The organism is Cupriavidus sp. GW821-FHT02F09 (assembly GCF_059421605.1).
On the sequence record NZ_JBWKVH010000040.1, the window covers coordinates 1 to 57,671 of the forward strand.

Annotated in this window: 52 protein-coding genes and 5 pseudogenes; 33 read left to right on the forward strand and 24 right to left on the reverse strand. The window is 60.2% G+C overall.

The genetic code is table 11. The features are described from left to right. Positions 1-230 precede the first annotated feature (230 nt). A complete protein-coding gene (locus AC07XB_RS30565) occupies positions 231-650 on the forward strand; it encodes an IclR family transcriptional regulator (protein ID WP_494752813.1) in 420 nt (139 codons plus the stop codon). A 91-nt stretch (positions 651-741) separates the two neighbouring features. Here the strand turns inward: AC07XB_RS30565 and AC07XB_RS30570 are convergent, their stop codons facing one another. After that, entirely contained in the window at positions 742-1,656 is a 915-nt protein-coding gene (locus AC07XB_RS30570) for a LysR family transcriptional regulator (RefSeq protein WP_492831220.1), read from the reverse strand. 216 nt (positions 1,657-1,872) lie between these two features. On the opposite strand from AC07XB_RS30570, the gene AC07XB_RS30575 reads away from it, so the two are divergent. The 14 genes from AC07XB_RS30575 (at position 1,873) to AC07XB_RS30640 (ending at position 18,653) form a co-directional block, all read left to right on the forward strand. Beyond that, positions 1,873-2,787 carry an intradiol ring-cleavage dioxygenase gene (locus AC07XB_RS30575; RefSeq protein ID WP_492831219.1) on the forward strand — a complete coding sequence of 305 codons (915 nt, stop codon included), beginning with the start codon at positions 1,873-1,875 and terminating at the stop codon, positions 2,785-2,787. A 97-nt stretch (positions 2,788-2,884) separates the two neighbouring features. Then, entirely contained in the window at positions 2,885-3,778 is an 894-nt protein-coding gene (locus AC07XB_RS30580) for a sugar phosphate isomerase/epimerase family protein (protein ID WP_492831218.1), read from the forward strand. A gap of 74 nt (positions 3,779-3,852) precedes the next feature. Continuing rightward, positions 3,853-4,845, forward strand: coding sequence for an inositol 2-dehydrogenase (gene iolG / locus AC07XB_RS30585; RefSeq protein ID WP_492831217.1), 993 nt, complete (start codon positions 3,853-3,855; stop codon positions 4,843-4,845). A gap of 57 nt (positions 4,846-4,902) precedes the next feature. Then, positions 4,903-5,991 carry a Gfo/Idh/MocA family protein gene (locus AC07XB_RS30590; RefSeq protein ID WP_492831216.1) on the forward strand — a complete coding sequence of 363 codons (1,089 nt, stop codon included), beginning with the start codon at positions 4,903-4,905 and terminating at the stop codon, positions 5,989-5,991. Positions 5,992-6,072: 81 nt separating this feature from the next. Further along, a complete protein-coding gene (gene chvE, locus AC07XB_RS30595) occupies positions 6,073-7,134 on the forward strand; it encodes a multiple monosaccharide ABC transporter substrate-binding protein (RefSeq protein ID WP_492831215.1) in 1,062 nt (353 codons plus the stop codon). A gap of 110 nt (positions 7,135-7,244) precedes the next feature. Then, the gene (gene mmsA, locus AC07XB_RS30600) at positions 7,245-8,780 is read left to right on the forward strand and encodes a multiple monosaccharide ABC transporter ATP-binding protein (protein WP_492831214.1); all 1,536 of its coding nucleotides are present in this window, start codon (positions 7,245-7,247) and stop codon (positions 8,778-8,780) included. Continuing rightward, positions 8,767-9,984: a multiple monosaccharide ABC transporter permease gene (gene mmsB, locus AC07XB_RS30605; protein WP_492831213.1), complete on the forward strand. Its 1,218-nt coding sequence runs from the start codon at positions 8,767-8,769 to the stop codon at positions 9,982-9,984. Before mmsA ends, mmsB begins: the two co-directional genes overlap by 14 nt. Before the next feature lie 127 nt (positions 9,985-10,111). Further along, complete coding sequence (locus AC07XB_RS30610; protein WP_492831212.1) at positions 10,112-10,408, forward strand: Dabb family protein; 297 nt, start codon at positions 10,112-10,114, stop codon at positions 10,406-10,408. A 34-nt stretch (positions 10,409-10,442) separates the two neighbouring features. Further along, positions 10,443-11,504 (forward strand): maleylacetate reductase, encoded by a 1,062-nt coding sequence (locus tag AC07XB_RS30615; protein ID WP_492831211.1) that lies wholly within the window; start codon positions 10,443-10,445, stop codon positions 11,502-11,504. 412 nt (positions 11,505-11,916) lie between these two features. Next, a complete protein-coding gene (locus tag AC07XB_RS30620; RefSeq protein ID WP_492831226.1) occupies positions 11,917-12,993 on the forward strand; it encodes a porin in 1,077 nt (358 codons plus the stop codon). Between the two features lie 199 nt (positions 12,994-13,192). After that, positions 13,193-14,047, forward strand: coding sequence for a 3-oxoadipate:acetyl-CoA acetyltransferase (locus AC07XB_RS30625; RefSeq protein ID WP_492831210.1), 855 nt, complete (start codon positions 13,193-13,195; stop codon positions 14,045-14,047). Between the two features lie 507 nt (positions 14,048-14,554). After that, a complete protein-coding gene (locus AC07XB_RS30630) occupies positions 14,555-15,847 on the forward strand; it encodes a polyhydroxyalkanoate depolymerase (RefSeq protein WP_492831209.1) in 1,293 nt (430 codons plus the stop codon). A gap of 243 nt (positions 15,848-16,090) precedes the next feature. Further along, on the forward strand, positions 16,091-18,412 hold the full coding sequence (locus AC07XB_RS30635; RefSeq protein ID WP_492831208.1) for an NADP-dependent malic enzyme: 2,322 nt from the start codon (positions 16,091-16,093) through the stop codon (positions 18,410-18,412). A 67-nt stretch (positions 18,413-18,479) separates the two neighbouring features. Next, a complete protein-coding gene (locus AC07XB_RS30640) occupies positions 18,480-18,653 on the forward strand; it encodes a hypothetical protein (RefSeq protein WP_492831207.1) in 174 nt (57 codons plus the stop codon). A 388-nt stretch (positions 18,654-19,041) separates the two neighbouring features. Here AC07XB_RS30640 and AC07XB_RS30645 read toward each other — a convergent pair. Continuing rightward, positions 19,042-21,839, reverse strand: a pseudogene (locus AC07XB_RS30645) (Tn3 family transposase). Positions 21,840-22,061: 222 nt separating this feature from the next. Continuing rightward, the gene (locus tag AC07XB_RS30650) at positions 22,062-22,874 is read right to left on the reverse strand and encodes a response regulator transcription factor (protein WP_492831206.1); all 813 of its coding nucleotides are present in this window, start codon (positions 22,872-22,874) and stop codon (positions 22,062-22,064) included. Between the two features lie 274 nt (positions 22,875-23,148). On the opposite strand from AC07XB_RS30650, the pseudogene AC07XB_RS30655 reads away from it, so the two are divergent. Together AC07XB_RS30655 and AC07XB_RS30660 are read left to right on the forward strand one after the other, a co-directional pair. Further along, a pseudogene (locus tag AC07XB_RS30655) lies at positions 23,149-23,652 on the forward strand (AraC-like ligand-binding domain-containing protein); the annotation flags it as partial. 107 nt (positions 23,653-23,759) lie between these two features. After that, positions 23,760-23,942 carry a helix-turn-helix domain-containing protein gene (locus AC07XB_RS30660; RefSeq protein WP_492831225.1) on the forward strand — a complete coding sequence of 61 codons (183 nt, stop codon included), beginning with the start codon at positions 23,760-23,762 and terminating at the stop codon, positions 23,940-23,942. Here AC07XB_RS30660 and AC07XB_RS30665 read toward each other — a convergent pair. Beyond that, entirely contained in the window at positions 23,929-24,279 is a 351-nt protein-coding gene (locus tag AC07XB_RS30665) for a hypothetical protein (protein ID WP_492831205.1), read from the reverse strand. The genes AC07XB_RS30660 and AC07XB_RS30665 overlap by 14 nt on opposite strands. 84 nt (positions 24,280-24,363) lie before the next feature. On the opposite strand from AC07XB_RS30665, the gene AC07XB_RS30670 reads away from it, so the two are divergent. Further along, entirely contained in the window at positions 24,364-25,260 is an 897-nt protein-coding gene (locus AC07XB_RS30670) for a MipA/OmpV family protein (RefSeq protein WP_492831204.1), read from the forward strand. A gap of 327 nt (positions 25,261-25,587) precedes the next feature. Here AC07XB_RS30670 and AC07XB_RS30675 read toward each other — a convergent pair whose 3' ends face one another. Then, positions 25,588-26,241, reverse strand: coding sequence for a glutathione S-transferase family protein (locus tag AC07XB_RS30675; RefSeq protein WP_492831203.1), 654 nt, complete (start codon positions 26,239-26,241; stop codon positions 25,588-25,590). A 97-nt stretch (positions 26,242-26,338) separates the two neighbouring features. Here AC07XB_RS30675 and AC07XB_RS30680 point away from each other — a divergent pair, with 97 nt between their 5' ends. Then, on the forward strand, positions 26,339-27,601 hold the full coding sequence (locus tag AC07XB_RS30680) for a polyhydroxyalkanoate depolymerase (protein ID WP_492831202.1): 1,263 nt from the start codon (positions 26,339-26,341) through the stop codon (positions 27,599-27,601). Positions 27,602-27,609: 8 nt separating this feature from the next. On the opposite strand, the gene AC07XB_RS30685 is transcribed toward AC07XB_RS30680, so the two are convergent. Together AC07XB_RS30685 and AC07XB_RS30690 are read right to left on the reverse strand one after the other, a co-directional pair. Then, positions 27,610-28,179, reverse strand: coding sequence for a phasin family protein (locus AC07XB_RS30685; protein WP_492831201.1), 570 nt, complete (start codon positions 28,177-28,179; stop codon positions 27,610-27,612). Positions 28,180-28,568: 389 nt separating this feature from the next. After that, positions 28,569-29,069, reverse strand: a complete 501-nt coding sequence (locus AC07XB_RS30690; protein ID WP_492831200.1) for a macro domain-containing protein — start codon at positions 29,067-29,069, stop codon at positions 28,569-28,571. 725 nt (positions 29,070-29,794) lie between these two features. On the opposite strand from AC07XB_RS30690, the gene AC07XB_RS30695 reads away from it, so the two are divergent. Then, entirely contained in the window at positions 29,795-30,106 is a 312-nt protein-coding gene (locus tag AC07XB_RS30695) for a DUF3892 domain-containing protein (RefSeq protein ID WP_492831198.1), read from the forward strand. Positions 30,107-30,171: 65 nt separating this feature from the next. Beyond that, positions 30,172-30,372 (forward strand): hypothetical protein, encoded by a 201-nt coding sequence (locus AC07XB_RS30700; RefSeq protein ID WP_416046997.1) that lies wholly within the window; start codon positions 30,172-30,174, stop codon positions 30,370-30,372. Positions 30,373-30,387: 15 nt separating this feature from the next. On the opposite strand, the gene AC07XB_RS30705 is transcribed toward AC07XB_RS30700, so the two are convergent. From AC07XB_RS30705 to AC07XB_RS30715, 3 genes are all read right to left on the reverse strand, one after another. After that, positions 30,388-30,600: a hypothetical protein gene (locus AC07XB_RS30705; protein ID WP_492831197.1), complete on the reverse strand. Its 213-nt coding sequence runs from the start codon at positions 30,598-30,600 to the stop codon at positions 30,388-30,390. Positions 30,601-32,246: 1,646 nt separating this feature from the next. After that, positions 32,247-32,648 (reverse strand): hypothetical protein, encoded by a 402-nt coding sequence (locus tag AC07XB_RS30710; protein WP_492831196.1) that lies wholly within the window; start codon positions 32,646-32,648, stop codon positions 32,247-32,249. A 24-nt stretch (positions 32,649-32,672) separates the two neighbouring features. Then, positions 32,673-33,077, reverse strand: coding sequence for a hypothetical protein (locus AC07XB_RS30715; protein WP_494752814.1), 405 nt, complete (start codon positions 33,075-33,077; stop codon positions 32,673-32,675). A 167-nt stretch (positions 33,078-33,244) separates the two neighbouring features. On the opposite strand from AC07XB_RS30715, the gene AC07XB_RS30720 reads away from it, so the two are divergent. Next, complete coding sequence (locus tag AC07XB_RS30720; RefSeq protein ID WP_492831194.1) at positions 33,245-33,433, forward strand: hypothetical protein; 189 nt, start codon at positions 33,245-33,247, stop codon at positions 33,431-33,433. 637 nt (positions 33,434-34,070) lie between these two features. On the opposite strand, the gene AC07XB_RS30725 is transcribed toward AC07XB_RS30720, so the two are convergent. The 7 genes and pseudogenes from AC07XB_RS30725 to AC07XB_RS30755 all read right to left on the reverse strand — a co-directional run bounded on the left by AC07XB_RS30725 (position 34,071) and on the right by AC07XB_RS30755 (position 40,838). Further along, a complete protein-coding gene (locus tag AC07XB_RS30725; protein WP_492831193.1) occupies positions 34,071-34,454 on the reverse strand; it encodes a BON domain-containing protein in 384 nt (127 codons plus the stop codon). Between the two features lie 328 nt (positions 34,455-34,782). Then, positions 34,783-35,400 (reverse strand): annotated as a pseudogene (locus tag AC07XB_RS30730) (nitroreductase family protein). Between the two features lie 332 nt (positions 35,401-35,732). Further along, the gene (locus AC07XB_RS30735; protein WP_492831191.1) at positions 35,733-36,206 is read right to left on the reverse strand and encodes a hypothetical protein; all 474 of its coding nucleotides are present in this window, start codon (positions 36,204-36,206) and stop codon (positions 35,733-35,735) included. 28 nt (positions 36,207-36,234) lie between these two features. After that, the gene (locus AC07XB_RS30740) at positions 36,235-36,450 is read right to left on the reverse strand and encodes a hypothetical protein (RefSeq protein ID WP_492831190.1); all 216 of its coding nucleotides are present in this window, start codon (positions 36,448-36,450) and stop codon (positions 36,235-36,237) included. After that, the gene (locus AC07XB_RS30745) at positions 36,416-37,279 is read right to left on the reverse strand and encodes an NAD(P)-dependent oxidoreductase (RefSeq protein ID WP_492831189.1); all 864 of its coding nucleotides are present in this window, start codon (positions 37,277-37,279) and stop codon (positions 36,416-36,418) included. Before AC07XB_RS30745 ends, AC07XB_RS30740 begins: the two co-directional genes overlap by 35 nt. 117 nt (positions 37,280-37,396) lie before the next feature. Continuing rightward, positions 37,397-37,978: a TetR/AcrR family transcriptional regulator gene (locus AC07XB_RS30750; protein ID WP_492831188.1), complete on the reverse strand. Its 582-nt coding sequence runs from the start codon at positions 37,976-37,978 to the stop codon at positions 37,397-37,399. 1,573 nt (positions 37,979-39,551) lie between these two features. Further along, complete coding sequence (locus AC07XB_RS30755; RefSeq protein ID WP_492831224.1) at positions 39,552-40,838, reverse strand: SGNH/GDSL hydrolase family protein; 1,287 nt, start codon at positions 40,836-40,838, stop codon at positions 39,552-39,554. A gap of 144 nt (positions 40,839-40,982) precedes the next feature. Between AC07XB_RS30755 and AC07XB_RS30760 the strand changes: the two genes are divergently transcribed. Further along, positions 40,983-41,894 carry a LysR family transcriptional regulator gene (locus AC07XB_RS30760; RefSeq protein ID WP_492831187.1) on the forward strand — a complete coding sequence of 304 codons (912 nt, stop codon included), beginning with the start codon at positions 40,983-40,985 and terminating at the stop codon, positions 41,892-41,894. Between the two features lie 11 nt (positions 41,895-41,905). Further along, entirely contained in the window at positions 41,906-42,202 is a 297-nt protein-coding gene (locus AC07XB_RS30765; protein WP_492831227.1) for a hypothetical protein, read from the forward strand. A gap of 816 nt (positions 42,203-43,018) precedes the next feature. Here AC07XB_RS30765 and AC07XB_RS30770 read toward each other — a convergent pair. Further along, a complete protein-coding gene (locus tag AC07XB_RS30770) occupies positions 43,019-43,339 on the reverse strand; it encodes an H-NS histone family protein (protein WP_492831186.1) in 321 nt (106 codons plus the stop codon). Between the two features lie 535 nt (positions 43,340-43,874). Between AC07XB_RS30770 and AC07XB_RS30775 the strand changes: the two genes are divergently transcribed. Then, positions 43,875-44,486 carry a hypothetical protein gene (locus AC07XB_RS30775; RefSeq protein WP_492831185.1) on the forward strand — a complete coding sequence of 204 codons (612 nt, stop codon included), beginning with the start codon at positions 43,875-43,877 and terminating at the stop codon, positions 44,484-44,486. After that, on the forward strand, positions 44,483-44,968 hold the full coding sequence (locus AC07XB_RS30780) for a hypothetical protein (protein WP_493688102.1): 486 nt from the start codon (positions 44,483-44,485) through the stop codon (positions 44,966-44,968). Before AC07XB_RS30775 ends, AC07XB_RS30780 begins: the two co-directional genes overlap by 4 nt. A 47-nt stretch (positions 44,969-45,015) precedes the next feature. Here AC07XB_RS30780 and AC07XB_RS30785 read toward each other — a convergent pair whose 3' ends face one another. After that, positions 45,016-45,408, reverse strand: a complete 393-nt coding sequence (locus AC07XB_RS30785; protein ID WP_492831183.1) for a hypothetical protein — start codon at positions 45,406-45,408, stop codon at positions 45,016-45,018. A gap of 226 nt (positions 45,409-45,634) precedes the next feature. Here AC07XB_RS30785 and AC07XB_RS30790 point away from each other — a divergent pair. Next, positions 45,635-45,869 (forward strand): annotated as a pseudogene (locus AC07XB_RS30790) (hypothetical protein); the annotation flags it as partial. Positions 45,870-45,910: 41 nt separating this feature from the next. Here AC07XB_RS30790 and AC07XB_RS30795 read toward each other — a convergent pair. Further along, positions 45,911-46,120 carry a hypothetical protein gene (locus AC07XB_RS30795; protein ID WP_492831182.1) on the reverse strand — a complete coding sequence of 70 codons (210 nt, stop codon included), beginning with the start codon at positions 46,118-46,120 and terminating at the stop codon, positions 45,911-45,913. A gap of 7 nt (positions 46,121-46,127) precedes the next feature. Between AC07XB_RS30795 and AC07XB_RS30800 the strand changes: the two genes are divergently transcribed. Further along, positions 46,128-46,613 (forward strand): hypothetical protein, encoded by a 486-nt coding sequence (locus tag AC07XB_RS30800; RefSeq protein ID WP_492831181.1) that lies wholly within the window; start codon positions 46,128-46,130, stop codon positions 46,611-46,613. Between the two features lie 793 nt (positions 46,614-47,406). Here AC07XB_RS30800 and AC07XB_RS30805 read toward each other — a convergent pair. Continuing rightward, positions 47,407-48,171: a flagellar brake protein gene (locus AC07XB_RS30805; protein WP_492831180.1), complete on the reverse strand. Its 765-nt coding sequence runs from the start codon at positions 48,169-48,171 to the stop codon at positions 47,407-47,409. Positions 48,172-48,594: 423 nt separating this feature from the next. On the opposite strand from AC07XB_RS30805, the gene AC07XB_RS30810 reads away from it, so the two are divergent. Then, positions 48,595-48,852 (forward strand): hypothetical protein, encoded by a 258-nt coding sequence (locus AC07XB_RS30810; protein WP_492831179.1) that lies wholly within the window; start codon positions 48,595-48,597, stop codon positions 48,850-48,852. Between the two features lie 717 nt (positions 48,853-49,569). Here AC07XB_RS30810 and AC07XB_RS30815 read toward each other — a convergent pair. Further along, positions 49,570-49,932 carry an SOS response-associated peptidase family protein gene (locus AC07XB_RS30815; RefSeq protein WP_492831223.1) on the reverse strand — a complete coding sequence of 121 codons (363 nt, stop codon included), beginning with the start codon at positions 49,930-49,932 and terminating at the stop codon, positions 49,570-49,572. A 944-nt stretch (positions 49,933-50,876) separates the two neighbouring features. Between AC07XB_RS30815 and AC07XB_RS30820 the strand changes: the two genes are divergently transcribed. After that, positions 50,877-51,194: a hypothetical protein gene (locus AC07XB_RS30820; protein WP_492831178.1), complete on the forward strand. Its 318-nt coding sequence runs from the start codon at positions 50,877-50,879 to the stop codon at positions 51,192-51,194. A 191-nt stretch (positions 51,195-51,385) separates the two neighbouring features. Continuing rightward, a pseudogene (locus AC07XB_RS30825) lies at positions 51,386-51,996 on the forward strand (IS5 family transposase); the annotation flags it as partial. Between the two features lie 518 nt (positions 51,997-52,514). On the opposite strand, the gene AC07XB_RS30830 reads toward AC07XB_RS30825, so the two are convergent. Further along, positions 52,515-52,682, reverse strand: a complete 168-nt coding sequence (locus tag AC07XB_RS30830) for a hypothetical protein (protein WP_492831177.1) — start codon at positions 52,680-52,682, stop codon at positions 52,515-52,517. Positions 52,683-52,914: 232 nt separating this feature from the next. On the opposite strand from AC07XB_RS30830, the gene AC07XB_RS30835 reads away from it, so the two are divergent. Next, entirely contained in the window at positions 52,915-54,114 is a 1,200-nt protein-coding gene (locus AC07XB_RS30835; protein WP_492831176.1) for a Fic family protein, read from the forward strand. Positions 54,115-55,803: 1,689 nt separating this feature from the next. Here AC07XB_RS30835 and AC07XB_RS30840 read toward each other — a convergent pair. After that, entirely contained in the window at positions 55,804-56,073 is a 270-nt protein-coding gene (locus AC07XB_RS30840) for a hypothetical protein (protein ID WP_492831175.1), read from the reverse strand. A 774-nt stretch (positions 56,074-56,847) separates the two neighbouring features. Here AC07XB_RS30840 and AC07XB_RS30845 point away from each other — a divergent pair. Then, on the forward strand, positions 56,848-57,597 hold the full coding sequence (locus AC07XB_RS30845) for a substrate-binding periplasmic protein (RefSeq protein WP_492831174.1): 750 nt from the start codon (positions 56,848-56,850) through the stop codon (positions 57,595-57,597). Positions 57,598-57,671 lie beyond the last annotated feature (74 nt).

The following is a 57,671-nucleotide window of genomic DNA, read 5'->3' on the forward strand; positions in this document are numbered from 1 at the left end:
TGACTGCCTGCCGCCACGGCTCTTTTCTTTGGATCCCCATGACTTTCCAGCCTGACCTCTTCAAGGGCAAGCATGCCGTTGTCACTGGTGCGACGGCTCGCTCGACGCCCGCGTCGACGTCTGCCAGGCAGACGTGAGCAGCGAAGCCGATGTGGCTGCCCTATTCGGGAACCTGTTCACGCTGGGCATCCTGGTGAACTGCGCCGGCATTATTCGCCGCGGTGTGGAGCATGACTTCGCGTCTCGGAACAAACGTCTCTCTCCACTCAACGGCGGTAGGGAGGGCCTATCTCGCCGCGTTCGACGACATCGCCTGCGATAAGTTGCTGCAGGAGTTGCCACGTCCCTTCACTCGCTACACACCCAATACCATCGCCACACTAGCTGGCCTGCGCGCCCAACTGGTCAATATACGCAGTCGTGTCTGGTCAGTTGACGAGGAAGAACAGGAAGCTGGTATCTATTGTTTTGGCGCAGCCATCTTTGGACGTCAAGGGCAGCCCAATGCCGCAATCAGCGTCAGCACTTTGCGTTTCCGCCAAAAGGAAGATCCTTTGCAAGCCTATGTGCAACCGTTACTGGAAACCTGCAGAGTCATCTCTCAGCGCGTCGCCGAGACACCAGCCTTTTCCGAGACGGACTCTTTCTGAGAGGCGCGCTGTTATCGTCACTGAGACCTATCTCATCGCAGATTGACCATTTAGGCACGTGTTACCAAGTGCGTGCAGATTGACATCCGCCCTATGATGTCCACAGGCGCTCGAAATCGTTAACACGGAAATGCTCGGTTAAGGCCTCGATAAACAGACGGGCCTTTGCTGGCAGATGGGTACGCGTCTGGAACGCGATGTTCATGGTCAGGCGGGGCAGTTCCCAGTCGTCCAGGATTGGTACAAGCGTCCCTGCCTGCAGGTCAGCATAAACGATGTACTTGGGCTGAACGAGGATACCCATGCCATCGATGGCCGCGCGCCGAACAATCTGACCGTCATTGGCCGACAAGGCCGGCTTAACCTTGATGAGCACGGAGCTGCTACCGCGCTTCAGCGCCAGTTCTTCGGGATTTAGCGCATATGTGTAGATAAGCATCTTGTGAGTCTTCAGGTCGTTAGGCGAGGTCGGGGTGCCGTACCGCTCAAGGTACTGGGGCGACGCGGCGAAGATGCGACGCGTTTCTGCCAGTCGCCTGATGGTGATATTGCTGTCGACTTCGAACGGCCGCGTCCGGATCGCCACGTCTACGCCGTTCTCAATGATGTCCAGATAGCGGTTTGCGGAAACGACATCCACTGTGATGTCGGGGTAGCGTGAGGTGAACTCGGGCAGAAGGGGCTCGATATGAAGCATGCAAAAGGAGAGCGAGGCAGAGACCCGGAGCAGGCCAGTCGGATTGACTGCGGCTTCGCTGGCGATTTCTTCGGCCTCCCGCATTTCGGACAGGATGGACTTGCACCGCCTGTAGAACTCCTCGCCGATCTCGGTCAGGTACAGCCTGCGGGTGGTGCGCTGTATCAGTTTCACGCCCAAACGCGCCTCGAGCCCGGCCAGCAAGCGGCTGGCGGCGGAGATCGACAGGTTCAGTGCATCCGCCGCTCGGCTGATGTTGCCCAAGTCCGCCACATGCACAAATAGATCGATTTCCCGGAACGGGTCCATGCTTTACCTCCGATATAAACAATTATGTTAAAGAAATACCTATATTTGTTGCTCTATATGAAAATAATCAATGGGATGAGCCACTTCTGTGGCCATGATTTTCCCAATGAACGCAAAGGACATTTGCTGCGTGCGCATTTTTCACCGTTCATTGCGAATATATACTGCGTTCACGGTCGAAATTTGAACATCTAATACAAATATTTTGGAGACAGCATGAATCAGGATGTACGTGCCGCACATGCCTCGGTGGCCGATGAACTGCCATACTTCGAGGAAGCGGGCTCTGACGCAGTGGTCAATTCGCGGATGGGAGCTCAGGTCGACTCGCGGTTGCGTCAGGTCATGGAAGTGATCGTTAAGCACCTGCACGCGGCGGTCAAAGAAATTGAACCGACCCATGCCGAATGGCTTGCGGCGATTCAGTTCCTCACCGCGACCGGCCAGATGTGCAACGAGTGGCGCCAAGAATACATACTGCTGTCCGATGTGCTCGGCGTCTCGATGCTGGTAGATGCCATCAACCATCGTCGACCGAGCGGTGCCACGCCGAACACGATCCTGGGGCCGTTCTATGTGGAGAATTCCCCCAGCTATGAACTCGGTCACAACATTTGCCTCGACGGCAAAGGCGAACCGCTGATTGTGTCGGGCCGGGTCGTCGATACGGCGAACAACCCAGTTCCCCACGCGAAGCTCGAAGTCTGGCAGACGAACAACGACGGCTTCTACGATGTCCAGCAGCTTGGAATCCAGCCGGAGTCCAATTTGCGCGGTACGTTCACCGCCGATGCCGAAGGCAATTACTGGTTCCGGTCGGTAAAGCCCCGCCACTATCCGATTCCGTCCGACGGACCCGTCGGGCAACTGCTGGAGAAGATCGGGCGACATCCCAACCGCGCCGCGCACCTGCATTTCATCGTGTCGGCTCCGGGCTACGAGCCCGTGATCACGCATATCTTCACCCCCGATTGCCCCTATCTGCGCCAGGACGCCGTGTTCGGTGTGAAGCGTGAGTTGGTCGCGGATTTCCGGCGGATCGAAGATCCCGCTGCAGCGGAAAGCGCAGGCCTGACGGCGCCGTTCTGGTCGGTTGCATGGGACTTCACCCTGGCGCCACTGGCGCGCTGACCGCGCCTCCGTACTGCCATGTTTTATCCCGGCATCCTGTCATTGGCAACACGCAGCGTGCCGAAGTTGTTGTTTTCTCTTCTGTGAGTCTCTAGACATGAGCGCATCCCAAATCGACCTGCTGGCTGCCTATTGGACCCTAGCTGGCGACGTCTACCCCTGTGCCCCTAGCGAGGTCAGTCCCTATCCACTACAGGACCGCGCGGCAGCCGCTGCAAAGGCGGGCTGGACAGGGCTTGGCCTGGTCCTTAGCGACCTGCAGGCGACCATCGACAAGCAGGGGCTGGCCGGCGTCAGGCATATCCTCGGCGACAACGGGATCAAGCATTTCGAGCTTGAGATCCTGGTCGACTGGTACACCGATGACGAGCGCCGGATCAAATCCGACGCCTTCCGCCGCGGCGTGATCGAGCTCGGCGGTGCGCTGGGCATGAGGAACCTCAAGATCGGCGCGAGCCATCTTGACCAGAATCCGCCGAGCAAAGCAAAGATGGCGGATGAGTTTGCGAAGCTGTGCCAGGACGTTGCCGAAGTCGGTGCGACGGTCTCGCTCGAATTCATGCCATTTTCGCCGATTCGTGGCATTGCCGACTCACTGGCGATCGTCGAAGCCGCCGACCAGCCGAACGGCGGACTGACGGTGGACAACTGGCACGTTTGCCGCGGTGGCGGCTCCTACGAAGACGTTGCGCGGATTCCGGCGCGTTTCTTGAAATCGGTCGAACTCGACGACGCTGTGGACGAGATTCAGGGAACGCTGTTCGATGACACCCGCTTCCAGCGCCGGCTTTGCGGTGAAGGATCGTTCGATCCGCCCGCATTCATCCAGGCCGTGCAGGCGGCAGGCTTTACGGGCCCTTACTACGGCGTGGAGATCATCTCTGAGCATTTCCGCCGCCTGCCGCTCGACGTGATGGCAAAGCGTGCGTTCGATAGCACGATGGCTCAGTTCGAGGCCGCAAAAGTCCGATCGGCCAAGCCGGCAGCCTAATTAGTGACGATCTGACCTGACAGCAACGCTGTGGCGCGGAAGATGCGCCACATTTCATCCCTCCGGAGACGAACATGATCCGAATTGCAGTACTTGGTGCTGGCCGCATCGGCAAGATTCATGCACACAACGTGGCAGCTTGCCCCGATGCCAAGCTTGTCGTCGTGGCGGACCCCTTTGCGGAGGCCGCAAGCAGCCTGGCCGCAAAACTCGGCTGCGAAGCCACGACAGACTGCGACGCGGCTATTGCCCGCAACGACGTCGACGCAATCGTGATCGGCACGCCGACCGATACGCACATCAAATTCATGCTGCAGGCGGTCGAGCAGGGCAAGGCCGTGCTTTGCGAAAAACCGATCGACCTCGATATGGGCCGCTCGATCGCTGCCGCGCGGGAAGTGGAGCGCCAGAATGGGCGCGTCATGCTGGCCTTCAATCGCCGCTTCGACCCGACCTCGCAGGCCTTCCGCAAAGCGATCGACGCCGGCGAAGTCGGTGAGATCCGTCAGGTCGTTATCTCCAGCCGCGACCCCGGCATGCCGCCGCGCGACTATGTGCTGCACTCCGGCGGCATCTTCCGCGACATGGTGATCCACGATCTGGATCTGGCGCGCTGGTTGCTGGGCGAGGAACCGATCGAGGTGATGGCGATGGGAAGCCGTCTCGTCGATCGGACTCTGGAAGACGTGGCTGACTACGATACGGTGATGGTCCAGCTGAAGACTGCCTCGGGTAAGCAGTGCCATATCAACTGCTGCCGTGAGGCCGTGTATGGCTATGACCAGCGGTTCGAGGTGTTCGGCGCCAAGGGCATGCTGCTTCAGGACAACTTGCGCGCGTCCACGATCCGCCGCTGGAGCGCGACGACCACCGACGCCCGGGAGCCGCTGCTCAACTTCTTCCTCGAACGCTATGTCGAGGCCTACAAGAACGAGCTGGAAGCATTCGTTGCGGCCGTCGCAGCAAATGCGCCCATGCCGACCACGGTAAACGACGGACTGCAGGCGCTGCGCCTCGCGGACTGCGCGCTCGAATCTGTCCGCACCGGGCAGGTTGTCAAGGTCTGACCAATCGGCTGACCAACCGGGGCGGATAACAGCCCCGCTGAACGGAGGAGACCATTCATGAGAAAGCCCATCAACCACGAAGTACTGGGAGTGGCGTGCCTTGGCATCACCCATCCACACACCTCGGGCCGGGTGAAGGCGATCCTGCGCCGCAAGGATGCCCGCATGCTGGGCGCCTACGATAACAGCCCGTTGCTGACGCCCTTTGCCGAAGCCTTCGGCCTGCAAAGCCGGAGCAAGGAGGAAATCCTCGCAGATCCCGATGTCCACGTTGTTCTGGTCCACTCGAAGAGCGACAAGATGGCGGACCTGACGATCGAGGCGCTGGAAGCCGGCAAGGCGGTGTTGTGCGAGAAGCCGGCGGGACGCAGTGCTGTCGATGCAAAGCGCATCGTCGATGTGGTCGAGCGCACCAGCGGCATGGTGCAGGTCGGGTACTGCTGGCGCTTCGCACCGTCTGTCGACGCGATGCAGGCGGCGCTGGAGAGCGGCCGCCTTGGTCGGGTGCTCCAGGTCCGTGCGCATGGTGGTTGCTCGCACGACGAAGCGGCGACCAGCCATATGAACCAGCCTGGTGATATCGGCGGTGCGGTGTTTGTCATCGGCTGCCATCTGGTTGACCGGATCCTGATGCACTTCGGAATGCCGAAGTCGGTCAACGCGCGGATCCACAAGTTCGCCGACTATCGCGGGCCGGAATCGCGCGAGGATGCCGCCGGCGCGGTGCTGAACTATCCGGACAAGGTCGTGGTGATCGATTTCATGTCCTGGGACGTACTGCCATGGACGGAAAGCTGGGACATTACTGCCTACGGGACCGAAGGCATCATGTCGGCCCGCTCGTTGCCCGCGAGCTACAAGCTCTACGACTCGGGAAAAGGGCTGTATCCGGAAGGCTGGACCGAGTGGCAGGAAACAAGCTTTCCCGAGATCTGGGCAGTACGAAAGACCGAGTACTCCCCGGAACTCGCGGAGATCGGTAATCCCGCGTACTTCGACCGCGAGGCAGAGGCCTTCTTTGGTGCATTGCGCGCTGGTACGCCTTCGGTGGTGCCTGCGAGCCAGGCTTACAACATCAGCCGTGTCATCGAGGCCTTGTTTGCCTCATCGAAGGAAGCGGGCGCAGAAGTATCTCTCAATGCCTGATCGGATGGCGTAGTTCCCCGTCGGCGCACCTTGTTATGGCGGCGCTGGCGGTAAATCAAACAACAGACTGGAGACAAAAACATGAATCCCCTCAAGATCGCCGCCGCCGCCGTTTCCCTGTGCGCCGGCACGCTTGCCTCACAAGCGTTTGCCCAGGCCAAGCCGCTCGTAGGCATCGCGCTGCCGAACAAGTCGGAAGCGCGCTGGATTTCGGACGGCCAGAACATCGTGGCTGGCTTGAAGGCAAAGGGCTATGCCACAGATCTTCAGTACTCGGAATATGACGTTCCGACTCAGGTCAGCCAGATCGAAAATCTGATTACCAAAGGAGCAAAGGCACTGGTGATCGCCCCGATCGATGGCAAGACCCTGTCCGACGTGCTCCAGCGTGCCGCGAGCCAGGGTATCAAGATCATCTCCTATGACCGGATGATCGCGCAAACGAAGAACGTCGACTATTACGCCACCTTCGACAATTATCAGGTTGGCGTGCTGCAAGCACAGAGCATCGTGTCGAGCTTCCAGAAAAAGAACGCAAAAAGCTTCAATATCGAGATCTTCGGCGGGTCGATCGACGATAACAATGCCCATGTCATCTATGCCGGCGGGATGTCGGTCCTTAAGCCCTACCTGGACAGCGGGAAGTTTGTCGTGCGCAGCAAGCAGACCGCACTGGAGAAAGTCGCGACTTATCGTTGGGAAGGCTCTGCCGCACAGTCGCGCATGGACAACCTGCTGAGCGCGTACTACGGTAACACACGCCTGGACGCGGTCTGGGCGCCTAATGATGCCACGGCGATCGGCATCATCTCATCGCTCAAGGGGGTCGGCTATGGCTCCCCGCAGCAGCCGATGCCCGTGGTCACGGGGCAGGATGCCGACTTGCCAAACATCAAGGCAATTATTCGCGGCGACCAGACCAGTACGGTCTTCAAGGACACGCGGCAGCTCGCCGGCATGGCGGCCGACATGGTGGACGCCGCTCTGGCCGGAAAACCGGTGCCCGTGAACGACACCAAGAGCTACAACAACGGGGTTAAGGTCATCCCGACTTACCTGGTCAAACCGGTTCTCGTCGACTCCTCCAATTGGAAGGAACTACTCGTGAAGAGCGGCTTCTACGCCGAATCGCGTCTGAAGTAAGGGGTACGCGTCCGCCGTCGATGCCATGCACGCGCGGCAGACGAACACATGGCGTGCTCACCTTTTTGCAGGCACGCCGTCCGAGTGTGAGAGATAGGGGGACAACTGCGATGGGCGGAGAAACGATCCTGCAGATGCGCGAGATCCAGAAGAGCTTTGGTGGCGTCAAGGCGCTCAAGAACGTCAGTCTCGACGTAAAGCGGGGACAGATTCATGCGATTTGCGGCGAGAACGGTGCGGGTAAGTCCACCCTGATGAAGATCCTTAGTGGCGTCTATGCGCACGGGTCTTACGCAGGTGATATCCACTACGACGGGCAGCTTCGGCAGTTCCTTAGTATCCGCGACAGCGAGGACATCGGCATCATCATCATTCACCAGGAACTGGCCCTGGTTCCTATGTTGTCGATCGCCGAGAACATCTTTCTCGGCAATGAGCGGGCAAGGAACGGCATTGTCGACTGGGGAGCATCGTATTCGAAGACACGGGAGCTCTTGCGTAAGGTTGGCCTTGCCGATGACCCGGCTACGGAAGTCGGCGCACTTGGCATCGGCAAGCAGCAACTCGTGGAAATCGCCAAGGCGCTGTCGAAGGACGTCAAGCTGCTGATCCTCGATGAACCGACGGCAAGCCTCAACGACAACGACAGCGAGAAACTGCTGTCCCTGCTGCTCGACCTGAAGGCGCGCGGCGTCACGGCCATCATCATTTCCCACAAGCTCAATGAGATCTCGCGGGTGGCCGATGCCATCACCATCATCCGTGATGGTGCGACGGTCGATGTGCTCGACTGCAAGGGGAGCAACGTTGACGAAGACCGCATCGTTAAGGCCATGGTGGGCCGTGATATGGCGGACCGGTATCCACGTCGTGAGCCGCGCTTGGGAGAGAGACTGTTTGAAGTCAGGAACTGGGGCGTCCGGCATCCCACGCAGGACGACCGGATGATGATCAAGGACGTCAGTCTCTACGCCAAGCGGGGAGAGGTCGTTGGGATCGCCGGTCTGATGGGTTCGGGACGCACCGAACTCGCCATGAGCATTTTTGGTGGCAACTACGGCCGTGGCATTCAAGGCGAGGTCTTCGTCGGGGGCCGGGCCGTGGATGTCTCCAGTGCGCGCAAGGCTATCGAGAGTGGCATTGCCTACGTGACGGAAGACAGGAAGGGCTGCGGGCTGCTGCTGGACGATTCAATTGTCAGGAATATCACCCTCGCCAACTTGGGGGCGGTATCGGCTTCCGGTGTGATCGACGAGCATCGCGAGGCGGTGGTGGCAGAGGAGTTCCGCCGTAAGCTGCATATCCGCTGCCACACGGTTTCCCAGGCCGTCGGAAACCTGTCCGGAGGCAACCAGCAGAAGGTGGTCCTTGGGAAATGGCTGTTCGCCGGACCGGACGTGCTGATCCTGGACGAGCCAACGCGGGGCGTTGACGTAGGCGCGAAGTACGAAATCTACACCGTCATCAACCAGGTGGTGGAAGAAGGAAAGTGCGTGGTCATGATCTCATCTGAAATGCCTGAACTTCTGGGCATGTGCGATCGGATCTACGTGATGAACGAAGGTCGCATTGTGGGAGAGTTCTCGGCAGAGGACGCAAGCCAGGAAGCGATCATGCGGGCAATCGTAAGAAATGGAGGCAATTGAAATGAATAAGTCCGCATCCAAGTTGCAGGGGGCTCCCTCGAGTCTGGAGGGCATCAGGGCAGCACTGAAGGGCGGCGCTCGCGAGTATGGTCTGCTGATCTCGCTGCTGGTGATCATCGTCTTCTTCCAGGTGTCGACAGGTGGCGTGCTGCTCCAGCCCCTGAACTTGACCAACCTGATTCTGCAGAACAGCTATATCGTCATCATGGCGCTTGCCATGCTGATGGTCATCGTGGCCGGCCATATCGACCTGTCCGTCGGTTCGGTGGCCGGCTTTATTGGAGCATTGTCCGCGGTGCTGATGATCGAGCAGGACGTCAGCCCATTCGTCGCAATCGCATTGTGTGTGGTGGCCGGGGCTGCCATCGGCGCAATTCAGGGTTACTGGGTGGCGTACTGGAAGATGCCATCGTTTATCGTTACGCTTGCCGGGATGCTGGTGTTCCGCGGCCTGACCATCCTGGTGTTGGAAGGACAGTCTGTCGGACCATTCCCCGACCAGTTCGGGGCAATGAGTTCCGGATTTATTCCTGATTTCTTCCACGGACAGAACCTCCGTGTGACGTCGCTGTTGATCGGCGTCCTGCTCGCAGCAGCGTTCCTGATGATCGAATTGCGTGCCCGCGCCAAAGCTGCAGCGCATGGAATGGCCGTGGGCTCCAGTTTCGTGTTCCTGCTGCGCAATTTGGTGCTCGCCGGTCTGGTTCTGGCTTCAACCTACTTGCTGGCGAGCTATCGCGGTTTGCCGACAGTACTGATCATCATGGGGGTGCTGATCGCCGCTTACACGTTTGTGATGAACCGGACAGTCTTTGGCCGACGCATCTACGCGGTGGGCGGGAACGCCAAGGCGGCGAAGCTCTCCGGCGTCAACACCGAGCGGATCACGTTCCAGACCTTCATCAACATGGGCGTGCTGGCTGCGCTGGCGGGCCTGATCTTCGCGGCGCGGCTGAACAGCGCCACGCCCAAGGCAGGCACAGGCTTCGAGCTTGACGTGATCGCGGCATGCTTTATCGGCGGCGCTTCGGCCTCCGGGGGTGTCGGCAAGGTCATGGGCGCGGTGATCGGGGCATTCATCATGGGCATCATGAACAACGGCATGTCCATTTTGGGGATTGGTGTGGACTACCAGCAGGTCATCAAAGGCATCGTGCTGCTTGCTGCCGTTTTCGTCGACGTCTACAACAAAAACAAGGCGTAAGCCGACGTCTGTCGGCAACAGACGCAAGACCCGCTACGTTACGCCGAATTTTCTTGCAACCGCTTCCTTGCGGCCCTGGACTCCGGGGCTGCGGGACCCACTCATCCCTGAATTCCTGAAGGTGAACATGATCAAGCACATCGTGATGTGGAACGTCCACGGGGATACGCCGGCCCTCAAGAAGGAAACGGCCTTGCTCGTAAAGAGCCAGTTCGAGGGGCTGATCGGCAAGATCCCCGGAATGCGAAAACTGGAAGTCGGTATGGATATCTCCGGCGTTGACTATGCCTGCGACCTGGTGCTCTACACCGAGTTCGAAGACGCGACCGCGCTTGCTGCTTATGCGTCCCATCCTGAGCATCTTCGCGTGCGGGAAGCGCTGGGTGACCGCCGGATTGCGCGTCATCAGGTCGATTACATCTGAACGGCTTCCTATTACAACTTGCGGCGAGTTCATCATGCGCGATTTTGTCTATACGTCTTTGCCATATCGGGTTATCTTCAAGGCCGGCGCCTCGCGGGGGCTTGCGCAACATGTCGCTGAACTTGGGGCGCAGCGGGCTATCGTCCTTTGCACGCCCGAACAGCGCGAGCAGGGCGAACAGGTTGCTGACACCCTCGGCAGCCGTTGCGCCGGCGTGTTTGCGGGGGCGCAGATGCATGTGCCGATCGAGGTCGCCCGAAAGGCACGGGCCTTCGCTGACGGCGCATCGGCCGATTGTGCCGTGGCGGTTGGTGGCGGATCGACGGTGGGTCTGGGCAAGGCGATCGCGCTGGAATCGTCGCTGCCGATCATCGCCTTACCGACGACCTATGCCGGTTCCGAAATGACCCCGATCTACGGCATAACGGAGGCCGGCTTGAAGAAGACCGGTAGGGATGCCCGCGTCCTGCCGAAAGTCGTCATCTACGACCCGGAGCTTTCCACGGGCCTGCCCCTCAAGTTGTCTATCGTCAGCGGATTCAATGCCATCGCCCATGCCGCTGAAGGGCTCTATGCGAAGGATGGCAATCCCATCATGAGTCTGATGGCGGAGGAGGGCATCCGCGGGATGCTCACGGGCCTGCGGACCATCGCCCGCAATCCGTCGGATCTGGACGGAAGAAGCGAGTGCCTGTATGGCGCTTGGCTGTGTGGTTCGGTGCTGGGCCATGTTGGTATGGCGCTGCATCACAAGTTGTGCCATACGCTTGGTGGGACGTTCAATTTGCCCCACGCGGAAACGCACACCATTGTGTTGCCGCATGCGCTGGCCTACAACGCGGCCGCCGCTCCGGACGCGATGCATCGCATCGCACGCGCAGCCGATCGCGTGGATGCCGCTAGAGGGTTGTTCGACCTGGCGGTCGAACTGGGCGCTCCTGTTGCGCTACGCGATATTGGCATGCGCGAGAACGACCTTGATCGGGCCTGCGAATTGGCGCTGAGCAATGCGTACTGGAATCCGCGTCCGATGGAAGCAATACCGCTCCGAGAACTGCTTCAACGTGCCTGGGAAGGTGCCCCGCCTACGCATTAAGAGGTGCGCATTCTTCCCGCCTTTGCCATCGAGCAATTGACGATGGGTGGGAGAAGCTCGTCCCTTCTTTGCAAAAAAACAGCGGCAGAGCAGCAAGCGGGTAGTCGCCAGAAGGCGATGTTCCGTGAAAAGGAGGTCGAAGCAATGAATTGACGCGTGATTGCCGTTTTTCGGCCAGAAAAGTCGTACCGCCCTGAATCCAGCGCCTGACATGCATTGCTGGGGGGGGGCGTATTGTCTGGATTTCCAAAGTCGCATCGCGCCGGCCACTTCGATGGCCATTGGCCTTATCGGTCAACAGCAGCAGCGAATCGGGGCAACCCACATCAATGCCGGTGACACTGCTTGAGATGCGTTGGATATCCAAATTCTAACAAGAGATAGAAGATTGCGTTGGAGGAGAATCATGTTGATGAAGCTGAACCCGGTGCTTGCAGGCGCCATGGCGTCCCTGATCTCGTTGGGCATGGCGGGGGCCGCGAACGCGCAGAGTAGCGTGACCCTCTACGGCCGTATCACGGGCGGCGTCGATTACCTGAACAAGATCGCACAAAGTGGTGGTGGCCACGCCGATACGTTGCGCTATGCAGGGGGAAATTGGGGGACAAGCTGGTGGGGACTTCGCGCGAAGGAGGATCTCGGCGGAGGCCTGAGCGGGGTGATGAACTTGGAAAGCGCCTTTGCCACCGACAACGGCCAAACGGGAAACAGCCTGTTTAATCGCTACGCGTATGTCGGCCTGGCAAGCAGCAACTATGGTTCCTTGTGGCTCGGACGCGCGATGGGATTGCCGGACAGCGAGATTTCGGCAGTCGATCCGATGGGCTATCAGGCTACGAGCCTTGGGACACTGCAGAATGGCCGTATCTGGGGGTCGCGAGCCAACACCATTACCTATAACTCGCCCCTGTGGGGTGGATTGTCGTTCCGCGGCCAGGCAGGCCTGAACGGCACAGCAGGCCAGTTCAATTCGGGCAGGCAACTGGCAGGTAGCATTAGCTATCAAAGCGGGCCGCTAGTCGTCAAAGGGCTCTACGAGGAAATACGAGATGCCGATGGTGGATTCAACAGCCTGTACACGGCATCGAAGCTCTACGCAGCCGGGGCGGCTTATCAAGTCCGCGATCTGAAACTCTATGGTGGCTATGCGCTGACCCGCTCCGGCGCCAATACGGTGGCGACCGCAGACAATCCGACGGGGGCGACCAAGCAGCAACTGTTCTGGGTCGGAGCGAATTACCAGGCAACGCCGGCGCTGGTGCTGATTGGCGGCGCATATCGTGCGAATCGCAATAATGCAGGTGGGAACGGCACGCTCTTGGCGGTGGGAGGTAACTACTATCTGTCAAAGAGAACGATGTTGTACGGCACCGTCGGTACGGTTCTGAACGGTGGCAATGCAGCCTTCTCTGCAGAGGCTGGCAACAACAGGCCGCTCGCAGGTTCCAGTCAGCAGGGTGTGTATACGGGAATGGTGCACTGGTTCTAACGCCATCGCCACTCCCGAATCATCGAGATCGGCGGCAAAGCGGGATGCGAATGCCGCCGATCTTGGCGGCATTCGCTATTTCGGTATCCGTCGATTCCGACTGCTAGCAAAGTCAAGCGCTTGCGCTTGCAGTTCTTCGCGCAACGAGTCTGATCCTACTCTCGCCGGATTCTTGCGCCCCCCATTTCGGAGTTCTTGAATGAATGAGCCTTGCATCATCTCTGTCGCCATCACTGGTTCGCTGCCACGCAAGAAGGACAACGCGGCCGTACCAATCACCGTTAGCGAGCAAGTTGAGGCCACGCAAGCCGCTTTCGAGGCGGGCGCCACACTTGTCCATTTGCACGTGCGCAACGATGACGAGACGCCATCGTCCGATCCTGAGCGTTTCGCCCGGGTGCTGGACGGCATCCACAAACACGCTCCGGGAATGATCACGCAAGTCTCGACCGGAGGCCGTTCTGGCGCGGGAAAAGAGCGTGGCGGGATGTTGTCCTTGCGGCCAGACATGGCCTCGCTTGCCACAGGCTCGGTCAATTTCCCGACTCGCGTCTACGACAACGCACCGGACTTGGTTGACTGGCTAGCCGCGGAGATGAAGACCTATGGAATCAAGCCAGAGATTGAGGCCTTCGATCTTTCAATGATCTTCCAGGCGGCGGCAATGCAGCAGGCTGGCAAGATCGAGGGTGCGCTGCATATCCAGTTCGTCATGGGCATCAAGAACGCGATGCCTGTCGATCATGACGTACTCGAATTCTACGTGCGCACCCTGCATCGACTTGTTCCCGATGCTACTTGGACTGGCGCTGGCATAGGCCGCGACCAGATCACCATGGCACGCTGGTCGCTGGAACTCGGTGGCCATTGCCGCACGGGTCTGGAAGACAATGTGCGGCTCGACAAATACACGCTAGCTCCATCCAACGCCGCGTTGGTGAGCCAGGTGGCCACGCTGTGCGAGGAATATGACCGCCCAGTGGCCAGCGTAGCTCAGGCTCGGGCGCTGTTGGGGCTAGCGGCCTTTACTCCGATCAGCGGGATAATGCCTTGACCACGCAATAATGCCGGCAGGGCGGATGTAAACGCCGGCTATGGCCGCCTGCATGGTGCACAACCGCAGCTACGACGTCAACGACCACAATTTGCCCATCGGTGGGGCGTATAGGGCCATGCTGGCGCAGCACTTTCTCCACGACTCGCCCAAGTGGAAGGCTCCAACTCTTGCAATGCAGTGAGACATTTAGTTTCACCATACTTGGTCGAATACTCTGCCATAGATCGGACAAATTCTGCGTTTATTGCGCGCATTATGCGTTATTTAGATATTTTCGCGCCGATCCAGACGGCGCATCGAGGTTGCGCAGATGACAATATGCTGTGGCTGTCGAGTCGGACTCTTGCCCTGTTGGGCGGTGAGTCCGCGTGTCCCTCTGAGCAGCCTACGGAGTTTTACCCCCTGTTGCGCGACTTTTGATCCGGCACATTCGCGAGCCGGTTGAGAGGAGCCGAAGAGCGGGCACCACTTTAGTAGTTGCGGGATACCCAACAAGGAACTTCCATGCTCTATCAACTCTACGAAGCGCAGCGCTCGCTGGCGGAGCCGGTGACCGACCTCGCTCGAGTCGTCTCCAAGCTCTATGCTCAAGGTGCCGTCTTCGGACAGTTGCCTTTGGCACAGCGCCTGGCCGCGGGATACGATCTTCTTCATCGCCTGGGCAAGGGCTACGAAAAGCCCGAATTCGGCATCAAGTCGGTGACGGTGGCCGACGCCAATGTGGTGATCCAGGAAGCCGTCGAGATCGAGAAGCCGTTCTGCCAGTTGCGCCGCTTTAAGCGTTTCACCGACGACCCGGACACCCTGCGCATGCTCAAGGACCAGCCCGTGGTGCTGATCGTAGCGCCGCTGTCCGGCCACTACGCAACGCTCCTACGCGAGACGGTCCGCACCATGCTGCAGGACCACAAGGCCTACATCACGGACTGGGTCAATGCCCGCCTTGTGCCGTTGTCCGAGGGCGAATTCCATCTTGACGACTACGTCAACTACATCCAGGAGTTCATTCGCTATCTGCAGGCTCGGTACGGCAACTGCCATGTCGTCAGCGTGTGCCAACCGACAGTGCCGGTGCTGGCGGCGGTTTCGTTAATGGCCAGCCGCGGTGAGAAGGTACCGCTGTCGCTCACCATGATGGGTGGCCCCATCGATGCCCGGAAGTCGCCCACCGCGGTCAACAACGTGGCGATCAGCAAGAGTTTGGCATGGTTCGAGAACAACGTGATCTACCACGTGCCGCAGGGCTTCTCGGGCGTCGGTCGTCGCGTCTATCCGGGCTTCCTGCAGCACACCGGCTTCGTCGCGATGAATCCGGACCGCCACGTGAGCAGCCACTACGACTACTTCAAGGATCTGATCAAGGGAGATGACGCCAGCGCCGAGGCCCACCGCAAGTTCTATGACGAGTACAACGCTGTGCTGGACATGGATGCGAATTACTACCTCGACACCATCCGCACGGTGTTCCAGGAATTCAATCTCGTGTGTGGCACCTGGGACGTCAGGAACCCTGAGGGCGTGCGGGAGCGCGTGCGTCCGCAGGATATCCATTCGACCGCGCTGCTGACCATCGAAGGTGAACTGGACGACATCTCAGGCTCCGGCCAGACCCGTGCCGCACATGAACTGTGTACCGGTATCAGCCAGGCTCGCCAGCGGCACTACGAAGTCGAGGGTGCGGGTCATTACGGCATCTTCAGCGGGCGCCGGTGGCGTGAGCACGTTTATCCTGAGGTACGGGCGTTCATCGTAGCGAGTGAGCAACGCGGCGCAAAGAACGGACTACGCGATGTCTAACGCGGGCGTTCCAATCTGGCTCACGCCACAGAGTATTGCGATGTCCGAGGTCCGTACCGGTCTGCTCCGGGCACCGACGACAGGCATTGAGCAGGAGCGATTCGCTAATCTGCCGGCCGAGGACTTCGCGCCGATCTATTTTGGTTTACCGAAAGACGTGGGACGCGCGGTGCCGCCGATCTTCCCTTTTCGACCGGAGCGGCCCTGGCGGGCGCTGACCGGGCCACTTCCAGGAATAGCATAATGACCAGCAAGACCGGCGGTGACGCACCGCAACACGCCGCCAACAGTCCTGAAGCGCAATTGCGCCTGGCCGCGCTGGAATACCACCGCAGCCCGACCAAGGGCAAGATCCAGGTAAACGCGACCAAGGCGCTGTCCAACCAGCGCGACTTGTCCCTGGCCTACTCCCCGGGCGTGGCCTACGCCTGCGAGGAGATCGCCAAGGATCCCGCGATGGCCGCCGAGTACACCTCGCGTGGCAACCTGGTGGCAGTGATCACCAACGGTACCGCCGTGCTCGGCATGGGCGACATCGGTCCCCTGGCCGGCAAGCCGGTGATGGAGGGCAAGGGCTGCCTGTTCAAGAAGTTCGCCGGCATCGACGTGTTCGACATCGAGCTCGATGCGCACGACCCGGACAAGATCGTCGAGATCGTGGCCGCGCTGGAGCCGACGATCGGCGGCGTGAACCTCGAAGACATCAAGGCGCCCGAGTGCTTCTACATCGAGAAGAAGCTGCGCGAGCGCATGAACATCCCCGTCTTCCACGATGACCAGCACGGCACCGCCATCATCTCGGGCGCGGCGCTGCTCAACGGCCTGAAGGTGGTCGGCAAGGATATCGCCAAGGTCAAGCTGGCGGTCTCCGGCGCCGGCGCCGCGGCCATCGCCTGCCTGGACACCATGGTGAGTCTGGGCGTGACCCGCTCGAACATCTCGGTGGTGGACTCCAAGGGCGTGATCTATGTGGGCCGCGACGCCAACATGGAACCCAACAAGGCGCGCTACGCGCAAGACACCTCGAACCGCACCCTGGCCGACATCGTCAACGGCGCCGACGTGTTCCTGGGCTGTTCGACCGCCGGCGTGCTGACCGCCGAGATGGTCAAGACCATGGCCGACAAGCCCATCATCCTGGCGCTGGCCAACCCCGAGCCGGAAATCCGCCCGGAAGTGGCCAAGGCCGCGCGCCCGGACTGCATCATCGCCACCGGCCGCTCGGACTACCCGAATCAGGTCAACAACGTGCTGTGCTTCCCGTACATCTTCCGTGGCGCGCTGGATTGCGGCGCCACCAAGATCACGGAAGCCATGAAGCTGGCCTGCGTCAAGGCTATCGCAGACCTGGCCGAAGCCGAGCTGAACGACGCCGTTGCCGCCGCCTACGGTGGCCAGGAACTGAAGTTCGGCCCGGACTACATCATCCCGACGCCGTTCGACCAGCGCCTGATCGAGAAGATCGCGCCGGCGGTGGCCAAGGCCGCCGAGGAGTCCGGCGTGGCCACCCGTCCGATCAAGGACCTGGAAGCCTACCGCCAGCAGCTCACCCAGTACGTCTACCACACCGGCCTGATCATGAAGCCGGTGTTCACGGCAGCCAAGGCCGCGCCCAAGCGCGTGGTCTATGCCGAGGGTGAAGAAGAGCGCGTGCTGCGCGCGGTGCAGACCGTGGTGGACGAAGGCCTGGCCCGTCCGATCCTGATCGGCCGCCCGCACGTGATCCAGATGCGCATCGACAAGGCCGGCTTGCGCCTGAAGGCCGGCACGGACTTCGAGCTGATCAACCCGGAAGACGACCCGCGCTACCGTGCCTACCACGAGGCCTACCACGCCCTGCGCGGCCGCGACGGCGTCACGCCGGACGTGGCTAAGGTGATGCTGCGCCGCTCCAATACGCTGATCGGCACCATGCTGATGCATATGGGCGACGCCGACGCGATGCTGTGCGGCACCGTGGGCCGCTTCGAAGCCCACCTGGAGCATGTGCGGGACGTGATTGGCCTGGCGCCGGGCGCCAAGGTGTTCGCCGCGATGAACGCGCTGATGCTCGAGAAGTACACGCTGTTCATCACCGACACCTTCGTCAACGACGATCCCACCGCCGAGGAACTCGCCGCCATCACGCAGCTGGCCGCCGAGGAAATCGCGCGTTTTGGCCAGCATCCGAAGGTGGCGCTGATGTCGCACTCGATGTTCGGCTCGTCGGACCGCCCGTCGGCCAAGAAGATGCGCGCGGCCCATGAGATCTTGGCCCGCGAGGCGCCGCACCTGGAAGTGGAAGGCGAGATGCAGGGCGACGCCGCCCTGGTCGAGGACGTGCGCCGTCACTTCCTGCCGGGCACCAAGCTGGCCGGCAGCGCCAACCTGCTGGTCATGCCGACGCTGGATGCGGCCAATATCGCTTTTAACCTGCTCAAGATCACGGGCGGGCAAGGCGTCACCATTGGCCCGATCCTGCTGGGCGCGGCCAAGCCGGTGCACATTCTCAACCCGCAAGCTACCACCCGCCGCATCGTCAACATGACGGCGGTAGCGGTGGCCGAAGCGAGCGCGGTGTGTTGATGCCGCCGCCCGGGTGCGCCCGGGAGGACGCAGGGCAGCGTGCCTTCAGATGGAGCGCGCCGCAGCCATGCTGTGGATCCGTGTGCAGACGGCCAGGCACGGCCTGACCTTGACCGACCTGCAGGCAGCCGGTTGCTTTGCCGTCGTCGTGCCGCCGCCGCCCCCCGAGCCGACACCCACCTACCGCAACGCGAAGGGGCAGAAATGGGATGGGCAGGGCGAGATGCCGGGCTGGTCGTAGAGCGCTGAGGTCTGGCGTCGCGAAGGCCTCAGCGACGGTGGGCATGGTCGAGCCAACGGCGCCACCTACCCCATTGCCGATTTCGAGAAGATCCGTGGAGGACCGCGATCATGCTCTGGTCGGCGGCCGCGTCGCCTCCGGCCGCACAGGCGCAGCTCCTCCTGGGGTTGCTGCGCGATCGTTTGAGGAGCCCATGCGTTGGAGCGCAGCCAATAGGTGCGCCGACAATGCCTGCAGCCTGGAGTCAATTGCATTCACGGCAGACATGACCCGGGGCTTGCTCAGCGATGCATCCCGGGGTAGCTTTGATTTCGGTGCAATTTGCGACGGTTCGCAAGCCCAGCAGTGGCCCGGACGGCGCATCGTAAGCTGTTGATTAGAAATGAATTTATGTTGGACCATCGATCAATAGAAAACTGCGCCATAGGAAGCTCGTTTTCAGCCTGCGGCGCTTGTTTCTGGGTGCAGTTTGTGACGGCAGTAGTTGTCCGACGCTCGACTGGGAAGCGGAAGACGCCCCGGAGATTGACGCCCTCTAGCCGTGTTGGGGCGATTCGCCAGAACGACTCGGGTGCCACGGGCTGCCATCGTTTCACTTGCCGATCGAGCACTGTCTGCATCTGACCGGTATTCCACGCCATCACGATGTGAGCCAGCAAGCTTAGCGCGTCGGCGACGGCCTGCATCTCGTCGGCGCGCCTAGCCTGCGTGGGGGCGACTCGGCCTGTATAGATCGCCCGCTTTAGCGAGTTGACCGCCTCGCGGCGATTAAGCACGCGTAACAGCTCACGCCGGAACCCGGCATTGACGAAGTAGTCGGCAAGGAACGCGGTGCGCAGCAGCTTGCCTAACTGCACGCCGGCGTCATAGATAGGGTCGCCCCGTGCGGCGGGCTGCCACAGTGCTGGCGTGTCCCGACATCACGGAAGCTGTCAGGTGCACCAAAGGGTCCCACTGCGCCTCGATCGCAGCCAAGTCCACGTTGGCGAGACACACGGAGGCGATCTCATCGGGAACAGCAACGCCGCGAGGTACGAAGAGACGACGCTGCTTGAGCTCTCGCAGTTGGGGACACAGGTCGAACCCAAGTAGCCTGGCCAGCGCCATTGCGAAGTCGGTATAGCCATGAGTGTCGACCGCCAATTGTGTAATCTCGATTCGTTCCTGCCGCACGACGCCCCCGATCGCCGCGCCGGCCTGCCTTTCGTTGAGCCCAATCGGCTGGGCGTGGAAGATACCCATCGATCGCGGATGAGTGTAGATACCGCCCGAGGCGGCGTGGCGACGTGGGTCTTGCCGTGCCTGCCAGACGCGTTGGCTTGTCTCCAGGCTCATCCTGTCCGAGGAGGCAAGGTCCGACCGGCCCCAACTTGCCGCCAGAACTGCCTTACAGGCCTGAACCAGTCGCCGCTCATCGCCCGCCCAGCGCATGGCGTGGCGGATGCTCGTGGCTGACAATTGTGGAATCATCCTGGCACACTCGGCCGCCGTCAGACTCGTGCCATGCGCGAGGATGCCAGCGTAGACCATCAACAGTTCCTGCGCAGACCGGGGCTCGCGGCCGAGCATGATCCAGCTGAAGCGAGTGTCGGCGTCCACTGCCTGGATGACCTCCCGCAACTGATCATCGCCGATGTGGTGGTCGAGGCGGCTCCGCAGCCTTGAGGCCTCGGGATCCTCGTCCTGTGCCGCTAGCGGTGCCAGGTGCAACTCGTCATCGACACGTAGCGTGCCGGCGCGCGTCTCCGGCGCGACCGCGTCGATGCCTGTGCGCACGCGTTCGAGCAGCGGCCCGAGAAAATCGGAAGCTCAATGAATGCTCGATCCAGACTGAGCCGTTTCGAACGGCGCGGCGCAAGGCAAACAGGGTGGCGAATTCAAGTGCCCGGAAGACGCGCTCGCGATCGGCACCGCTGATCGCATCGAGCCAGGCTGGCCCTAGGCGAGGGGCGATCACATCATCGGATAAGCTTCGAACGGCCTTCGCATACAGGTGGCGCAGCTTGCCCAGAGCGTCAATTACCGGGTGTTCGCCGGTGGCTTGCTAGGGCAGCTTGGCGACGGCCGCCAGTAACACGCGTACGGGCCTGATGGCGTCGATCAGCCGCTGCCTGATCGCAGGCGACCGGCTCGGTGTGCGCTGAGTGTGCCTGTCGGCTACCAACTGGGCCAGATGCGGGCGCAGCTCCGCATCCGGAATACACTCCCATCGCTACTCAAGCTGGCCAGCTCTTCGAGCAGTTGCCGGTATTGTGCGGCCCAGTCGATGGGAGCCTTCACACCCTACACGCTCTGCCGCCATAGATCAGCCACCCGGCGCTGAAACATGAGGATCAGTTGGTCAGTGGCAGTGATCAGGCAGTATCGCAGGAAGCAGCCCAGCTCGACGGTGCGTGCCGGCTCCTGGATTCGTGTGCTGAGCGATGGGGACCGCGTCGCCCAGCGACGTGCAACGCGGCGCACCATGACATCGTTGAGACCGAAACGATGGCGGTCGACGCCAATCTCGACTAGCCACTCGATGCGTTCGAGCACTTCGGCGAACTGTCGCGTCGAGTGCTTCGCCGGGGCCGTCCACAGCCAGTTCTGGACGTGCTGACCAGCGGGTCGTGCTTGTTCCATTGCGGCTAGCCATCTTCGCCATGTCGCGGGAGGTACCGCCGAATGGCTCGAGGCGCAGGCACCGGACTCAAGCTCGGTCAATGCCGCTGCGACCAGGCTTCGGATGGCGCGCTCATGCACGATGATCAGTCGATGCCGATACAGCCACTGGTGCGCATATGACAGCAGTCGGTCCCGATCGGCGCAATGCAGCACTTCGTCACGCAGCGCCCGCGCAAGGGCTCGACGTTGAACCGTTATCCAACGAAACCCGAGCGTCTGGCAGGCCAGCAGTTGATGGTCGGAGAGCGTTCGCCCACGCGCGTAGAGCGCCCGCAAGGACGCCAGATCCGGCGTATTGATGCCGAGTTCCGTGCCGAGGTGGCGAAGCAGTACTGGTGGCTGGATACGGAACGCATCCAATAGGCAGCTGCTCATGCGTAAAAAGCCAATGTGCAGCGCCAGGCCCAGCTTCATCGTTGGGTCGTGCCGTCGTCCGATCAATTCGTGCTCGGCGTGGCTGTATGTGAAGAACGTCTGCAATTCGAAACTGCCGAGTTCACGCGGCACCTCGCGCGCACCCAAAAAGGTGCTCTGTCAGCCTTGCATCTCTTGCGCCTCCCGTGCATTGGGCCAAACACGATACGCCAAGCAGAAGCGAACAGCTAACCTCAAAAAATCAATAACTTTGGCATGATCTCCGGCGTCGCTGCTGAACTCGCGAGCCGTCGCATATTGCACTGAAATCAAAGCTACGCCAAGAGAGGGGCGGTAGAAGATATTGCGTTAAATTGTTATTTAATACGCTTAAGTGATATTAAGTTGATCTGCGGAGGACGATGGCGCCACGCTGCGTTGTCGCATTTGGGAAATGACTTGTAGTCGCGAGCATGCACCAAGTTGGAGAAGAATGGCAGAAACATGTTCCTTGACGGTGTTTTCCGTTAGACCAAGACCTTGCGCGATTTCCTTGTTGGACATGCCATCGAGCAAATGGCGCAGCACAGTACCCTGGCGGTTCGTGAGGCCGTGGGCCTTTCTCTCGAATGTGCAGCTCAGTGTCGCGCCGACAGGTTGAATGCGTATGTCGCTCGTTGGGCTGACGGACGCGTCGCTATTGTCTTCAAGGAATGGCTTCATCCTCGATATAAGCTCTAAGCGGTTGCGAGCGCCAAGGCGCTTCAGGATGGCGGCGACATGTTGCTTGACGGTATTCACCGCCAAGCTCAAGCGGCGCGCGATGAGCTTATCGGGCAGTCCCTCCAGCACCAGGGCGAGTACGACGTGTTGACGTTCGGTCAAGTCCTGTCTAGTGGGTGTGATCGAAGCATGATGCGCTGCCTGAATTAGAGGGGTGGGCCGGCTGAGTGTCTCGGGCGCAGCAAGTTCATGCTGCCACACGCCCCGATAGCCATGGAAGCCAGCTAGCGGTTGATCGCGGCGGTGATCGCCTGTTGAGTGTTTGGTGTTTTCGCTGGACTGCTGTGGGATGCCTTTGGCGTGCATCACAATGATCGTAGCCTGGATCGCCTGGATCGCCTGAATCGCCTGAAGCTCCTGGATCTGAGAAACCGAAAGTTTCGGTAGTGTCGTAAGAATGTCCCTAAGCTGCCCGTTCACAACTCCTCCCCTTTTGCTTCCCGGCATCGACTTCCTTGCCGGAATTTCCCAAAAATGCGACTTTCATGAAGTGAGCAAATAGCCTCTTAATCGGCTTCCACTCTTTTTATCGATTCAATCACGATACCATGTGAATGTCTTCAGTTTACAACCTCTGGCAGAATATGATGGTTTCAGGGAGTGAGGGGGAAATGATGGGAATCAAGCGCATCGTTCAAGTATGCGCAGCGCCTTTGCGATTCGCCACGGCTGGGCGGGTAATTGGCGAGCAAAGATGACGGAGAGATCAGATATTCATGCCGAGACGGTTATCGCAAGCGACGCCGACGAATTTGCGGCGCGTTTGCGACCGATCCGGGGCAACGTCGCGATCGAATCGGGGAGGGGAGATCAGTTTGACGTGCGGCTTGCGTCGAGTCTCGCCGGGGGAGCGGTGACGCATCAAATTCAGACGACAACCGGTGTCCGATTTCGGCTAGACAGTCCGTTCGACGGGTACGCACTCGTTTTGCTGCACGAGGGCGGCCTGCGGGCCCGGATTGGAAAAAAGGAGCGCGCCTGGTCGGCAGGCGCATGCGCCGTTCTGGATGCGACGCAGGTCAGTCAATGGCAATGGCAGGCGGGCAGCTACGACATGCTGCTGGTCGGCGCGAGCGATATCACGCGGCGCCTATCGACCCTGCTGGAAGCACCGGTGACGCGTCCGGTGATATTCCAGGCAGAGGTCTCCCCGGAATCGGATGGGGTGAGACTGGGCCGTGCCGTGATGCAGATGATGCAGTTGTGTTTTGGCGATGACAGAGCCAGGGTGACGGCGATGGCCACGGCGGCCAGCATACGCGCGCACTGCAAGTGGGATTCGCCACCTTCAAGAGCACCACGCCAATGGCGTACTTCAAGCGGATTAGGCCGGAGGGCGTGCGCAATGACCTCCTCCACGGCGATCCTGCGTCGGTTGCTGAAGTTGCGATACGTTTGGGGTTCAGGCACCTTGGCCAGTTCGCCAAGGTGTATCGCGATGCGTTCGGCGAGCTGCCACCGCAGACACGTCGGGTCACGAGGTGCTAGATAGACTCCAGTCCGCCGTCGAGGGATACCCGTGCTTGGTGTGGGCAAAAAAAGCAGACGATCCGTCTCCGCCCACGGGCGGATCGCGGGCCGCCTTCCAGGCTGTCAGCTTCTCCAGATCATTTTGAGCGCTGTCATCCAGATGCACGACACCCTCTTCAGTTTCACTCGAACCCCGGGGGCGCTTGAGCAACTTCGTGACAATAAGTTTGGCTTTGATTGTCATCGTGACCGCGTTGTCACTGAGCACGGCACTTTGAAAAAGCCGCAAGGATTTTGTAGTCTTAATGCAAAGTAAGCGTGGCATCCAAAGCAGGAAGAAATACCTGAGTGCCATTTGCCCCGGGCGCCGACTCTCGATTGAGCCCGTCGGCAACAGGCGAGGCTTTGTGCGGCCAATCCGCCCGGTGACGGAGGAAGAATGGCGGATTACAGCAATCCATCGCCAACAGCAGCAACAGCAGCGCCGACGGGAACCGCGGCCCGGTGGCCTGCCGCCCTGCTGATCGGGCTGGCGGCCGTTACCGCTTTGAGCGCTCACGCGCAGACACCGTCGCCTCTGGCCGAGTGGCAATATTCAGCCGGTGTCCCATTGATGAAACTCTATGAGGCCAAGGTGCCCGCATGGCAGGTCCAGGTCGGAGCGGCCGCCAGCCTGCGACCGGTTTACGAAGGTACCCAGCGCTATCACGTGCTTGCGGGCCCCAGCTTCGATATCCGCTATCGCGACCTGTTATTTGTTTCAACGGGTGAGGGCGTCGGCGTGAATCTGCTGCGGGCGGATCACTGGCGCTCGGGGGTGGCCATAGGCTACAACCTGGGCCGCCGTATGGCCGACGATCCCGGCCGACTCAATGGACTAGGCAACATCAATTTCGCGGTTGAGACTAAGCTATTCGGCGAGTATGTGGTGTCGGCGGCATTCCCTTTGGTGGTGCGCGTCGATGTACGGCGCAGTCTGGGCGGCACCGACGGCTGGATCGGCGATATCGGCGCCTACCTGCCGCTGCCCGGCAGCTCGGAGCGCTTTTTCTGGCTCGCCGGCCCTACCATCACCTTCGGTGATGCACGCTACATGAGCCGGTGGTTCGGCGTCACCTCGGCTCAGGCGACGCGCTCGGGCTATCCGCAATACAAGGCCGATGCAGGCCTCAAATCATACGGCGCGGGCATCTCCGCGATCTGGTTCTTTCGGGATCATTGGTTTGTCACTGGCGACATCGCGATCGGCCAACTCACGGGCTCGGCAGCGCACAGTCCGATCACGCAGAAGGCGACCAATACCGTCGTCGATCTTTCGCTGCACTACCAGTATTGATGCTCGTTCGCCCCCTTCGCCGCACTGCTACTCTCAGCGGGAGACAGCCGCCGTACGAGCCTATTCGACGCCGCCCAGCAGGCTCGCGCGGCGCTACTCAGGAGCTGGACGGCGCGCGCCAACCCTCGTGGATGCGCAGGGGCGTCAGGAGGAAGGCTCGCGTCAGATAGAGAATGGCCGTGCAGCGGGCAGGATGCCGACGGCGAGGGCGCCGAGCAGGCGCAGGAGGCCCGCCCTTGCTGAACGCTCATTGCGAAAGCGCCTGCGACGCAAACACCGAGTCGATGGCCATGCTGCTCTTCTTTGCCTGACAGGCATCCTAGCCGCTTAGAACTCCATATCCAGCTCGTTGATCTCTTCGGGCTCCCGCCCTGCCGCCGATATCCATTCCAACATATCCGGCGACGCCATGATCGTGCGGCAATAGCCTTCCGATACCACATCGAGCTTGACCTCGTAGGTGCGAAACCGGGTGACGACTGGCGCGTACATGGCATCGGCCACGGTGCGCGCTCCGAATAGATAAGGCCCGCCATATGCCGACAAGCATTCGCGCCAGATGGCGGTGATCCGGTCGATATCACTCTGGGCGCGTGTCCAGACCTTAAAACCGGGACGGTGAGCGCGCAGGTTCATTGGCAACGCCGCGCGCATGGCGCTGAATCCCGAGTGCATTTCGGCGCAAATCGCCCGACAACGGGCACGGGCAACGCTGTCTTCGGGCAAAAGCCGAGCCTCCGGGCGTACTTCATTCAGATACTCGGCAATGGCTAGGGTATCCCAGACAGTGACACCCTCATGTTCCAGCCGCGGGACAAGGGCCGACGGCGACAGCAGCAATAGTTCCGCGCGGCTGGCAGCGTCCGTCACCGGCACCAGGATCTCCTCAAATTCCAGCCCACTGAATTTCGCCAGCAGCCAGCCGCGCAGCGACCACGCGCCATAGTTTCTGCTGTTGATGGTCAGGGTTGTCCTTGACATGGCGAACTCTGCGAGATAAAGGAGTGACTTAGTAATATCGACACCAAGTCATGCGTATCGCAGCGTGGCTGCCGAATTGCGTTTTGTGAGTCACCCCATGATTTACCAAGCGTACCAGATGCTGGCCGACCTATTAGCCCCACTGCAGGCTGCGACCGACGATGCGGCCGCATCTTGCGCTGCGTCGCCGATGCTTGCCTCCGGGTCCGCATTCGCACGGGAGTGGTGCACGCTCCTGGAATGGAGTTCGCTCGTGCGCCTGCGCCACAAGCGCCCGCCCTTTGACATCCCCGCTGTCGGAGCTAACGGTGCCGGTGGTGAAAGGGTTGCGGTGAGCGAAGAGGTGGTGCACACCACGCCATTTTGCTCCCTTTTGCATTTTAGGCGGGACGTTGTACCTGGACAACCGCGCGTGCTGCTGATCGCGCCTCTGGCCGGCCATTTCGCCAGTTTGCTACGCGCCACGACGGCCACAATGCTGGCAGACCATGATGTCTATCTCACGGATTGGCATAACGCACGCGACATACCTTTGTCCTGCGGGCCCTTCGGCTTTGACGACTTCGTCGCCCAACTGATCAGCTTGCTCGATTGCCTCGGCCCTGGAATGCACGTTGTGGCAGTCTGCCAGCCGACGGTGGCCACCTTGGCTGCGGTCGCGCTGATGGCCGAAGACCGCGATCCCGCGCTGCCGCGCAGCATGACGCTGATGGCCGGGCCAGTCGATCCGCGCATCAATCCGACTCGCATCAATGAACTGGCGGTGCGCACCCCGCTCACATGGTTCGAGACCAACCTGATTGACACCGTGCCAGCACGCTTCGAAGGAGCAATGCGGCGCGTCTACCCCGGCTTCGTGCAGGTGTGCGCATTCCTGTCCATGAACATGGATCGGCATATTGCCTCGCTGATCCAGGCTTACCAGTACAAGCTGGATGGTGAAACGGCCAAAGCCGAGGCGATCTGGGCCTTCTATACCGACTATTTTTCGACGATGGACCTGCCCGCCGAGTTCTATCTCGATACCGTGAGCCGGGTGTTCCAACATCATGCCCTGCCGCGAGGCTGCCTGACCGTCTCTGGGCGGCACGTGGACCTGCGCGCCATTCGGCACACGGCGCTGCTGACGGTCGAGGGGGAGGACGACGATATCTGCGCGGTTGGGCAGACCGAGGCAGCGCAGGAGTTGTGCAGCGAGCTACGGCCCAATCTGAAATCCCACTATGTCCAGACCGGCGTCGGGCACTACGGCGTGTTCGCTGGCCGGCGATGGGCGACGCAGGTCTATCCACTCGTGCGCCAGTTCATCCACGAAACGGAACAGCGCTGTGTGGAGGCCGCTCAGTCGGTGCATGGCTGACTTCGCGGTCAAGTCTTGGCGGTACGCGACGTGTGCTCGACAGCCTGCTTAGCCGCTTTGGATGCCGTGTTGCTCGCGGTGCTAAAGCTCTGCTCTGCGGCATCGATCGTTTGCTTCGCGGTTTGGTACATCGACTCACACAACTTGTTGGTTGCGGCGATTACCGAGGTCAGGATGCTCACTGCGCCTTCCGAACCAGCCGGGGCGCTGCTGGCGAGCTCATCGACCGACTCCCCCATGCGGCGAATGTACGCTTCAAACCGCGCCTCGCACACCTTGATGAACTCGGCCTGGGTGCCCGCCCCGATTTCGCGCAGGCGGTGGTTGTAGGAGAGCACCTTCTCGCCGACGGGCTTCATCAGGCCGGCCTGCAGCGCAAGCCACTCCTGCGGACCCTTGGCGGACAAGGCAATCTGCCAGTTCTCCTGCACCTCTACGATCGTCGATTTCGTGACTTGCAGATTCAGCTCAACCAGTCTCTCGAAGCTATCGACGGCCTTGTTCACCAGGCCAAACATCACAGCGACGTTGGCCTGTTGTGCGGCGGTGAATCGTTCGGGGGGAGATGGGTTCATCATGCACTCCTGAAATTGGCCGGCCGCGCGGCCACTGCCGTCGGACGGCCATGCTTGTGCGATTGCCAAGGGTCGAGATCAGCGTGAGCGAGTAGCGTGAGATCCCGGACGCTCTCGAAAAGGAGGGGGGAATTACCAGTTCATTCAATATCGCCCAACCCATATATGCAAGGTTAGGCATAGTTTTTTTGAGCCCTTACGCGGCAGATACAGAGCACGGCCGGTCCGAAGAAATGGTCGTCTGCCGACCAACGAGTCACTGCCACTGTGACAATTTCAAGGTCCATCAATGCTTGAAACTCCCCAAAGCCATAACCAGCCATGAAAACCCCGTCAACCGGTTCTCATGTATCCTACTTTGCACTTGGCCCATGAGCAGTCCGATTGAGCCGCTACCTCATCCCAAGCCCACCGCATCGGATGGCAGTCTCTTCCGGCTCCATGCGACCGGTCAGCGTGCAGAAGCCCGGGCACAGCAGGGTTTCAAAACCATGCTGCCGTGCCAGCAGCAGCGTCGCCCTGAACGCCTTGTAGGCATTCTGGCTACGAGGCACCGCCATCGGCACTTCCATCGTCGGGGCGCTGATCATCCAGGGGATGTCGGCCGCGTCGGTCTTAATCGCTAGCGCATGGCCGACCGGCAGCAATCCGGCATGGTCCTGCCTGATCATCAACCGCAGCCGCCGCTCCAAATCGTCGCCGAAGCGCTGGATGTAGGCCAGATTGATCCCGCCATCCATCCAGCCATGGCTGTTAGCCGGGCTGGCAAAAGCGTCCGCCGCGCCGGAAGCGAAAATGTCTTCACACAACACGTCGACCAACGGCTCCGTGGCGAATGCCAACGCCAGCGCCGTCGCGACGTCCGGGTCTAGATCACGAAACAGAACACGCATAGCCACCAGCTGTGGAATACATCACGCCGCAATACTCGTGAACTGGAATCTCGAAGATGTGCCGCTTAGGGGACAACGCATGCGATCGTTATCCTGTTGACACCACCAGCGAGCGTGTCTGCCAAGCGTAGCACCCCGTCAAATGCCCGACCGGGTGGTAGCCAGTCGGGCTTCAGGCACGGTCGACGCAGGCATCGCACAGCGTGTGCGGAAATGTACCACTTCATTTCACGATGTTTGGTGGATGATGAAAAGGGGAGGGCGTAACATCCTGATTCCCAAGGCAATATTTCACACACCGCCGTATAGCGCCTCTTATCGACTCCCGGCATCTCTCTGAAATCCCCTGTCGCCTCGCAACGGAACACAAGGGTCTGCTAAGGGCGGATCGCGCCCTCGTATTCAACTTGACCCGGCACGGCCTGACTTCCTGAATTCACGACTACCCCACATAAGTGGTATCCCCACCGACGAGGGGAATGGCATGAACGGACCAATGTGCATTATGGAACTCTAAATAGCAGGAGTCCGTACGACTCGGTTCTCAACTTTTAGGCTCGTACTGACCGAGGCAAAGAACATAGCCTTGCATGGCCTGAAGGGAAGCGTAAATGAATCGACCACCGGACCCGCTGGACGTTGGTAGGTGATTTTCTAAAGCAACCACGTTGCTGCAAGCGCGTAACAAGAGGAGTGATCCCAGTCCAATTGAAAGGGAAACGACTATGGCCGCCAGACATCGCATCCGGTGCATTAGAAAGGCCGATCGCCAGGGCGCGCATGAGCGCATACTCAGCATCGGCGGTGTAAATTGGGACGGGCGCCCTTGGATATTAAGTCTTGCTGCGGCCATCGCTGGGATTGAAAGCGGCACCTTAAGTTTTTACGTGACCGATGAATGTGGTTACTCCACTTATGTGATCGTCGCTCTTCACGATGGTCACAAATATCTCAAGATGGAGAACGATGGCCTCCAGCTTGGAAATCTGCTTAGTCTCCCTGAGTGTCCCTGGAGGGAACCAACGGGCCGCCGGTAGCTAGAAACCCAGCATCGGTGGCATAAGCAACATCTGACTTGCAAGTAGACCGCACGGAGGGCGTTATGATTGAAAGAAAGCAAGTGGATTCCTTCAAAGTCCAACACGTCAATACTGGAACAATCCACGATGTCGCTGTCTATGAGCGCCGGATTGAAGGTTACCCAGTGCTGGACTTCGAAACCAATGGCGGAAGCTGTCTTCGGCGAATCTCCAAAAACCAGTTCGAGATGCCGGAAACGAAGGCCAGGTTCACTCGCGCATGAATGATATGTAATCGCCTAGACTAAATCTGACAGTGGTTGGTTATCCACGCCACCGACCTGGGCGCGCGCGCCACTAACCTCGTCGATGCCGCCGCCGGCATCGGCACCGTTACGCTCGCCAAGCAGATCAAGGGCTTCATGACGGCCTGCGCCGGCACGCTGCGCCTTGCCGGCCCGCGCGGCGCGGCTGGCGGCGGACAGTACGCACTGGCTACGGCACACCCACATCTCCCACGCCTCGCTCGACACCACCACGCGTTACGTGACCACCGAGGCGGCGCGGCGCATGGAAGCGATGCAGGCGGTTTGGAACGCGGGCAAGGGTGACTGATCTAGGGGACCGATTGCTCATTTGACCTCTTCATAGTCATCGAACCACGGCCCCTTACGCGCCGTCCGCACATGTGCCTCGCGGCGAGTCGCGGTCTTCCAGGAAGACTCGGAGCTACGGCAGTGCGCCTCAGCCTCCTCTAGCGATACGCCATTCTTGAGGACCCGTTTTTCCCCATTCTGGTAATGCCGAATGATTCGATACACGCTGACCCCCCATGTCTCCTCGTTGTGGGAGACTCGAACGACATCGAGCCGACTCACGGCCGGCGTTTTATAAGGGAACGGCTTGCACGCTCGATTCGTCGCCCCGACAGCGAATCGAATAAAGGTGTGCAAAAGGGCGCCGACACGAGCTGTCGGTTCCATACGCCGGCGCCTTGCGCATGGCTGACGTCCAAGACCTACGTGGATTCCCCTAGGGCGGGCTTCCACTTGCCTCCTGGGTGGAGATGATTCTCATTTCTATAAGTCGTAGGTGTCGGGCCTGAGGCAGCTTCTAGGCTTGAGACTCTATGCATTGCCCTACCGCACTGATACCCCACACTGGGGTTAGCTTCACGCGGGATTTGACTTCGGCGTTCGCTCCGTTCATAGGCAGCGCTCCCGATCCAAACTCCCGTTCTTGCCTGCTGTGATTGCGGCTTTGTCGCAGTCACAGATTATTGCGTAGTGGGCGATGACGTTCAGGCCCAGCCTTCCCTGGTCATTTGCACACGGATCCACACCATGGCAGCGGCGCGCCGGAACTCAAGAGGCATGTGGTAGATGTAAGCGACTTGCAGGCGGCGGAGCATTTCCGAGTGGGTTGAGTATGAGCCGGACCGGGCTGAGCGGGCGCCGTGGGCCAAGGCCGACCGCCCGGACGCCCAGACGGGTCTATCCATTGGATGCGGTCGCACGCGTATCTCCCTCGCGCTGTTGGCCGGGGCGGATCTGCGTGCACATGGCTAGGCGCGATCTGGCGGTTGACTAGGTTGCAGGAATGCGCATTTTCAAGGACGCGGTGCGCAAGCATACGCGTTGGGGTAGGGACGGTGCCGCCTGGCGATTTGCGCACGTGGACGTCGATTCTGGCGTGTACCAGCTAAAAAATAATGTCACGCCTTGATCATTTGTATGGGGCAGTATTGAATGAATTCTCCCGGCGCGTGGTTGGTGCCCGGTGATCAAGACCTTGCAAAGAGGTCGCAGTCTCAACCGCACGGATCAAGTGCCCGGCGCGGCGATGGCCGTTGAAGCTCCCCCAGCAGACCGAACGTGAAAAGCACCGGAGACAAGGATGCTGAGTCCTCATGAATTCGCCACATTGATCCTACTGAGAGAGGAACGGGATCCGCTGGACCTGGATCCTGTGGATCTTGACTCCCTTCAGTATCACCAACTCGTGATGCTGGAGAGAAGTCCCTCTGGCCAAGCCTTCCCTCGCATCACGCACCGCGGCCATTCGATTCTTAAAGCGATCGGACGAACCCGATGAATTCGCGAAAGTCGCCGAGGCACAATACGAAGAGAGTCCGGCGAGCACAGCCTGGGTGATGCTGCTATGTGCGTAGGCTCAGCAGCCACTGCTGGTAGTATTTCTGCTGGTCGACCACCGTCGCGGGGCATACGTCAGGGCCGGTGCTAAAGGTATCGAGCCTGTCGGCTTCGCTGGCTTCGCGTCCTATCACGAGCCGGTGCACGATCAATCCTTTGCCGACTTGCTCGCCGTTGGGAATGTAGTAGACATCCAGACTCGCGCCGTAGCAAAGCGGACATAAGCCCATCAACGCCATAGTGCTGCGGACCTGGCGCAACGCTTGAAAATAGTCAGGCGCCATCAGGTCAATGACTTGATCACGATAGGTTGCGCGCAAGCGACAGACCTCGAATTCCTCGCTCGGCTCGAACTGGATCAGCTCGTCTGGCGCGCCGCCACCGAGCGGAACGAAAAGTGTGTACATACCAAGTCCCCCACATCGACGATCTCATGCCGTCGATTCGAGCCATTGCGAATAGTAATCGCGTTGCTCCGCCACAGTCGCCTGGGTTATTTTGGTCTCGCAGCCGAACGTTTCTACGATGTCGAACGGGGTGACCTGCCGACCCATGGTGAGGCGATAGGCACGCAGTCCGCTATCCATCTTGCGGATGGAACCGATGGAATACACGTCCAGGCTGGCTCCGTGGCAGAGCGGAAACAGTCGCTCTGACTCCAGCGTTTCGCGAATTTGGCAAAACGCCTCAAAAAAGTCCGTTGCCGCGGCATCGATTTCCCGACTGCGGTAGCAGGCGCGCAGGTGGCAGGTGGCATACTTACCGGTGGCCTGAATCCGAATGAACTCGTTGGCAGCACCCCCGAGAAGGATGAGATGAAAGGTTAATATTGGCATTGCGAAACCGTAAGTGCCGGTGCTGGTCCGAAGCCTTGCGGTCATTTCAGTGTAGGGCCACGTCCTGCGCTCTACCAGCCATCTCGTCGTCCCATTCGCAGGCAAGGGCCGTAGCTGCCTGCTCGACGCGGCCAACCTCCTCGTTCCACCAGCGCTTGCAGGTCGCCTTGCCCCTGTTGCATGCCACCGGCCTGCGTTTTCCCGCAGTGGTAGCCGCCAGCACTACTCACCTGGAGTGGCTCAGCCTGCTCGGTGCTGGCCACCACGCCGGTATCAGGATGCGGATTGAAGGCTGGTGGCTGGAGGTGGTGGACCAGAGCACAAGTTGCTCCGGCTGCTGGTGCCGCCGGCCGTGATCGCGCGGCCATCCATCCGACCCGGTGCCAACCGAGTCCCGGGCGGGGTCGCCTTGCTCGGCCACGCCATTGACGTGAGCTAACGGGCGCCGTGGGCCAGCGCGCGCCCACTAACCCCGTCGATGCCGCGGCCGGCATCGGCACCGTCACGCTCGCCAGGCAGATCAAGGGATTCTTGTGGCCTGCGCCGGCACGCTGCGCTTTGCCGACCCGTGCGGCGCGGCTGTCGAAGACGCCCTTGCGCGTGCCTAGCGGGAATTGATCCGTCCTACAGAAGTTTCCAATCCCATCCAGCGGGCCGAACAAGCAGCTCGTGGGCCAAATACCAGAATTACGCGATAGGTGCTGTCCTTTAGGTAGGACGGTGCCCGATGGCAGTTTTCACATGCCTCTCCTACGCTGAACGTGTCGTGCGCGCTGGTTGGATTTTGAAAACCTGGGGCGCGGCCATCGCATTCTTGGAATTCGAAGACAAAGCAATCCTTCGGAGTTAACGCTATGACCGACGTGCTGTAGGAGCATCTACCCCCTCGGGGGCGGGGCCGCATGATCCTGCCGCCGATTTCGCCTCGTCGTTCCAACCCTGCTCGGCGGGGCGCTTTTCTTGTGAGGCGTGTGCCCCCGATACGTGTGATGGCTACTTCTCTACCTCGAGGCCGTCCACCACAGATTGCACGCCCTCCACTGCACGGACCGAGTTCAAGGCCGTCAGCTTTTCTGCGTCGCTTGGCACTTTGCCGTCGAGGTGCACAATGCCGTTTTCGGTACTCACCCGAATCCGGGCCGATCGAAGCCCGGCAGCAAGAAGCTGCGCTCTTACCTTCATTGTGATTGCGCTGTCGGTTAGTCTTGCCCGATCGCTAGGTACTTCAGGCGGCATCGGGGGTTCCTGTGTGCGGCTGATCGGTGGCACGCCATCCGTTGCAGCCAGCACGCTGTTCACCTGTCCCCAGGCAACAGCATTGCCCAGAGCGGCAAGTAGTCCGACTGTTCCAAGGCAAATCTCTCTGACTGGTTTCATCACTGTCTCCTACTGAGCTTGGAAGGCCTGGGAAGTGCCGAAGCCCCGATTCTAGAATAGGCCCAGGCCCGCCCAATACCGCGCAAGGCGCGTTCCATGCAATCAAAAAAATGTGCATAACACGCTCCAGCCATCGATTGACGGAAGAGCCGAAGCGGGGAGGGCAGGACCCCTTGTTCATCGCCCTCATGTTGGGCCAGGAGGGCTATTTAACGCAGGACGGCAAGCTCGCTAGGCAGAGCGGAGGCGGTATCGTTGTCTTTGACAGCGGTAGGCCTTATGTCTAAGGTGTCAGTGCTTCTAGTCGACCTCGTCTATCTCCGAATCCTCAAACGATGTTGAGGACTTCAGACAATGGCTTGCGCGGCTTCTGCGTCCAGTTGCCAGCCGCCGGATAACCGACCGTCACGATGACGACGGGAAGTTCGGTGGCATCGAGATTGAATTCCCGGCTTACTTCTGCTGCATTGAAGCCCACCATCGCGCACGAGCCCAACGTCATACCTTGTGCAGCCAACTTCAATGTCATCGCCGCCAGCGAAGCCGAGCGGATGGCTTCGTCGCGCTGCAAAACGGGATCGCGCTCATGTGAAGCACTGGCTTGGGCCACCCATCCATCGACCGTGTGTTGTGCCATGATGCCTGCATCCACGCTGGGCTGGAGCGGGGCAGCCAGTTGTGTATGCGCGGCCAGCAATCCACAAACGATGAATGCGACCGAAGCATCGACCACCTTCTACTGCCCGTAGGCCGCCGATGTCAAGCGGACCTTGGCGTCCTCCGATCGCACTGCGATGAATCGCCAGTTCTGCATGTTGTAGGCAGAAGGCGCCTGAGTGGCCTGGGCGACCAACGACGTGATGACCTCATCACTCAAGGGGCGGCCGAGTTGATAGTGATTGACGGACGTGCGAGATTCAATGGCACGTTGAATGGGATTGGTCATGAGAATATCCTTTGAAATATAAAAACGTCGAATGAAATAGGGCTCTCACTGTCGGGGCCGCGCAATCGTCTGCTGCACGGCGAAGACGCTCGCCAGCAGCCTGAAAGAAGTGCGCCCAGCACCAGCAGGCGCAGCCAATCTTGAAGGGCTGGCACCTAGTGCGTGCGCAGCAAGCTGGCAGAGCACGGATGAGCGCTGCCGTGGAGTGCCGATCCGGTGGTAACCATTTCGAAGTAACCAGATAGGTCGATCCTCAGATCGCCGGCAAGAGAGCGATCAGCGCCACGTCGCGCCACGTGTTCATCGCGATCGTCGCCATGGAATGCATTCGATCAAGATGCCGCAACGCCGCCGCCCGGCCGGAAGCCGTGCCCACTGGCCGACCAGACCTCCGACAGGCCCAGCAGCGACAGCACCGCCATCGTCCACGGGAATGACGTCGGTCCCGGGGCGTTCGAGCAGCACACCGCCCACAGATCGTCACTAGCATGGATTGCCAAGCGTCGGCCCCACGTCGCAATGCCCAGCAGCACAGCCAGCGCCGAACCGGCGGAGAAAACCGGCACCGCCATCGCGCGCCTCTGCCGATGCGGGGGCACCCTGCGCCGCGCATCGCCGGCCCGCAGTCCCCACACGACGCCGGCCGCCATGCCCGCGACGAAGCGCGCGGCCAAGGTCGGCCTGTAGTGGGCGGACAAGGCCGTGATGATGTTGAACATTATCAGGCCGCCAATGACCAGCAGGAACAACGGCCTGCGGTTCCAATTGCGCGTGGCGGCGATGACTGGGATCGCCGCCACGCGCATAGAGCGTCACCAACTGGCCCGCCAGGGCTTAGGAAACGTCCAGGCCCTGGCCGACCTGCGGCAGCAGGCCCGCCGGCGTGGTCTCGATCATGATGGCGAGGAAGCCTGTCATCGCGAACCAGACGGGTAGCCCCTCAGTGGTTGCCGCAGATGTTGCTGTGGACGTTTCATGATCGTGGATGCTCTTGCTGTTGTCGTTCCCATGCAGGTCATGCGAGATAGGACGCCGCCATGTCCTTGTCACCGTGCCCGGCTTCCAGCGCACGCTCGAAGCGCCAGAGCCCGGCCTGCGCCGCATCTACCTGCACGCCGGCCTGGGCGGCGGCATCGACCACCAGCCGGGCATCCTTCACCGCATTGACGATGGAGAAATTGGCGGTGTAGTTCTCGGCCAGGATGGCGGCGGCCTTGGCCTGGAAATAGCCGCTGTCCATCGGCCCGCCCGTGACCACATCCACCACCAGCGCCGGATCGACGCCCAGCCCCTTGGCAAGCGCCAGGCTCTCGGCTAGGCCGTGGGTCAGTGCAAAGGCCCAGTTGTTGAGCGCGAGCTTCAGGCGGCTGCTGGCACCCGTTTGCTCCGATACCCACAGCGTGCGCTTGCCGATGGCGTCGAAGACGGGCTGCGCGGCTGCACGCTGTTCGACCGGACCGGACGCCAGAATGATGAGTTGCGCCAGTTCGGCCGGCTGACGGGTGCCCTGCACGGGGGCGTCATAGAAGACCAGCCCATGCTGTTCGGCCAATGCCGACAGGGTTTCGATGCTCTCGATGCCGACCGTGCTCAGTTGCAGCCAGATGGCTCCCTTGTTCAAGGCCGGTGCGGCGGCCTGCAGGGCTTCCTGGACGCTGGGGCCGTCTTTGAGCACGGTCACGATGATGTCGGCACCACGCAGTGCATCGGCCGGGCTGTCGAATGCCAGGATGCCATCGGCCACCAGAGCCTGTGCCTTGGCGGCGGTGCGATTCCAGGCATGCACTCTGAACCCCTGCTTGTGCAGGTTACGCGCAACGGGGGCGCCGATCAGGCCGGTGCCGAGGACAGCGATGGTGATGCTTTGGCCAGTGCTCATGTGAACTCCTCTTGATGGTGGATGAAGAACTTCTAATGGGAACGATCATTCCAATTTTGGCCAAACAAAAACCCGGCATCTCGGCGCGCACCGATGCGCCGGGATGCCGGGTGGGCGCTACAGCGTGTCGAGCGCCACGTCGATCACATCCAGTAGGCAATGGCGACGTTGCTGCGCGGGACTGCCTTTGCTCAATACCCGCAGCCCTTGCATGGTGTTGACGAAGAAACGGGCCAGCGCACGCGGGCTCTTCTCGGCGGCGACCTCGCCCGATTGCTGTCCCCGGACGATCAGTTTTTCCAGTGCCCTCTGCAGACGCTGGAAATTGTGTGCCACCAGTTCGGCGACCGCGTCATCATGGCCTGCCAGTTCTAGTGTCGCATTGGCAACGAGGCAGCCCCGCCGCTGCGGATCGCCCAACTCATCCTCCACGATGCGCATCAGCAACTGCCGGACCAAATCCTTGACGGAGCCAGGACCAGCCAACAACTCCACATTGGACGTAGTCACGGCCTGGTAGCGGCGCAGTGCTTGCTGATAGAGTCCTTGTTTGTTCTCGAAAGTGCTGTAAATGCTGCTGCGAGATAGACCGGTGCCTTCGACAAGATCTTGCATCGAGGTTGCGGCATAGCCACGCTCCCAGAACACGCGCATGGCGGCATCAGCGATTTCATCAGGTTCGAATTCTTTGGTACGCATGGCAATCCATCATACTGGAACGATCATTCCAGATAATGTACGATATCGGTTCTGGCGAGTCAAGAACAATCGGATCGTTCATCATCGAGTTGTGAAGGCGCGGGGGCATGGATGCACCCGTGCCTCGCATCGAGGCGCGCGAAGATGCCGCATAGTCCGTGTGCGGCGTCACAGAGACAGAGATGACGATGCTCGCATCAATTTTCCCCAAATCCCGCTTGAAGCAATGGAGATAAGAATGGTCGCCACGGCGGTCGTGGTGATTGCCGTCTCTTGGGCGGTGGGCGTATTCGGGCCGCTTGTCGGGGCGCCTTGGCTGGGCTGCCTATTATTCTCGGGCCGGGTTCTACTTCCTAGCTGCGCAAGCATCCGAGGCATTCGTCGCGTAGGCAGCGTCGTATGCGTTGCTGTCGCGACGTGCCATGCAGTTCCTTCTGCTGACCTACATCGTAATAGCAGGCAGCCTGGATCGCGCTCGCCTGTGCCAGGGGAACTTGACTGTTGGCCGCATTCTCGTTTCAACTTTTCCGGCGCGGCCCTCTGTTCCGCTTTTCTGGATTTTTGGGAGTTCCGGGAATTTCGAAAGTGTGAATTGAGGGCGGCTACATAGAATTGTGATCTCCTGAAAATGTGTATTCTTTCCGGTTTAGGTTGCGCTGAGTGCAGCTTGCGACGCTTGTCTAAGCCATGATTGTTGGTCATTGGGGAGGAATCACATATTTACGCATTGATAGCTATTTTTACGTATTTTTTCTCTCAGCTTTCTCTGTGTTTTTCGGAAATCTGCGAACTTTTGGGGAGCGCGTCGACGGCGCAGAAATAGTCGCAGGCTCCAAAAGGTGTGTTCTTCCAACTGGCCTGCCGACCTCCACCAACCCGCAGGAGGCACCTTGTCAAAAAGCAAACAAGTACCCATGAATTCCGGTACCGCCCACAGCTTGGGCGTGGCGTGCGCTCGTATGGCTGCCCAAAACGTAACCGACGGCGCTTTGGATCTTGCCCTCGCGTGGATTGAATACCGCATGGAAGTTGGCTATCCGCAGTACGTCCCGGATTTTGAACGTGGGTTGTCCCACGAGCGACGGGCACAAGCTAATACAGCCGATGAGCGCCACACGGGCTCGTCAATCAGCACGCCGCTCAGGCCCGACGTGTCCCACGCGGTCCGGCTGAGAAAATAACAACTCGCCTACCTACCAGCTACGCAGTGTGGCGACCGAAGCCTCGTTTGGAAAATCGCGAGATTCCTGGAGGCGGAGACGGGCGCGCAGCGCGTCAACGCGGACGATGCGCCCAGGCCGGCGTGACGGTTGACATTGAGCATGGATTGGCCGAGCGAGGGCGGTCCTTGACGACCTCAGATCAGGCCAGCAACAACTACCCCCACGCCCGAGCGGTAATAGGGCACTTTGACGCTTCTTGGAGAAGAGCGCTCTGGCGAATGAGCGTCCGAGGCTTATGCTCAAGCTTGGCGGATGTTTCCGGAGCCCGCGCGCGAGCGGGTCATCGGTGGCATAACGATGCGATTGGGCAATTCCAAGTTGCCCATGCGGTACGGGGTGAACAACATGATTCAGCGCTCCCATGAGGTCGTCGGTGTGACTTCGGCGGAAGCGCCGAGGTCTGGCAGCAAGGTTTTAAGATCGATGGCTTCGGCCATCGCGTGATTGCCTTCATCTCCGGGATGCAGCCGGTCGCCGGAGTCGAAGCGCGACCCGATACGAACGGGATGGGCGGGGTCGCGCAGTACCGCATCGAAGTCGATCACTGCATCGAACACGCCGCTGGTGCGAATCCAGTCGTTCACCTGCCGGCGCAAGGCGTCCTTGTCGACGTGGTAGTAGTTGTCCAGTGGCGTACCGGGCAACGCACCCTCGAACGGCGTGAGGGTTGCGCCGATCACCCGCACGCCACGGCTGCGCGCCTGTTCGACCAACTGCCGATACCCCGCCATCAACCCATCCAGCGTCGGCCGAGGACTTGATGGCGCAAATGCCGTGCCTGGCCAGGCGATATCGTTGATGCCCAGCATCACGATGATGCTTTGCACGCCTGGCTGGGCCAGCGCGTCGCGCTCCAGCCGCGCCAGCGCATTGACACCCATGCCGTCGGATAGCAAGCGTGCGCCGGAAATGCCGGCATTGATGACGGCCACACCATGCGGGGCCAGGCGAGCGGCCAGGAAGTCCGGCCAGCGGCTGTCCTTGTCCAGGCTGGCGGTGGCACCGTCAGTAATGGAGTCGCCGATCACGACGATCGCGCCCGCCGATTGTACGGCTTCGACTTGAATTCCCACCAGCAGCGGGCGTGCCGTTGTGCTCTGTGTGGAGCTTTTTTTCGTCTTGAGTGCCGAGGCCATGGTCTGGTCGCCGGAGACGATCCAGCCGGTCTGGCGGCCGTCCCAGTGAAAGGTGCTTACCGGTGTTTCTTCCGCCAGATACAGGCTCACTGCAAGCTGTTCCAGCGCGGCGAGGGGCAACGCAACAGGGTCGCTGACCAACGACGCGCCAGGCAGGATCGTCGCCGCCTCCCGCCCACCAAAGGTCACGGTGCGCAGGCTGTCCGCAACGATCGTGCCGCCCGTCACGGGCCGTGCGACCGTGGCCTTGCCCACGGCGAGTGGCTGCCGGCCATAAGCGTTGGATAACACGATGCGCACGCGCGGCCCGCCCAGGCTGACGCGCACCACTTGGCGCACGGTCTGGTCGCGCAGCACGGTCGGGACGTTGGTGGGAAACAGGAAGTCCGATCCCCAGACCGGCTGCGGACTGGCGCCCCACGTGGCTACCCAAGTGGACGTGGTAGCAACCGCATGGACGGCGGGAAAGGATGCGCCGGCTATCAGTGCAAGGGCCAGCATCGCTGTGGCTGAGGATTTTGAGATGTTTTTCATGTCAGTGAATTCAATGCCTATGTAGGGCTGAATAATGAATTCAACGCCGTAATTGGAATAGACTATCTCGCGGAAAAACATTTGTGACTTGAATTCATCAAGGAGGCTGTCATGGCTCGCCTGGAAGTCAACCGATCCGGCGAACTAGAAGTGTTCATGCGCGTCATCGAACTGGGCGGATTCTCGGCCGCTGCCCGCGCCTGCGGGATGACGCCATCGGCGGTCAGCAAGCTGATCTCGCGCATGGCGCAGCGTCTTGGGACACGGTTGATCAACCGCTCGACGCGACAGCTCCAGCTCACTCCCGAGGGCTGCGCCTTCTACGAGCGCGGTGTGCGCTTGCTGGCCGATCTGGATGAAGCGGAGCGCTGCGCCAGCGCGCACGCGGCGCCGCGCGGGCGACCGCGGGTAAACGCCAACGTACCCTTCGGCCATCATTTCCTACTGCCACTCGCTTCGGAATTCCTGGACCGCCATCCCGACATGACGCTGGACATCCCGCTGACCGATGAAGTCATCGACATCCTGGAGCAGCGCACCGATGTGGCTGTGCGTGCAGGCCTGCTCAAAAGCTCCAACGTGATGGCGCGCAAGCTGGGCCAGACTCGCATGGTCATCGTCGGCGCGTCCGACTATCTGGCGCGCAATGGCACCCCGGCTACGCCGGACGAGCTGGCTCAACACAATCGCCAGGGAGCCAACTACGTGCGTGCTCGGCCCGGTTGGCCGCTGCGGCACGATGGTGGGGATATCGTGGTTCCCGTGACCGGCAACGCACAGGCCAGCGATGGTGAAGCGCTGCACCGTCTGGCGTTGGCCGGCGTGGGTCTCGCTCGCCTAGCCGCCCTCCAAGTACGCGAAGACATTGCCGCTGGCCGGTTGCTGCCGGTGCTCGAAGATTTCAATTCGGGCGATGTCGAGGAAGTCCATGCTGTGTTTGTCGGACAAGGCGGCTACCTGCCGCTGCGCGTGCGTGCCTTCCTGAACTTCCTCGCCGAGCGGGTTGATATCGGTGCACGCTAATCCTGTTCGACATGGATGCCGAAAGCGGACTTCCCCGGCGCGAGGTCTGGTCGCAGGGGTGCGGGCTTGTCTGGGTCGTCGTATTTGAGGGCCAGCGCGGCGCGGGCGTTCCGATTCCCCGCCAGTCGCGCCTGATCGCCTGCACAGACTCGCGGGATTCCTTCACGCGGTCGAAAAGCCCCTACCGTGCCGATCATCATCTGGCAATCATGCGCGGGCAGGCCATGCCAGACCGCGATCCTCGGGAGGTGGTCGCGGCCCACGGCCGGCGCCTGGAGGTGCTGCGCCGGCCCGGCACCGCTGGGTAAACGCGGGCATCACGCTGTTCCGGGAGGAGGGTGTGCCGTTGGGCGAGGCCCTGAAGTACCCGCTGATCCCGGCCCACCCCGAGATGTGCAAGGGTGACGACGAGTACGTTCAGGTGATGCTGGGCAATGCCGAAATCAAGTCGGCTGTGGCCGCGCGGGTCTCGGGCTCTGGACCTTCCAGACCCCATCGGCCAGGCGCCCCCCATCGCGCTGCAAGGCAAGGATCAACTCGGCTATCTACAGCGATTCCACGCTGGATAAGGAGCTGATCGACGTGATCCCCATCGGCAACGATGCGGCGGTCATTCACTTCTGGAGCCGCCTCACGATCGGTGCGGCTCATCCGGCGGGCCCGCACGCTGATCCTTGCCGTGCCGACGCGACAGGTTGGCGAGTGGCGAATCAAGGCGCTAGAGAATGTCACCCTGACGAATCCCCGCACGGGAGAAGCCGGTATGCGACTTAAGTCAGTCGTGAGGCGGTCGGCTCTTGCCGACGGTCGCAAGGATAGCAACGGACCCAATTGCAACGACCCTCTTCGTCAAACACATTGGCTACTACGTGGCGGAGGTGTTGGGGAAAAGTAACGGGCCGGGTACGTATTTGAACTTCAGCTCGAAGCGCCAAGCCAGGCCGTCAGTGACGTGCGACTCTCGCTCAACCGCATTGGCGCAAGGCCTTGGAGGGGCGGTGCGGGCTGTCTGGCGGCCATGGGACGGCCGCGCGAATCGCTGCACACGCGCTTCCGTAAACAGTCTGGACGGGCTGTGGACGGATGCCGCCACTCATCCGTCCAAGGGCGGGTGCCCGCTCCGGTTAGGCCTCAGGAATCAGGAACTTGTCCCGATTTTTCCCGATCCAGGCCGGAGCGCGGCCGCGGCCTGACCAGGTCGCGCCAGTCTTGGGATCCTGATATTTCGGGGGCAATGCTGTGTGCGGGGCGGCAGCGGCCTTCGCGCTCACGCCTGCGGGCCTGCCGCGGCGGCGTTTTGGTGCAATGTCTTCGGCCGTGAGTTCGTACTCTGCCATCAGAGCGCGGACTTTCTCGATCACGTCAGCAACCTCAGCGGTGCGGATTTCGACCAGCTGAGCTTCGATTTTCTCTTTCTCTGCCAATAGCTGCTTGTAAGTCGCCATCTAACTTCTCCGTTGGGAAAATGGCTTATCCTACATGAATTCCAGATGAGCGTGGCGATGGAATTAGCGTATTGACTAGCACGATCCCAGGAACTTTCCTTGCGATTAAGTCCTTAGCAAGGGGCTTGCTCGCGCGGGACCAGTTCATCCTGCGCGACGGGCTCGAGGGTGAGATACCAGTGATCTGTATCAGAGTTCCGCGCACGGCCGTCCGGCGAAGCTACTTGGTAGTGGCTCGTATCAGCGCCGACATGAATAGCCATCACAATAAGGGCCGCAACGCCAGTGACTGTCCAGCGTCCAAGAGTGAGAGAGCTCTGTCCCACGCCGAAAATCTGTCGAAAGCGATCGGAGTGATGAATATGGATAAGTACTGAACCCAAAATCCGTATTTTGGGATAGTAGCGAAGAATCGGCAATTGGCAATCCCCTCGGGGGGACGGTAGCGACCGTGCGCTACAGACTGGCTCCCATCCTGCTGGCACGCTGCGTCTGCAGTTAAACTTGAGCCAGTCTTCGTCTACCAGGTGCGCCGTTGAATCTCACCCCTTTCCCATTTTCCCGCGATGTGATCGAGACCGTCGTCGCCGGCGCGTCCGACTCGCGCGATCACAGGCAGCTGATCGCCACATTGCGGCGCGCCATGGCCATGGACACCATTCGTCTGGGCAATGTGCGAGGTGGCTTTTCCCTTGCCACGCCGCAGCGCCTGGTGGTGACCCAGGACGGCACTTCGCTGGGAACATATGGCGATTGGGTCAAGGCGGAACTGGCGGCGGTAGGCGACGATCCGGTAGCCGTTTGGCGCAAGCATAGGAATAGCCCGCTGCGGCTGGCCGACGCGGAGATCGAGCGCCTCTGCCTGGTCGCGCCCTACGGAATCGGCACGGCGGCGTTCTTCCAGATCATTGTCAGCCGCTACCAATATGTCATCGAGCGCGCCGTGTTTAACTCCGATCCCTATGCGGAGCCAAGATCACTCGATGATCTGCTGGAGCAAACCTGCTGCAAGGGAATGCGGCTGAATGAGCGCATGCCATATGGCTCGGCCTCTACCAGTTCGAGCAGGTCGAGGATGTGGCGGCAGTCTTGCACCTGGATACCGAGTTGGACGAGGCGCGGAAAGCTGGCTTGGAGCAATCGGTGATCTGCACTCGCGATCTCCGAACCGGGGAGGCGCAGCGTATCCGCTACTTCGATGCGCATCCGGACCAACGGGTGCTGAAGTCGCGCCTGGCGCGATTCTTCGCCGACTGGGAGCGATCGAGCGCTGGATTGCATGGTGCGGTACTTAGCGATCATTGGGTGTTCGAGGTGTCTGACTACGCGAACCCGGAGGATCAGTCGCGCCACCTCACTGTGATTCCGGCTTGGACGTCGACTCGCAAGCTGCCAGAGTTCATGGATAAGCGGCGCGGTACCGTGTACGACCTCTGGGATGCACTGCTGCGATTCGATGTGAAGGTTGGCCATCCGTTTGCCTGGTTCTTCTTCATGCTGCACGGCAATCGGCTTGGCGCGTGGGTGGGCAGACAAATCCTGGTGGCCGCGGAAGCCGGCACCATCGAACTGCCCGAGCACGACTATTTCGTGCTCAAGGAATGGAGCTGCGCGCCATACAGCTTCTAGGAAGGCCGGGATGAATCCGCTCGGGCCGCTAGAATTAACGCTCCGTTCTATAACCGTTCCGTCGGAGGTGCGTAGTTTCGGCAAGAACCTACTAGGGTCGCCCCACCCGGTGGCTTGTAAGTTGCACTGTGACTAAGTCGATCGATCTTGAATCCATCCTTTTCATAACTATTCTCGCTGATATTCCAGCCTGAACCGTTACCGATTTCAACAACGATTCCGACAGTACCTAGTTCCTTCTGCTTGGGATCCATCAGCTCACACATCAATGTCGCCGCCCTGTGTCCATCCCCCGCCTGAGCCGGGGCGTTCTGTATCCCGATGGCGAGGAATAGGAGGTGGAAAAGTTCAGGTCGTCGCAAGCTGCGAAGTGCCCTTCGCGTCGTGTTTTTGCCTGTCGTTTCAAGCAAGACTCCGACACCCAATCCGGTCTTTTTCATTGAAGACTCCTCCAGTTTCAGTTTTAACTATAGTGATCAGAACAAAATGAATCAACGGCTGGATGCGTATTTCAGATCGAGAAGGAATCTGCAGCTGTCAGGTATTATTTAAAAAGCGAAAATATTATCTAAAATACGCCAATTTTATAATTTGGTAAATCATGAGCGCCGCAGGGCGGCTGCCTTGTAGTGCACGTGGTCGGGCGACGCCCGCGCCGAGGTTTTCAGCTTCACCATGCTGACTATCAATTCGGACAAGCACCCGCTGATGTACCGCTTTCACACCCCGGGCAAGGAAAAGCGGATTGTGATCGTGCCGCGACCGGAGTGGGATGACTGGCTCAATTGTCGGGATCCGGAAGCCGCGCAGCTTTCTGCGACCATGTCCTGCAGAGCGGATGCAGGCCGAGCCGGCGCCAAGGGTTCTGCGGACGAAGGCATTAACGGGCAATCTCCGGTGACTTGGCCCCGAACTGGGTGGAGGATGGCGGAGGTGCGGAGCCTACTGACGTATAGCGACCAGGCCCCTGGGGACGCGGCGCGACTTCACGCACTGGTCGATACGATCCGGCCGTCCGAAGAAGAGTGACGAAAACGCCCTGGTCTGTGGGGTAAGCAACCTATCCGCTTGACGATACCCTTTCACGCTGCGGGGATCGTCCCCGTAGCTGTTGCGCAGGCGGATCTGCCCATCTCGCCCATGGACCAGCAACTCGACCTTGTCCTGCTGTGCCTCCGTCGTGCCGGACGTGCGGGCGGTCGACGAGGGCCTGGTGTTTCAGCAACTCCTCTATGCTGACGAGGTCCGATCGATGCTGGATCTGCACGTGGAGAAAGCTGAGGTCCAGCCAGCGGAGCTGGCTTTGGCGGAACAGCTGATCGAACAGAACTCGGTGGAAGGGTACGACCCCACGGCCTACAAGGATGAGGAGAAAGACCGCATCCTGGCGGCGATCGACAAGAAGATCGCTGTGAGCGAGGAGCGGAGTGAACCGCGGCAGGGTGCGGAAGTGATAGACCTGATGGAGGCCCTGCGCGCAAGCATAGCCCAGCGCAAACAGGGCGGAGCGAAGGCAGCGACCTCAGCGGCTGCAGCGGTGGGCAAGAGCAAGAAGACTGGGAAGCAGTGCCACTGCGGCGCCGGCTCCAGCCAAGCGAGCTTCAGCGGCGACAAAGTGACGGACCGATGCCGACATACACCCTGAAGGACGCCGAGACGATGCTGGGCGTCCCGCGTTCGGTGGCCACCAGGCTGTCACTGAGGGGATCATCACGCCCACACGCGGGCCGCGCCGGAAGCTCCTCTTCACGTTTCAGGACATGGTGCTTCTCCGGAGTGCCAATTCGCTGCATGGCGCCAAGATCCCAACGCGGCTGATTGTCCGCGCGCTGGTGAGGGTGAAGGCGTCTCGCGGCACTGGCCAACTGCATTCCTGGATCCGTATCTCAACCTGGGCTGCATGCTGTGCGACGCGCGCCGGTTTGGCGAGGCGACTGAACTGTATTGCTCTGATCTCACAGCTGCCGAGCGAACCGTTGCTCCATTTCAACATGGGCGTGGCGCTGGAGGACCAGGAACGCCCCGGGGAGGCACTCACCAGCTATGCTGCAGCGTTAGCGCGGCCTTCATGCCATTGCCCCGCGCGCCTCAATCGAGACCAAGACCTGCGTAGTCGAGGAGTCGCTCACCTATACCGTCCAGCTACTCAATCGCGCGGGGGAGCGGTGTGAGCAGGCCGCTAAGCGCGCCTGCCGTAGTACCAGTCGACAGTCCGATGCATAAGCACGAGGACAACCGATGGGCCACTACGGCGCCCATGGAGGTCCCGCCTACCACGGCGCGTGACTGTACGGCGCCCAGCTACAGCATGAGGCTCGTTATAGGCCTGATGTAGCTAAACAGACGACCAATGTCAAGGTCTCTGACGAACGAAGGTACGCACTTGGTAGGTCCGGATCGGGAACATGTGATTGGAGCTGGATTGGTGCGCAGCCTGGTCATTCGCGGCCCGCCAGTTCAATGTGGTAGACCAACCGCTGGAGGAAGGTCTGTTGACCAGGCGAGATTGCGACAAAGGTGCAGCCAATGTGATGCATGGTACGCTGGTCTTCCCAGGTGAGACCGTGCCCGACCACTTGGAGATCGAACTCCAGTTCGCCCTGGTTGCGAAAGTCGAGCCTGCACTTCCGCAAGATGGTGCCCACCGGAAACCGGTCCGTACTCGCAATCTTCGAGCGAAGCCCCACACCGGACAGCGAGAGGTCGGCGATAGCTAGCTTCAAAGGCTGGTCGTCCATCGCCTGTAGTTCGCAGCGGTAACCCATAGCGACCTGCGGTCGTGCACGGGGATGGCGACGGCGCTCGAAATGGTAGAGGTGAGAGGGGAAGGTTGCGGCGCAGGCCGGGCCGCCCTGATAATTGATCAGGTCTGGCCTTCCGATGACGAAGTCAATCTTGACAGCGCGCAGAATGGCGGAGACAGCAATCTCATCAGATGTCAGCAGCAAATCCCGCTCGGCGTCCGTGCGGCATCCGTCGAAGATGAAGGTACACGCTACAGGGTCTACCTTCAACAATGTGGTGGCGAGCTTGTAGCCGTCGCGCGTGCTCAGTCGGACAATGCACTTCAGCCAGGCGAGATCAAGTAGCACTGCACTGATTTGTATGGGAAGGGTCAACCAGTGGCGGTCATCCAAAAGGCCATGGCTTGGCGCTTGCGTGCTATCGGTTTGGCGCTTGGCAACAGAATGATTGAGGCTCACGAAAAATCCTAGGGAAATCGACGACGGCTACTTTTCGATTCTAACGGCGGTATTGGTTGAATGTGCATGCAGCCATCAACAATGGCCTCAGGTTGAATCACCGCGACATGTTCAATAACGGAAGAAGGCGGCGGGACTTCACCCTAAAAGTTAGAAGGGGCACGCACGGAAGGCGTCGGGAAGGGGCGTCCGCACGGGCGACATGGCACGAAACAGAATGCTGCCACGCAGGGAAAGGGGGCTCGCGAGGTCGGGTCCAGCTGACTGGGCGAGCGATGATCGGCGGAACAGCCGTCGGTTGGGTGCCCCAATTGGGACTGTATTTATGTACAGTTTGGCGTGAGCGGCGCCGAGGGCCATGACCGGGGCGCTTGGTGCCTGATCCGTGCTACGATCACGGCCAAAAAACAACGATGCCCCCACATGTCAGCCAAATTTTTCGAGTATCGCGACTTCGAAGTGACGGCCTTTGCCGAGCAGAGCTTTACGGGCCTTTGGATCGCTAAGTATCACGCGTTTCCTTGTGCCGAGAGCGTGAAGGAAGTCCTGTCCTTCAGATTCCTCTGTGATGGCCGGAAACACAGGCTGGTCCGAAACGACGTGGAAGCAGTAGACGAAGCCGCAGCTTTTGCAAGGGCCGCCATCGACACCAAGCTATTGATGGCTTCGCTGCACAACTAGGCGCTCCTTCATTCTTCTATCCGCTGCCCCGCTATGACGCAAATGGGACAAATTTTTCTCCAAGGAAGTCGCCGACGCGATCGGCGTTGGCGCAGGTCTTCAAGTCGCTCATTTGGCCCGACAGATGCGCGAGCCCATGGATCAGGCCAACGCCAGATTGATCGCTGCTGAACGCCCCACCCTCCAGGAGCAATGGAGTAGAGTTGAACAGTTAAGCGCGTCCGGCGAATGGGCCGACAATTGAACACTAGCGCCAGAAAGGTACCCAGCGCAAAACTAGCAGGGCGCAGGGCATCTTGCTAGCATTTCCTGGGCTCCTTGGAGGGAGGCGATGACGGAGCGACGGAACGGCGTGTATCGTGGATTTGAAATGTCGGCGGATGTCGAGAGCCACCCTACAGGCAGTTTCCACGTTGTCGCATTGTGGGTGCGCCTCACGTCTCAAGGGGCGCTCGCCAACGTACCCGTTGCTGGCGGCACACCTGGGCCTTTCGCCGATCTTGACAGCGCTTTTGGAGGTTCCTTTGGCCGCATTCAGCAGGCAATTGACCACCACATCGACGGTCTCTCCGCCCGTTGACTCGGCGGCCTTGTAGCAATGTCGGGCGTTGCGCGGTAGCGCTGTAGCCAGGGTGGCTAGCTGCAGTGAAGCCAAGGGGGCAGGGGGAAGTATGCCTTGCTAGCGTCGGTGGATTGCTTGTGCCTGGTGTGATGCCACTAGTCTTGTGATGGATCCACACTTCCCGAATTAGATGGCGTTCCGTCCATAAACACCCCACCCGGAACGCCGGGGCGTCCCGACTCTGACAGCATGCCGCAGGCTGCCGAATCAGCTACGAAGCTTAGCGACAACGCGATCACGATGAAAGTCCGTTGCGTCTCGATCTTCATCAACGGATGCGTGTCCGAGTTGATGGTTAGCATGGTGAAGCTGAACACCTCGGCGCCGGCGTCGCCCGGCCAAGCGCGCCACAAGCCGGCAATGGCGAACTCGGGCTCGTCCTTGAGCCAGATCCGCCAGCGCACGGACTTCGGTTGCCCTTCCTCATAGGACGGTTCGTAGAAACTCGTGGCCGGCAGGCTTCGGTCGAGTTGACTGAGTGAGGCTCCAGGTGGCTTCCCCTATACCTATTGGCCCCTCCTGCCGCTGAGGCGTGACGCAATTGCGGTGCCGGCTAGTGGTCCTGTGAAGGCAATTCGCGTAGCCGTCCAAGTGCTTCAAGCGCGGTATTGCAGTCGTCTTCGTCGCGCAGTCGCTGGGTGTCGATGTAAATCAGTATCGATCTCGCCACGATGTTCTTGTCCTCACACCGGGACGATGCCCCGCACTCGACCTCAAGCTCCGATCACAAGCTCTCGCGAACGATGTCGATAAACAATGTGCAGGCGGAGGGGTGCAAACTGATCTCCGATGACGCAGCAGGAAGGCCAGCTGCGTCAGCCACCGGCAGTAGGATCCAGAACTGAAATGTCAAGGTGATCAATCGCATTTTCTGCGACGAGGCTGTTGTGGACTTGCAGGTATCGCTAGACGTCCGCCTGCCGACTGTCCCGGCTATCCCCCCCATGGGACCCTCGGACAGATGCGGATCGCGTCCTAGCACAGGATAGGAATGCATGTCTCTCACTCAAGGGTGTCATCGCTGATAGCTGTCCCTGCTGCCTAGTCAAGAATATATACGCAGGAGGTAAGGCGGAGGGACTCGGCGACGTAGCACGTGTTCAGGACGAGGTCGGCGGACATCATTGGGCGACCTCGCACGGCGACAGGAACGGGCTCTCGGCCGTCGGCCCATTTGCGATGGGATATCCAGCGTGAGCTATTCCGCTACCAATCTCCCCGAAGTCTGGAGGCCTGGTGTTTTCGGTCCCCGTCGGCCTACGTAACGTTACCGATGGCGACTAGAATGGCAGTCTGGGAACCCGGAGAGCGCAGTACGCCTTTGATTTGTCGCCGTCGTCACTCAACGAGGGTGGGACGGAATCCAATGCCCCGCCGAGGCGCTTATAGGACTGACAGGCCCATGATTACCGCCGTGACTGGATCCATACTGCTTGAGGCGAGTTATATCGATGGCCATCACGAGGAGGCCCGTTTCCCGTGTGAGGTGATTGAGATGACGCTCAACTTTTCCTGCCCTAGTTTGATGGTGCGCGGTGTGGCCGTCCAACATCTGGTTGCTCTGAGATGGACACCAGACCGAATCTCGTTCGTCGTTCCGGACGTGGCGCAGCTTTGGACATTTAAGCTCAGGGAACGCCCCATCGCTATCGGCCCGCGCATGGCGCGTTTCGAACTAGCCAGCGCTTTACCATTCACAAATTCCCCCGGCGATATTTGATGTATGACGTTGACGAAAGTCAGGGCATGGCTATCGAACGATCTGGCTGCGCCAGTACCAAGGGGTGCTGCGTAACCACGACCTGATCCGCGACCTTCGCAACCGATATCGCGGGGCCTGAGCTTGACGCTAGGCTGGGAAAGCCCCCTTGCACGGCGGCCCGCCTGTTTCGTCTTTTGACGGAACAGGCATGCTGGCGGCGGCTGGTTGCATGGCAGGGGGCTGGCGTCTGGCAACGCATCCACGAGACACTACTGTCCGAATTGCGCCGTCGCGGCCAACTCGACATGGCGCGCGCCATTGTCGACAGCTCCTCGGTTCGCGCCATGCTGGCGGGAAAAAAACTGGCCCGAACCCAACGGACCGGCGCAAGCTCGGCAGCAAGCATCACCTTATCGTCGACGCCCAAGGCATCCCGCTCGCGGTCATCCTGAGCGGCGTTAACTGCGACGACATCACGCAACTCGATGCGCTGGTCGAGGCGATTCCCCCCATTCGCGGAATGCGAGGGCGCCCTCTGCGCAAGCCGAAAATCGTCCAAGGCGACCGGGGCTACAACTCTGAGCCACACCGACAGCGCTTGCGCAAGCGCGGTATCACGCCTGTGCTGGCCAAAATTGGCTCGCCGCACGGCAGTGGTCTTAGCAAGACACGTTGGGTCGTAGAGCGCTCGGTTGCCTGGCTCCACTCGTTCAGGCGCCTAAAGATTCGATACGAACGATATGCCCATGTCCACGAAGCCTTCCTGTCCCTTGCCTGTTCACTGATTTGCTGGAGCAGGCTAAAACCCTACATGAACTAATTTCGCAACAGCTTCTAAGGCGCAGGGCCGGCAGGCAGCGAACCATAGACGGTGCGCACCATGCTGGCTGCGGCGCAAGCGGTGCGGATGATTTTCGCCTCGAGCTGAATGGCGTGCCGCTAGCCTGCGCTGTTTCCCAGCGTCCGCGCTACGACCGGAGCGCCCCTTGCGCTTGCCCGACGCATACAAGCATCGCGGCCGATGCCGTACACTCCAGTGGCAGGCCGCCAACCGAGATCGCCGCCGGTGAACTGACCGCCCTGCGGGACGAGCCGCGGCTGCAGGCGAGCGATGCGCTCGAGCGGAAGTTACTGCAACTGCATGTACCCAATTCTCGGCGGAGCCGGAACGCATGCGCGAGCAGGTCGCTTTGGCGCAGGAGCGGGCCAGCGCCACAGAGCGCCGCGCGCTGCGCGAATTCGACAGGAGCGCACGCTGCGGCAGAAGGGCGAGGAGGCGCTCGCGGAACTGGCGGCGGTGCAGGCGAGGGCGCAGGACGCCGCCGGCACCCACGTCAGTCAGAGTGCTCGCCAGGCCGGGATATCTTCCCAGGGCGCGCCGATCAGCCCGGCTAGGTAGCGATCGCGCTCGCGCGCGCTGCTTGCGTCATGCGCGAGGCCGTGAATGGTGGTCAGCGCCTCGGGGCCGCAGGCGAGGATCAGCAGTTGGCCGACGCGCAGCAACACAGCAGGTTGGCGTCGGGAGCGCCGCGGCGCAGGCGCTCCGCCTGGCCCTGCAGCCAGTTGATGGCCTCAGCGCGATCAGGTGCCCCGCTCGATCCCAATTCGTTCACATGTTCATTATTTGACATAATAAGCGTCTCGGACACAACAAACAACGCACATGTGGTGTCGAACGTGAGCCGAAAATCTTGAAAAGCGGCGCACTATGTGAGCCGAATATGGCAAAATGCGGCTCATGAGTACGAATTCTTCCTGGATCTGGCGCCGCGCAGAATGGCCTGACTTCATTTATGACGCGCAGATGATCGCGCCTGACTTGGCGGAGGCCTACCGCATGCACGGTGTCGTCGAAGGCAAGGCCATAGCCATTGGCCTTGGAAGTACCAGCCAGGTCGCGCTGGATGCGCTATCCGATGAGGTGGTGGCCACGGCCGCCATTGAAGGGGAGCGCCTGTCGCTCGATGTTGTCCGGTCGTCAGTGATGAGGCGGCTTGGCTTGGCGACGTCGGGGCCCACCGACCGCCATGTCGATGGTCTGGTTGGGGTCATTAGCGATGCCACAACAGCGTTTGATCTGCCCCTGGATAAGGACCGCTTGTACCGCTGGCAATCTGCGCTATTCCCTGGCGGCACGTCCGGCATCCACCGAATCGCCGTCGGCCGATACCGCGACCATGACGATCCGATGCAAATCGTAAGCGGTCCGCCAGGCCGTGAGGTGGTGCATTACGAGGCACCCCCATCAAAGGACGTGCCAGCGCAGATGACGCGCTTCCTCGCGTGGTTTGCTGAATCCTCGCCGGCGCAGGCCTCGCCGTTGACGTCGGACAGTAAGCTGATCGATGGCTTCGCTCGGGCTGCTATTGCGCACCTATGGTTCGAGAGCATTCACCCGTTTGAGGACGGCAACGGCCGTATTGGGAGGGCCATCGTTGATATGGCCATGGCACAGCATCTGCGACAGCCGGTGCGCTTCTACAGTCTTTCGCGGCAGCTACTGACCTCGCGCTCGGCGTATTACGACGCCCTCTATCAAGCTCAACGTGGTGACGCCGACGTGACATCGTGGGTGCGGTGGTTTGCGCGCCAATGCACGGCGGCATGTCATGCCGCGAGCCAAGTCATCGACCAAGCGATCGAGAAGAGGCGCTTTTGGGAGACGTATGAGGGCAGCGGGATTCATGAGCGGCAGCGCAAGGTGCTGCAGCGGCTTCTCGACGACGGGGACGGTGGCTTCCTGGGCGGCCTGAACGCTGAAAAGTACATGAAGATGACCGGCGTCTCAAAGGCCACGGCTACACGCGACCTTTCGGAGATGGTCATGGGCGAGCAATTGTGGAGCCACGGTGTGGGCAAAGCGGTGCGCTATTACATCAACGTGCCGGGATGGACGCATGGTGTAGCTATGGAGCCCGATCCGGGTGAGGCCGTATAGCCACTTCTCCGTGACGACCTGCGATACGCTAGCAGCACCCGCTTGGCGGCGATTGCAGCAAGTGTCACGACGGGGCGCCGTCAAGACAAGGAAGGTGCTACAAACTTGGTCAGCAGCCCTGAGAAATCAACGCTTGAAGATGTCCTGGGTCCTGATAGGGGTCATCGAATGGAGGGGACTTCCACAATAAATAGGCATGGGGCTTCCCCTCCTGTGGTCGTGATGGCGTTTCGACACGCCATCATGGCACCTCGATGCCGACTTGCGGCTTCCACCGCAGCCTCGGGGACGATCTGGCCAACGACGCGTTTGCCGTTCATGGGGTCGATGCGGCAGGCAAAGGACTTCTCGTCAAACCGAGAGTTACCCGTGATCAGTTAACCATGCCCCAACGCACGCGTCGTGATGAGGCATCGGGCACGGGAGGCGCCCTCGTATATTGGTGTCGCAGTAAGAGACGTCAAGAGGCTACTGGGTCTACAGGTGGATCAGGTTAGGCGGCTGGAGAATAGAATTGCTGCGCAGCGGACGCAGTGCTTCCCTCCGGACTGCATCCGATTAACCCGATCGAGGAATTGGCGCCCTACAACTGGAAACTCTCTGGCGCGGCCGGACCGGCATCGACCGTGGCGTCGATGTCCTCCTTGCCGGTTGCAGCCCCAGCGACTCGGCATTGAACCGCGGCCGCGCATCAATGGGTAATCGTCCTTTTCGGGATCGCTTCAGAAACGGATTTTAAAGCACGCTAAGCTTTTGGGGCGCGGCGCACGCTGCTGCGCTGAGATCGGGCAGCCAGTGGATTTTGGCTTCAGTCGGGGACGTGGCTAACGCATCTCCCGAAGCGGCCGCAGGGGGCGGAATTGCGTCGGCGGAGGGGTGTCGTGGCAGAACTCTTGCCGTGATGGACGGTGCCGTGATGCGGCAGCAGAAATATCGCCTAACCCATTTTTTATAAACAAACTTAAACGATATTGGCGTTAATTTGGCGTAGTGACGCCAAGAAAATTTGTGATCCATGGGCACGTCCTGGCTATGCTGTATATCCATAAGGGGTATCCACTTAGCTCCAGTCGTGCCAGTATCACTGGCTGGCGCCCGCAGAGATGGCTGCGCCTCGTGACGGGTATTTGACACGCTGACTTTCGGGGGCATCGGTTTCCACGGCCCAACGACCGTCTTCGCCAACTAACACCAGGACGGTTGTGATCGACATGCTCAGATCCTAATAAAGAGTCCACATGGTTCTTTTTTAGGAGAGTCCGTGCGACAAAGGTATCAGCGGTCGTCTGATTTTTTCGCGAATCGCGAGAGCCCAAGGCCGCGCACGGCACGGGAAGTCAAGGAATAGAACCGTGTGGTGCGGAAGCAAGAAAAAGGGTGTAGGCGGCAGGGTGAAAGCGCCTACACCCATGAGGAATAGCAACTGGGGCCAATTCGTCGCCGGTCTGATTGCGCTGCATCATGGCCATTTCAGTACCCTACTGTCGGGAGCAGCGGTTGATAGACCGAGAGAACGAGGTTCGGCCGCGTCGGCACGCAGCTAGATCCTGCGAGCGCCCCCATGGCGCGCCGACGCCAGATGTTATTAGCGCACAGGGGGAAATACAGCCAAAGTTAAAAAGCTCGCGAACTGCGGACTGTCAGCGGCGATAGCAAGCACTAGGACTGCATGCTGCGGAAACCGAAGCATCAGTGTCCCTTGCGCTGCGAATGCGACTTCCCGTTGGGCGAAGGCGTATGTGTCTCGCTTCGATCCGCCGCACGCGCACGACCTTTGTCACGGTCTATCGCGTCTGGACCATTGGAGTTGCGCAAGCCGTTGCTGCTGATGTGGCTGTCCGAGCGGCCACCAAAATCGCCCCTGGCTCCAGCGGCGCCGCCGCGCTGGGCGAAGGCGGTCATTGAACTCGTCGCCAGGATGGAGATAGCGATCATGGATAGTACGCGGGTCTTTCTCATCAAATTCTCCTTTCGCTCATCAGTTTAGCAACGTCCTTTCTTGGCCTGCCCTGGCGGGCAGAAGCCCGAGCTGGGACCCGGATCTACTACTACCGCAGGTGTCCGAACGGCGACACCAGGCGTATAGACCGTGCAGCCGGTCACAAGTGTGGTGGCGAGCAGCGCGCCAACTATGAATTTCATTTATTCCTCTCTCTTGACTGAATCGGGCGCTGGCGATACCGGCGCCCTTATTTGCTTGCATCAGAATGCGAAGCTCTGGATTACGTTACTCACGGTCACATTGACCTGCTGCGTGCTGACCGTTCCGCTGGAGCTCGTGGCCTGGATGCTGTACTTGCCCCCGGTTCGTCCAAGCGCTTCACCATGGGTGATGCGTTGACGGCCATTGACCCGGAGGCTTCCTAAATCGAATGTCCTGCTGTAGGAAACCGGAATTCGCTGGACTGGCCTTGTGCCACAGGGGTTCAATGCGACCGCGTAGGGACGTTGTCGGCCAGGAAGCGTCTTTCGCTTGCACCGTCATTCGGAGATTTTGGCGTCTGCTCCGCACCAGTAAGCGGCCGTTGGATTGGCGGCAATGCAAGTCGCACTTTCTCGTTGGCGATCAGTTTATGTCAGCCGTGAGTAAAAGCGGGCCATACCATCCGTATGGTGCTTGCTTTCTGAAGCATCGTGACTATGCTTCTTCTCGTGCTGTCTGAAACTGGCGCATCGTAGCGTGATGGGTTCATGTTCGTCCGCAGCCGTGCGATCAATTGGAGGAGGAGTCCCATGAAGGCATTTGTTGCAGCGATGGTGTCGCTTGCTGCGCTGGCTCTTGCAACTCCGAATACTTCGTGTGCTCAACAGGTACTGAAGGCCGGCAGCACTACTGCCGGGCAGCCTACGTCTGGTCTGAATCCAAAAACGGGGCAGCTAGAGGGTATTTCGGTGGAACTACTTAGAGCGATTGCGAAAGATGCCGGCTTAGAGATTGAATATCAGCCGATGGCTTTCGCAGAGCTTCAACCCGCGCTGCTCGACAAGAAGATTGACATCATTGCGGCGTCCTATGGTGTCACTCCCGCGCGACAGAAGCTCGTAGATTTCACTGACGTGTATGGTTCATACAGGGACATGCTGATTGTGCGAGTTGATGATATGAAGGCGTATCGTTCGGTAGCCGACTTCAAAGGTATGTCGATCGCAATACCAAAAGGGAGCGCATACGTGAACGCGTTGCAAGAGGCTGGAGCAAACCTAACTCTTGTCGGCACGCCGCCGGAAGCGATCAGCGAACTAGAAGCCCACCACGTGGCAGGCGTTGTTGACAATGGGCTGCAGATAGCGTACCGGATGCGAAACAATGCGCATCCTGATCTCAAGATCGTGGATTCGTACCAGCCAATCCAGGAGAACAAATTGGCCTTTGCAGTGCGAAAGGGTGACACTGACCTGCTTGCAAAACTGAATGCATCGTTAATGAAGCTACAAGCCGATGGCACAGTAAGGGCAATTTACTCAAGGTGGGGGCTCAATTAGCGCTTGTCCCGCGTCTTCGCCGGCAACAAACGACCTGAAGTGCTAGGATCGATCCTCGGCGGACATTTCCAGCA

Coding starts and splice junctions, on each gene's coding strand:
- AC07XB_RS30845 (WP_492831174.1), top strand. CDS start 56,848: ATGAAGGCATTTGTTGCAGCGATGGTGTCGCTTGCTGCGCTGGCTCTT.
- AC07XB_RS30725 (WP_492831193.1), bottom strand. CDS start 34,454: ATGAAACCAGTCAGAGAGATTTGCCTTGGAACAGTCGGACTACTTGCC.
- AC07XB_RS30690 (WP_492831200.1), bottom strand. CDS start 29,069: ATGCGTGTTCTGTTTCGTGATCTAGACCCGGACGTCGCGACGGCGCTG.
- AC07XB_RS30700 (WP_416046997.1), top strand. CDS start 30,172: ATGATTGAAAGAAAGCAAGTGGATTCCTTCAAAGTCCAACACGTCAAT.
- AC07XB_RS30575 (WP_492831219.1), top strand. CDS start 1,873: ATGAATCAGGATGTACGTGCCGCACATGCCTCGGTGGCCGATGAACTG.
- AC07XB_RS30590 (WP_492831216.1), top strand. CDS start 4,903: ATGAGAAAGCCCATCAACCACGAAGTACTGGGAGTGGCGTGCCTTGGC.
- AC07XB_RS30695 (WP_492831198.1), top strand. CDS start 29,795: ATGGCCGCCAGACATCGCATCCGGTGCATTAGAAAGGCCGATCGCCAG.
- AC07XB_RS30620 (WP_492831226.1), top strand. CDS start 11,917: ATGAAGCTGAACCCGGTGCTTGCAGGCGCCATGGCGTCCCTGATCTCG.
- AC07XB_RS30610 (WP_492831212.1), top strand. CDS start 10,112: ATGATCAAGCACATCGTGATGTGGAACGTCCACGGGGATACGCCGGCC.
- AC07XB_RS30630 (WP_492831209.1), top strand. CDS start 14,555: ATGCTCTATCAACTCTACGAAGCGCAGCGCTCGCTGGCGGAGCCGGTG.
- AC07XB_RS30835 (WP_492831176.1), top strand. CDS start 52,915: ATGAGTACGAATTCTTCCTGGATCTGGCGCCGCGCAGAATGGCCTGAC.
- AC07XB_RS30660 (WP_492831225.1), top strand. CDS start 23,760: ATGGCGTACTTCAAGCGGATTAGGCCGGAGGGCGTGCGCAATGACCTC.
- AC07XB_RS30820 (WP_492831178.1), top strand. CDS start 50,877: ATGATTACCGCCGTGACTGGATCCATACTGCTTGAGGCGAGTTATATC.
- AC07XB_RS30665 (WP_492831205.1), bottom strand. CDS start 24,279: ATGGCACTCAGGTATTTCTTCCTGCTTTGGATGCCACGCTTACTTTGC.
- AC07XB_RS30750 (WP_492831188.1), bottom strand. CDS start 37,978: ATGCGTACCAAAGAATTCGAACCTGATGAAATCGCTGATGCCGCCATG.
- AC07XB_RS30745 (WP_492831189.1), bottom strand. CDS start 37,279: ATGAGCACTGGCCAAAGCATCACCATCGCTGTCCTCGGCACCGGCCTG.
- AC07XB_RS30810 (WP_492831179.1), top strand. CDS start 48,595: ATGTCAGCCAAATTTTTCGAGTATCGCGACTTCGAAGTGACGGCCTTT.
- AC07XB_RS30685 (WP_492831201.1), bottom strand. CDS start 28,179: ATGATGAACCCATCTCCCCCCGAACGATTCACCGCCGCACAACAGGCC.
- AC07XB_RS30570 (WP_492831220.1), bottom strand. CDS start 1,656: ATGGACCCGTTCCGGGAAATCGATCTATTTGTGCATGTGGCGGACTTG.
- iolG (WP_492831217.1), top strand. CDS start 3,853: ATGATCCGAATTGCAGTACTTGGTGCTGGCCGCATCGGCAAGATTCAT.
- chvE (WP_492831215.1), top strand. CDS start 6,073: ATGAATCCCCTCAAGATCGCCGCCGCCGCCGTTTCCCTGTGCGCCGGC.
- AC07XB_RS30765 (WP_492831227.1), top strand. CDS start 41,906: ATGGATGCCGAAAGCGGACTTCCCCGGCGCGAGGTCTGGTCGCAGGGG.
- AC07XB_RS30640 (WP_492831207.1), top strand. CDS start 18,480: ATGCTGTGGATCCGTGTGCAGACGGCCAGGCACGGCCTGACCTTGACC.
- AC07XB_RS30760 (WP_492831187.1), top strand. CDS start 40,983: ATGGCTCGCCTGGAAGTCAACCGATCCGGCGAACTAGAAGTGTTCATG.
- AC07XB_RS30715 (WP_494752814.1), bottom strand. CDS start 33,077: ATGCCAATATTAACCTTTCATCTCATCCTTCTCGGGGGTGCTGCCAAC.
- mmsB (WP_492831213.1), top strand. CDS start 8,767: ATGGAGGCAATTGAAATGAATAAGTCCGCATCCAAGTTGCAGGGGGCT.
- AC07XB_RS30735 (WP_492831191.1), bottom strand. CDS start 36,206: ATGCGCGTGGCGGCGATCCCAGTCATCGCCGCCACGCGCAATTGGAAC.
- AC07XB_RS30680 (WP_492831202.1), top strand. CDS start 26,339: ATGATTTACCAAGCGTACCAGATGCTGGCCGACCTATTAGCCCCACTG.
- AC07XB_RS30840 (WP_492831175.1), bottom strand. CDS start 56,073: ATGAGAAAGACCCGCGTACTATCCATGATCGCTATCTCCATCCTGGCG.
- AC07XB_RS30785 (WP_492831183.1), bottom strand. CDS start 45,408: ATGAAAAAGACCGGATTGGGTGTCGGAGTCTTGCTTGAAACGACAGGC.
- AC07XB_RS30705 (WP_492831197.1), bottom strand. CDS start 30,600: ATGTGGGTGTGCCGTAGCCAGTGCGTACTGTCCGCCGCCAGCCGCGCC.
- AC07XB_RS30710 (WP_492831196.1), bottom strand. CDS start 32,648: ATGTACACACTTTTCGTTCCGCTCGGTGGCGGCGCGCCAGACGAGCTG.
- AC07XB_RS30770 (WP_492831186.1), bottom strand. CDS start 43,339: ATGGCGACTTACAAGCAGCTATTGGCAGAGAAAGAGAAAATCGAAGCT.
- AC07XB_RS30615 (WP_492831211.1), top strand. CDS start 10,443: ATGCGCGATTTTGTCTATACGTCTTTGCCATATCGGGTTATCTTCAAG.
- mmsA (WP_492831214.1), top strand. CDS start 7,245: ATGGGCGGAGAAACGATCCTGCAGATGCGCGAGATCCAGAAGAGCTTT.
- AC07XB_RS30670 (WP_492831204.1), top strand. CDS start 24,364: ATGGCGGATTACAGCAATCCATCGCCAACAGCAGCAACAGCAGCGCCG.
- AC07XB_RS30755 (WP_492831224.1), bottom strand. CDS start 40,838: ATGCTGGCCCTTGCACTGATAGCCGGCGCATCCTTTCCCGCCGTCCAT.
- AC07XB_RS30635 (WP_492831208.1), top strand. CDS start 16,091: ATGACCAGCAAGACCGGCGGTGACGCACCGCAACACGCCGCCAACAGT.
- AC07XB_RS30625 (WP_492831210.1), top strand. CDS start 13,193: ATGAATGAGCCTTGCATCATCTCTGTCGCCATCACTGGTTCGCTGCCA.
- AC07XB_RS30675 (WP_492831203.1), bottom strand. CDS start 26,241: ATGTCAAGGACAACCCTGACCATCAACAGCAGAAACTATGGCGCGTGG.
- AC07XB_RS30565 (WP_494752813.1), top strand. CDS start 231: ATGACTTCGCGTCTCGGAACAAACGTCTCTCTCCACTCAACGGCGGTA.
- AC07XB_RS30580 (WP_492831218.1), top strand. CDS start 2,885: ATGAGCGCATCCCAAATCGACCTGCTGGCTGCCTATTGGACCCTAGCT.